The 57,671-nt window shown below is 30.7% G+C and carries 57 protein-coding genes and 1 tRNA gene (2 of these 58 cut by a window edge); 44 read left to right on the top strand and 14 right to left on the bottom strand.

Features of this window, described 5'->3' with window-relative positions:
- The 28 genes from WNY60_RS09135 to WNY60_RS09000 all read left to right on the top strand — a co-directional run.
- Positions 1 to 1,324 carry the 3' portion of a tyrosine-protein kinase family protein gene (locus WNY60_RS09135; protein WP_145000223.1) on the top strand. The gene continues 1,133 nt to the left of window position 1, outside the view, so the window shows 1,324 of its 2,457 coding nt (coding positions 1,134-2,457); its start codon lies off the left edge, out of view; its stop codon occupies positions 1,322 to 1,324.
- Between the two features lie 17 nt (positions 1,325 to 1,341).
- Positions 1,342 to 2,220: an ABC transporter permease gene (locus WNY60_RS09130; protein ID WP_145000220.1), complete on the top strand. Its 879-nt coding sequence runs from the start codon at positions 1,342 to 1,344 to the stop codon at positions 2,218 to 2,220.
- A 1-nt stretch (position 2,221) separates the two neighbouring features.
- Positions 2,222 to 3,499: a polysaccharide ABC transporter ATP-binding protein gene (locus WNY60_RS09125; RefSeq protein ID WP_145000218.1), complete on the top strand. Its 1,278-nt coding sequence runs from the start codon at positions 2,222 to 2,224 to the stop codon at positions 3,497 to 3,499.
- A complete protein-coding gene (locus WNY60_RS09120) occupies positions 3,500 to 4,219 on the top strand; it encodes a hypothetical protein (protein ID WP_145000215.1) in 720 nt (239 codons plus the stop codon). It abuts the gene before it with no gap.
- A 3-nt stretch (positions 4,220 to 4,222) separates the two neighbouring features.
- Positions 4,223 to 5,035, top strand: a complete 813-nt coding sequence (locus tag WNY60_RS09115; RefSeq protein ID WP_145000213.1) for a hypothetical protein — start codon at positions 4,223 to 4,225, stop codon at positions 5,033 to 5,035.
- Complete coding sequence (locus WNY60_RS09110) at positions 5,036 to 5,881, top strand: glycosyltransferase (protein WP_342862170.1); 846 nt, start codon at positions 5,036 to 5,038, stop codon at positions 5,879 to 5,881. It abuts the gene before it with no gap.
- A 5-nt stretch (positions 5,882 to 5,886) separates the two neighbouring features.
- Complete coding sequence (locus tag WNY60_RS09105; protein ID WP_261375216.1) at positions 5,887 to 6,816, top strand: NAD-dependent epimerase/dehydratase family protein; 930 nt, start codon at positions 5,887 to 5,889, stop codon at positions 6,814 to 6,816.
- A 1-nt stretch (position 6,817) separates the two neighbouring features.
- On the top strand, positions 6,818 to 7,852 hold the full coding sequence (locus tag WNY60_RS09100) for a hypothetical protein (protein WP_342862169.1): 1,035 nt from the start codon (positions 6,818 to 6,820) through the stop codon (positions 7,850 to 7,852).
- 9 nt (positions 7,853 to 7,861) lie between these two features.
- On the top strand, positions 7,862 to 8,506 hold the full coding sequence (locus WNY60_RS09095; RefSeq protein WP_145000206.1) for a methyltransferase domain-containing protein: 645 nt from the start codon (positions 7,862 to 7,864) through the stop codon (positions 8,504 to 8,506).
- A 3-nt stretch (positions 8,507 to 8,509) separates the two neighbouring features.
- The gene (locus WNY60_RS09090) at positions 8,510 to 9,694 is read left to right on the top strand and encodes a glycosyltransferase family 4 protein (RefSeq protein WP_342862168.1); all 1,185 of its coding nucleotides are present in this window, start codon (positions 8,510 to 8,512) and stop codon (positions 9,692 to 9,694) included.
- Positions 9,691 to 10,833 (top strand): glycosyltransferase, encoded by a 1,143-nt coding sequence (locus tag WNY60_RS09085; protein ID WP_342862167.1) that lies wholly within the window; start codon positions 9,691 to 9,693, stop codon positions 10,831 to 10,833. Before WNY60_RS09090 ends, WNY60_RS09085 begins: the two co-directional genes overlap by 4 nt.
- An 8-nt stretch (positions 10,834 to 10,841) precedes the next feature.
- The gene (locus WNY60_RS09080; RefSeq protein ID WP_145000199.1) at positions 10,842 to 11,720 is read left to right on the top strand and encodes a glycosyltransferase family 2 protein; all 879 of its coding nucleotides are present in this window, start codon (positions 10,842 to 10,844) and stop codon (positions 11,718 to 11,720) included.
- A 22-nt stretch (positions 11,721 to 11,742) separates the two neighbouring features.
- On the top strand, positions 11,743 to 12,711 hold the full coding sequence (locus WNY60_RS09075) for a glycosyltransferase family 10 (RefSeq protein ID WP_145000196.1): 969 nt from the start codon (positions 11,743 to 11,745) through the stop codon (positions 12,709 to 12,711).
- Between the two features lie 14 nt (positions 12,712 to 12,725).
- The gene (locus WNY60_RS09070) at positions 12,726 to 14,165 is read left to right on the top strand and encodes an MBOAT family O-acyltransferase (protein WP_342862166.1); all 1,440 of its coding nucleotides are present in this window, start codon (positions 12,726 to 12,728) and stop codon (positions 14,163 to 14,165) included.
- A 2-nt stretch (positions 14,166 to 14,167) separates the two neighbouring features.
- Positions 14,168 to 15,070: a hypothetical protein gene (locus tag WNY60_RS09065; RefSeq protein ID WP_342862165.1), complete on the top strand. Its 903-nt coding sequence runs from the start codon at positions 14,168 to 14,170 to the stop codon at positions 15,068 to 15,070.
- Between the two features lie 94 nt (positions 15,071 to 15,164).
- Positions 15,165 to 16,319 carry an acylneuraminate cytidylyltransferase gene (locus tag WNY60_RS09060; RefSeq protein WP_342862164.1) on the top strand — a complete coding sequence of 385 codons (1,155 nt, stop codon included), beginning with the start codon at positions 15,165 to 15,167 and terminating at the stop codon, positions 16,317 to 16,319.
- Positions 16,320 to 16,327: 8 nt separating this feature from the next.
- Positions 16,328 to 17,203 carry an N-acetylneuraminate synthase family protein gene (locus WNY60_RS09055; RefSeq protein ID WP_342862163.1) on the top strand — a complete coding sequence of 292 codons (876 nt, stop codon included), beginning with the start codon at positions 16,328 to 16,330 and terminating at the stop codon, positions 17,201 to 17,203.
- A 15-nt stretch (positions 17,204 to 17,218) separates the two neighbouring features.
- A complete protein-coding gene (locus WNY60_RS09050) occupies positions 17,219 to 18,613 on the top strand; it encodes a UDP-glycosyltransferase (RefSeq protein ID WP_342862162.1) in 1,395 nt (464 codons plus the stop codon).
- A gap of 74 nt (positions 18,614 to 18,687) precedes the next feature.
- Positions 18,688 to 19,833, top strand: coding sequence for a glycosyltransferase family 4 protein (locus WNY60_RS09045; protein WP_342862161.1), 1,146 nt, complete (start codon positions 18,688 to 18,690; stop codon positions 19,831 to 19,833).
- Entirely contained in the window at positions 19,833 to 21,359 is a 1,527-nt protein-coding gene (locus WNY60_RS09040; protein WP_342862160.1) for a glycosyltransferase family A protein, read from the top strand. The genes WNY60_RS09045 and WNY60_RS09040 overlap by 1 nt, the downstream gene beginning before the upstream one ends.
- A 3-nt stretch (positions 21,360 to 21,362) precedes the next feature.
- Positions 21,363 to 22,142 carry a glycosyltransferase gene (locus WNY60_RS09035; RefSeq protein ID WP_342862159.1) on the top strand — a complete coding sequence of 260 codons (780 nt, stop codon included), beginning with the start codon at positions 21,363 to 21,365 and terminating at the stop codon, positions 22,140 to 22,142.
- 3 nt (positions 22,143 to 22,145) lie between these two features.
- On the top strand, positions 22,146 to 23,168 hold the full coding sequence (locus tag WNY60_RS09030) for an exostosin family protein (protein WP_342862158.1): 1,023 nt from the start codon (positions 22,146 to 22,148) through the stop codon (positions 23,166 to 23,168).
- A gap of 9 nt (positions 23,169 to 23,177) precedes the next feature.
- Positions 23,178 to 24,182 (top strand): glycosyltransferase, encoded by a 1,005-nt coding sequence (locus WNY60_RS09025; RefSeq protein WP_342862157.1) that lies wholly within the window; start codon positions 23,178 to 23,180, stop codon positions 24,180 to 24,182.
- Positions 24,182 to 25,303, top strand: coding sequence for a glycosyltransferase (locus tag WNY60_RS09020; protein WP_342862156.1), 1,122 nt, complete (start codon positions 24,182 to 24,184; stop codon positions 25,301 to 25,303). The genes WNY60_RS09025 and WNY60_RS09020 overlap by 1 nt, the downstream gene beginning before the upstream one ends.
- Entirely contained in the window at positions 25,303 to 26,373 is a 1,071-nt protein-coding gene (locus WNY60_RS09015; protein ID WP_342862155.1) for a glycosyltransferase, read from the top strand. The genes WNY60_RS09020 and WNY60_RS09015 overlap by 1 nt, the downstream gene beginning before the upstream one ends.
- 5 nt (positions 26,374 to 26,378) lie before the next feature.
- Positions 26,379 to 27,725, top strand: a complete 1,347-nt coding sequence (locus WNY60_RS09010; protein ID WP_342862154.1) for an O-antigen ligase family protein — start codon at positions 26,379 to 26,381, stop codon at positions 27,723 to 27,725.
- Positions 27,688 to 28,698: a glycosyltransferase family 4 protein gene (locus tag WNY60_RS09005; protein ID WP_342862153.1), complete on the top strand. Its 1,011-nt coding sequence runs from the start codon at positions 27,688 to 27,690 to the stop codon at positions 28,696 to 28,698. The genes WNY60_RS09010 and WNY60_RS09005 overlap by 38 nt, the downstream gene beginning before the upstream one ends.
- Positions 28,699 to 28,757: 59 nt before the next feature.
- Positions 28,758 to 30,152, top strand: coding sequence for a sugar transferase (locus WNY60_RS09000; protein ID WP_342862152.1), 1,395 nt, complete (start codon positions 28,758 to 28,760; stop codon positions 30,150 to 30,152).
- Here WNY60_RS09000 and WNY60_RS08995 read toward each other — a convergent pair whose 3' ends face one another.
- Together WNY60_RS08995 and WNY60_RS08990 are read right to left on the bottom strand one after the other, a co-directional pair.
- On the bottom strand, positions 30,153 to 31,334 hold the full coding sequence (locus WNY60_RS08995; RefSeq protein ID WP_342862151.1) for a DUF4105 domain-containing protein: 1,182 nt from the start codon (positions 31,332 to 31,334) through the stop codon (positions 30,153 to 30,155).
- Positions 31,335 to 31,348: 14 nt separating this feature from the next.
- Positions 31,349 to 32,335, bottom strand: a complete 987-nt coding sequence (locus WNY60_RS08990; RefSeq protein ID WP_342862240.1) for a PorV/PorQ family protein — start codon at positions 32,333 to 32,335, stop codon at positions 31,349 to 31,351.
- 203 nt (positions 32,336 to 32,538) lie between these two features.
- Here WNY60_RS08990 and WNY60_RS08985 point away from each other — a divergent pair, with 203 nt between their 5' ends.
- On the top strand, positions 32,539 to 33,288 hold the full coding sequence (locus WNY60_RS08985; protein ID WP_292944128.1) for a CDP-alcohol phosphatidyltransferase family protein: 750 nt from the start codon (positions 32,539 to 32,541) through the stop codon (positions 33,286 to 33,288).
- A gap of 8 nt (positions 33,289 to 33,296) precedes the next feature.
- Positions 33,297 to 34,121 carry a tellurium resistance protein TerC gene (locus WNY60_RS08980; RefSeq protein WP_145000152.1) on the top strand — a complete coding sequence of 275 codons (825 nt, stop codon included), beginning with the start codon at positions 33,297 to 33,299 and terminating at the stop codon, positions 34,119 to 34,121.
- 87 nt (positions 34,122 to 34,208) lie between these two features.
- Here WNY60_RS08980 and lptB read toward each other — a convergent pair whose 3' ends face one another.
- From lptB to WNY60_RS08960, 4 genes are all read right to left on the bottom strand, one after another.
- Positions 34,209 to 34,949, bottom strand: a complete 741-nt coding sequence (gene lptB, locus WNY60_RS08975) for an LPS export ABC transporter ATP-binding protein (RefSeq protein WP_028282850.1) — start codon at positions 34,947 to 34,949, stop codon at positions 34,209 to 34,211.
- Between the two features lie 75 nt (positions 34,950 to 35,024).
- A complete protein-coding gene (locus WNY60_RS08970) occupies positions 35,025 to 35,387 on the bottom strand; it encodes a carboxymuconolactone decarboxylase family protein (RefSeq protein ID WP_145000149.1) in 363 nt (120 codons plus the stop codon).
- Positions 35,371 to 36,207: a twin-arginine translocase subunit TatC gene (tatC, locus tag WNY60_RS08965; protein WP_145000147.1), complete on the bottom strand. Its 837-nt coding sequence runs from the start codon at positions 36,205 to 36,207 to the stop codon at positions 35,371 to 35,373. Before tatC ends, WNY60_RS08970 begins: the two co-directional genes overlap by 17 nt.
- On the bottom strand, positions 36,207 to 37,172 hold the full coding sequence (locus WNY60_RS08960) for a KpsF/GutQ family sugar-phosphate isomerase (protein WP_342862149.1): 966 nt from the start codon (positions 37,170 to 37,172) through the stop codon (positions 36,207 to 36,209). The genes tatC and WNY60_RS08960 overlap by 1 nt, the downstream gene beginning before the upstream one ends.
- A 207-nt stretch (positions 37,173 to 37,379) precedes the next feature.
- Between WNY60_RS08960 and WNY60_RS08955 the strand changes: the two genes are divergently transcribed.
- Positions 37,380 to 39,560, top strand: coding sequence for an ATP-dependent DNA helicase RecQ (locus WNY60_RS08955; RefSeq protein ID WP_342862148.1), 2,181 nt, complete (start codon positions 37,380 to 37,382; stop codon positions 39,558 to 39,560).
- Between the two features lie 39 nt (positions 39,561 to 39,599).
- Here WNY60_RS08955 and WNY60_RS08950 read toward each other — a convergent pair whose 3' ends face one another.
- On the bottom strand, positions 39,600 to 40,094 hold the full coding sequence (locus WNY60_RS08950) for a hypothetical protein (RefSeq protein ID WP_342862147.1): 495 nt from the start codon (positions 40,092 to 40,094) through the stop codon (positions 39,600 to 39,602).
- A 125-nt stretch (positions 40,095 to 40,219) separates the two neighbouring features.
- Between WNY60_RS08950 and WNY60_RS08945 the strand changes: the two genes are divergently transcribed.
- The 4 genes from WNY60_RS08945 to WNY60_RS08930 all read left to right on the top strand — a co-directional run bounded on the left by WNY60_RS08945 (position 40,220) and on the right by WNY60_RS08930 (position 43,260).
- Complete coding sequence (locus WNY60_RS08945) at positions 40,220 to 41,152, top strand: peptidylprolyl isomerase (protein WP_292944147.1); 933 nt, start codon at positions 40,220 to 40,222, stop codon at positions 41,150 to 41,152.
- 111 nt (positions 41,153 to 41,263) lie between these two features.
- Entirely contained in the window at positions 41,264 to 41,806 is a 543-nt protein-coding gene (locus WNY60_RS08940; RefSeq protein ID WP_342862146.1) for a YfiT family bacillithiol transferase, read from the top strand.
- 72 nt (positions 41,807 to 41,878) lie between these two features.
- Complete coding sequence (locus WNY60_RS08935; RefSeq protein WP_292944342.1) at positions 41,879 to 42,214, top strand: tRNA-binding protein; 336 nt, start codon at positions 41,879 to 41,881, stop codon at positions 42,212 to 42,214.
- A 17-nt stretch (positions 42,215 to 42,231) separates the two neighbouring features.
- Positions 42,232 to 43,260, top strand: a complete 1,029-nt coding sequence (locus WNY60_RS08930) for a 1-acyl-sn-glycerol-3-phosphate acyltransferase (RefSeq protein ID WP_342862145.1) — start codon at positions 42,232 to 42,234, stop codon at positions 43,258 to 43,260.
- A gap of 55 nt (positions 43,261 to 43,315) precedes the next feature.
- Here the strand turns inward: WNY60_RS08930 and WNY60_RS08925 are convergent, their stop codons facing one another.
- Positions 43,316 to 43,720, bottom strand: a complete 405-nt coding sequence (locus WNY60_RS08925) for a PUR family DNA/RNA-binding protein (RefSeq protein ID WP_292944156.1) — start codon at positions 43,718 to 43,720, stop codon at positions 43,316 to 43,318.
- A gap of 86 nt (positions 43,721 to 43,806) precedes the next feature.
- A complete protein-coding gene (locus WNY60_RS08920) occupies positions 43,807 to 45,549 on the bottom strand; it encodes an ABC transporter ATP-binding protein (RefSeq protein WP_145000123.1) in 1,743 nt (580 codons plus the stop codon).
- 145 nt (positions 45,550 to 45,694) lie between these two features.
- Here WNY60_RS08920 and WNY60_RS08915 point away from each other — a divergent pair, with 145 nt between their 5' ends.
- The 4 genes from WNY60_RS08915 (at position 45,695) to yajC (ending at position 48,753) form a co-directional block, all read left to right on the top strand.
- Entirely contained in the window at positions 45,695 to 46,798 is a 1,104-nt protein-coding gene (locus tag WNY60_RS08915) for a Glu/Leu/Phe/Val dehydrogenase (RefSeq protein ID WP_292944162.1), read from the top strand.
- Between the two features lie 112 nt (positions 46,799 to 46,910).
- A complete protein-coding gene (gene nusB / locus WNY60_RS08910) occupies positions 46,911 to 47,855 on the top strand; it encodes a transcription antitermination factor NusB (protein ID WP_292944165.1) in 945 nt (314 codons plus the stop codon).
- 86 nt (positions 47,856 to 47,941) lie between these two features.
- Entirely contained in the window at positions 47,942 to 48,457 is a 516-nt protein-coding gene (locus WNY60_RS08905; RefSeq protein ID WP_145000119.1) for a DUF1573 domain-containing protein, read from the top strand.
- Complete coding sequence (yajC, locus tag WNY60_RS08900) at positions 48,457 to 48,753, top strand: preprotein translocase subunit YajC (RefSeq protein ID WP_145000117.1); 297 nt, start codon at positions 48,457 to 48,459, stop codon at positions 48,751 to 48,753. The genes WNY60_RS08905 and yajC overlap by 1 nt, the downstream gene beginning before the upstream one ends.
- Before the next feature lie 51 nt (positions 48,754 to 48,804).
- Here yajC and WNY60_RS08895 read toward each other — a convergent pair whose 3' ends face one another.
- The gene (locus WNY60_RS08895) at positions 48,805 to 49,407 is read right to left on the bottom strand and encodes a YdeI/OmpD-associated family protein (protein ID WP_342862144.1); all 603 of its coding nucleotides are present in this window, start codon (positions 49,405 to 49,407) and stop codon (positions 48,805 to 48,807) included.
- A gap of 163 nt (positions 49,408 to 49,570) precedes the next feature.
- Between WNY60_RS08895 and WNY60_RS08890 the strand changes: the two genes are divergently transcribed.
- Both WNY60_RS08890 and WNY60_RS08885 read left to right on the top strand, forming a co-directional pair.
- A complete protein-coding gene (locus tag WNY60_RS08890; protein ID WP_342862143.1) occupies positions 49,571 to 51,949 on the top strand; it encodes a TonB-dependent receptor in 2,379 nt (792 codons plus the stop codon).
- Positions 51,950 to 52,133: 184 nt separating this feature from the next.
- A tRNA-Tyr gene (locus WNY60_RS08885) sits at positions 52,134 to 52,215 on the top strand.
- Between the two features lie 175 nt (positions 52,216 to 52,390).
- On the opposite strand, the gene WNY60_RS08880 is transcribed toward WNY60_RS08885, so the two are convergent.
- The 4 genes from WNY60_RS08880 to pepT all read right to left on the bottom strand — a co-directional run bounded on the left by WNY60_RS08880 (position 52,391) and on the right by pepT (position 55,688).
- Positions 52,391 to 52,768, bottom strand: a complete 378-nt coding sequence (locus tag WNY60_RS08880) for a hypothetical protein (RefSeq protein WP_145000111.1) — start codon at positions 52,766 to 52,768, stop codon at positions 52,391 to 52,393.
- A 122-nt stretch (positions 52,769 to 52,890) separates the two neighbouring features.
- Positions 52,891 to 53,247 carry an SET domain-containing protein gene (locus tag WNY60_RS08875; RefSeq protein WP_342862239.1) on the bottom strand — a complete coding sequence of 119 codons (357 nt, stop codon included), beginning with the start codon at positions 53,245 to 53,247 and terminating at the stop codon, positions 52,891 to 52,893.
- A 108-nt stretch (positions 53,248 to 53,355) separates the two neighbouring features.
- Positions 53,356 to 54,435: an L-dopachrome tautomerase-related protein gene (locus tag WNY60_RS08870; protein WP_342862142.1), complete on the bottom strand. Its 1,080-nt coding sequence runs from the start codon at positions 54,433 to 54,435 to the stop codon at positions 53,356 to 53,358.
- A gap of 11 nt (positions 54,436 to 54,446) precedes the next feature.
- Positions 54,447 to 55,688, bottom strand: a complete 1,242-nt coding sequence (gene pepT, locus WNY60_RS08865; RefSeq protein ID WP_339809215.1) for a peptidase T — start codon at positions 55,686 to 55,688, stop codon at positions 54,447 to 54,449.
- A gap of 107 nt (positions 55,689 to 55,795) precedes the next feature.
- On the opposite strand from pepT, the gene WNY60_RS08860 reads away from it, so the two are divergent.
- The 3 genes in view from WNY60_RS08860 to WNY60_RS08850 are tightly spaced (at most 29 nt apart) and all read left to right on the top strand, a layout consistent with a single transcriptional unit that may run on beyond the window.
- The gene (locus WNY60_RS08860; RefSeq protein WP_342862141.1) at positions 55,796 to 56,830 is read left to right on the top strand and encodes a quinone-dependent dihydroorotate dehydrogenase; all 1,035 of its coding nucleotides are present in this window, start codon (positions 55,796 to 55,798) and stop codon (positions 56,828 to 56,830) included.
- A complete protein-coding gene (locus WNY60_RS08855) occupies positions 56,831 to 57,457 on the top strand; it encodes a LysE family translocator (RefSeq protein WP_342862140.1) in 627 nt (208 codons plus the stop codon). It begins immediately after the preceding gene.
- A 29-nt stretch (positions 57,458 to 57,486) separates the two neighbouring features.
- Positions 57,487 to 57,671, top strand: partial view of a hydroxymethylglutaryl-CoA lyase gene (locus WNY60_RS08850; RefSeq protein WP_342862138.1) — the 5' portion only. 679 nt of this gene lie beyond the right edge of the window; only the first 185 of its 864 coding nucleotides appear in the window; the start codon lies at positions 57,487 to 57,489; its stop codon lies beyond the right edge, outside the window.

The raw sequence follows: 57,671 nt of genomic DNA, 5'->3' as shown, positions 1-57,671 counted from the left end.
AGGAATTTCTAATATAGTAGCCTTATCTGTCCAAAAATCTACTTTAGAAACTTCTGTAAGGGATAATGTGTCTGTATTTGATGATTTGAATAATCAAATAGAGTCGCTTAAAAATGTCATGATTGAAAACATCGCTTCAGTAAGAGCGAATATAGGTTTTCAGTTACAATCCTTAAACTCTAGAATATATAGTTCAGAGCGAGAATTTTCAACTCTACCAGAAAACCAGCAAAAATTAGAAGCTATTGAGCGTGAATATTTATTAAGTCAAAGTACTTATAATTTATATTTAGCTAAACGAGGTGAGGCTGATTTAATTAAAGCTTCAAATATTTCTGATATTATTTTTATTGAGCCAGCTAAAGATGTTGGTCAAGGACGTAATGCTGTTAATCTTAATATACGTTATGTATTTGCTATTTTAGCAGCTTTAATCCCTATTTTGTTATTGTCTTTCATTATTACATTTTTTGATAATAAAATTCATACACCAAATGATTTAGAAAAATTAGCTAAAATCCCATTATTAGGTGTTGTTGGTAAAAATGACTCTGAAAACAATTTAGCAGTGTATAATAAGCCTAAATCTGCTATTGCAGAAGCGTTTAGAGCTATTAGATCTAGTTTGCAGTTTATGTATAAAAAGCATGAATTGAATGGTACTAAGACTGTTATGGTTACCTCTTCAGTTAGTGGAGAAGGTAAAACCTTTTGCTCAATTAATATTGCAACTGTATTTGCTTTAAGTGGTAAAAAAACAGTATTAGTTGGATTAGATTTACGTAAACCTAAAATATTTGGAGATTTTGATATAGACAATACTACAGGTGCAGTAAATTATTTGATTGGGCAAAAATCTTTGCAAGAAGTTGTGCAACACACTAAAGTTGAAAACCTTGATGTTATAACCTCTGGACCTATTCCACCAAATCCATCGGAATTACTTATTGGTGCACAAATGGATCAGTTTATTGCTGAATTAAAAGAGTTGTATGACTATATTATATTGGATACACCACCAGTTGGCTTAGTTGCTGATGCATTGGAGCTAAAAGATTATGTAGATGCCTCTTTGTATGTTGTCCGTCAAGATTATACCAAAAAAGAAATGCTATCTCTAATAACCGATAAACATAAAAAAGGAGAGGTTAAAAATATTAGTTTTTTATATAATGGTTATGACCAAAAAGGAAAATATGGTTATGGCTACGGTTATGGATATAGCTATGGTTATGGTGCTTATGGTAATGGGTATCATGAGGAGGAAAAAAAGAATACATCTTTTACTAAAAAAATTATAGCATTTTTAAATCCATTTAAATAAGCAATAAAATAATAAATTTGGAGAGTAAACATATTAAATCAGATTGGTTATACACCATTTCGCCCAAAAAAAAGCTTATAAATCTCAATTTTAAAGAGATATGGAGGTATCGTGATTTATTGTTTTTATTTGTAAAGCGTGATATCATCACACAGTATAAACAAACCATATTAGGCCCTTTGTGGTATTTTATACAACCCTTGTTTACCTCAGTAATCTTTACACTAATCTTTAACAATCTAGCTGCTATACCTACAGGTAATGGTATTCCTTCCTTTTTATTTAATTTGGCAGGCATCACCTCTTGGAACTATTTTAGCTCTTGCTTAACAGGAACAAGTGATACTTTTAAGGCTAATCAAGGTATATTTGGTAAGGTGTACTTTCCTAGAGTTATCACACCCTTATCTATTGTGTTTTCTAATCTTATAAAATTTGGAATTCAGCTATTAGTGTTTATTTCGTTTTATATCTACTTTGTGTTTTTTACAGATACAGCCAGTAATGCCGTACCACAACTGACTATTATACTATTACCTATACTAATTATATTTATGGGTTTAATAGGGTTAGGTTTAGGTATGATTATATCTTCAATGACCACTAAATATCGTGATTTAACCTTTTTGGTAGGTTTTGGTGTACAGTTGTTAATGTATGGTTCTGCAGTGATGTATCCCTTATCCTATTTTAAAGAGAAATTACCAGAATATTCATGGTTAGTAGCCTATAACCCAATGACAACCATTATAGAGTTATTTAGACAGATGACTTTGGGCGTTGGAAGCTTTGCGTTTAGCAATTTTATTTACGCAGGTGTTATAAGTGTTATTTTGTTTTTAATAGGACTAGTTATATTTAATAAAACCGAAAAGTCTTTTATAGATACTGTGTAATATGGAAGAAAAAGACATTATTTTAAAAGCAGAACACATCTCTAAACAATACCGTTTAGGATTAGTCGGTACAGGAACCATCAGTCACGATTTAAATAGATGGTGGCATAAAGTACGAGGTAAAGCAGATCCCTATTTAAAAGTAGGCGAGAGTAATGATCGTAGTACTAAAGCACAGTCAGAGTATGTATGGGCTTTACAAGATATTAATTTTGAAGTTAAACGTGGTGAAGTCTTAGGGATTATTGGTAAGAATGGAGCAGGAAAATCTACTTTGCTCAAAATTTTATCTAAAGTCACAGGACCAACAACAGGCGAGATTAAAACTAAAGGACGTATAGCGTCTTTATTAGAAGTGGGTACAGGATTTCATGGCGAAATGACTGGTAGAGAAAACGTCTATCTTAATGGAGCTATTTTAGGAATGACTAAAAAAGAAATTTCTTCTAAAATTGACGAAATTATCGAGTTTTCAGGTTGTCAGCGCTATATAGATACGCCAGTTAAACGTTATAGCTCTGGTATGACTGTACGATTAGCTTTTGCAGTAGCAGCCTTTTTAGAACCAGAAATATTGGTGATTGATGAGGTGTTAGCGGTTGGTGATGCCGAATTCCAGAAAAAGGCTATTGGTAAAATGCAAGATATAAGTCGTGGAGAGGGGAGAACAGTTTTGTTTGTCAGTCATAATATGTCGGCAATTAAAAATTTATGTACTAGAGCAATTTTAGTAGAAAAAGGAAGAATAAGGTCTACAGGTAGCGTGGATAATATTATCAACCTATACCTTAGTCAGATGCGAAAGGAAAAAGAAAATTTTGAAAGTTTAGAAAGAAAAGGTAATGGAGTTATTAAAATTACTTCTGTAAAAACTAAGAGCATAGGAAATGATTTCCATGGTACAGTTGGTCTTCCATTTTCTATAAGTTTTGACATTTCTAACAATAGTAATTTTAAAGTTTGTGATGTGAGATTAGATATTAGAATAGATGATAGTTTAGGTCAAAAATATGCTTGGCTCAGTACATCGGTTATTCCCTATGATGTTAAATCAAAAAACAATGTTGTAAAAACAATTAGTTTCGAATTAGAAAAGCTTAATCTACAGAAAGGAATATATTATGTGACAACATATTTGGAATGTAAAGGAGAAGTATCCGATTGGATACAAAATGCTTTTGATTTTGAAATTTTAGACGGAAAATATTATGAGTCAGATGCAAAAGTACCTAACAATCAAGGTAAAATTTTGCTTGATTATTCAATAAAACATAGTTAAATGAATTTTTTTAAAAGAAAGAACATTAAACAAGAGGTGCAAGAATATACTGTAAAGGATTGGCTTAAAGAGTTAGATTGGGCAAACGTATACCATGATAGTATCAGAGGTAAATCGTATTTAGAAAATCTGAGTTTGAATATCGGTAGATGGGCAGGTAACTATGCTTTTTTTTATGTTTTGAATAGAATAATGCATGATTTTAAACCAAAAACAATTATTGAATTTGGTTTAGGTGAATCTACTAAGTTTATTTCATCTTGTATTAAAGGTTTAAATTATGATTGCAAATATGTGGTTATTGAGCAAAATATGGATTGGAAAATTCATTTTCAATCTAATTTTCAATTAACTAATAATACGAGTCTTATACATTGTCCTTTAGAAAGGAAAGAGATTAATGGATTTAGTGTCAATACTTACAAAGACTTAAAAAATCAAATAGATTTTCAAGCAGAATTATATATTGTGGATGGACCTCATGGTAGTGAACGATTCTCAAGATTTGACATATTCTATTTGGCAGAAAAATTCACCAAAGAAAGCGAGTTTGTAATTTTGATAGATGATTGTCAAAGAAAAGGAGAACAGGATACTTTTGACGCATTACAAATGATTTTTAAAGAAAAAGAGATTGTTTTCTTTAAGGCTAAATATTCAGGAGTCAAAACAGTAAGCCTAATTGTTTCTAATAAGTATAAATATTCAACTACATTTTAAGATATGGATATACTTGCTGTATTAGTTAACTATGGAGATGAACAATTGAATTATCTAGAACAAGTTGTATCAGAACTTAAAAGTTTTAAAAACTACAAAGTAACAATTATTGTTCAATCAAATATACCATTAAATATTGAAGGTGTAGACAAAGTTAATGTTATAGAATTAGAGGACTATCAATTATTACCACTAACCTGTAGAAAAATTATTTGGGAAAACAAAAACGATTTTGATGTTTTTATTTTTGGTGAGAACGACCATATGTTTCTTGAAAAACATATAGATAAGCATTTAGAATACGTCAAAATACTTCCAAAAAATAGAATTACAGGGTTGATTCAGTTTGAAGAAAATGAAACTGGACGTTATTATCCTGGATATCATCTTCAATTTGATTGGAGGTATGACTCAGTAGAGAATTACGATGGAAAAAAATTCGCACATTTTACTAATACACATCAAGCAGGTTTTATTTTAACTAAACAACAATTATTAACTATAGGAAAGCGTTTTGATTTTAATAAATTAGTAAAAGATATACCTCTAAGTTTTATAGATAAATTTTTAAATAAAATAAAAAAAATACTAAAATTACCATTAAAACATCCGAACAATTATAGTGTGAAATGTAAAGTTAACACAGATGTCTACGATTATGGTGGTATGAAAAAACTAATTTGTATTTCAGAGTTTGAAGACAATCTAATACATCATTTACCAAACATATATATTGATGGTTTAAAAGGGAGAAATAAATTCAGGTCAGATTCAGATAAAATGGATACTGCCATACAAAAACTTTTAAAGAAGTAAATGGTAGAATATTCTTTAATAGTACTTTCCAAAACAGATTCTGAATTTATTTTTAAAATGAATGAAGACTGTTTTAACACCTTTATTAAAAGTATAGAATACATAGATAGTACTTTTGAAATCATACTGATAGAAAGTAATGAAAAAGCAAATTATGTTTACTCAATTCAAAATTTGAAAATTATAACACCACAAGCAGATTTTAATTTTCATAAATTTTTGAATATTGGAATAAAAGAGGCATCTGGTAATTATTATATTTTAAGTAATAATGACGTAAAATACACAAAAGAATGGTTGGCAAATTTACAAAATGTAGCTTTTAATAATCCTAAAATACAATCATTTTCTCCTTATGATCAAAAATCTAATAAATTACCAATGGAAAGTATAAAGAATAATTCGTTTATTTTAGGGTACCAAATTCAAAAGCACTTAACGGGTTGGTGTATAATTTTGCACAAAAATGTTATAGATAAAATAAAGATGTTAGATGAAGAATTTAATTTTTATTACGCAGATTTTGATTATGCTATGCAATTACAAAAATATAACATAAAACATGCCTTAGTGACTAATGCTAGGGTAAATCATTTAGAAAGTGTTTCATATAACCAAGAAAACAATATAAATTATAGTGAATTACCATCAGCTACACCAAAGTATTTAATAAATGAAAATTGGACTTGGATTTTAAAGGATAAAAAGATGGTAGAGGGTGTCATTTCTTATCATAAGAAATGGGGTTCTAGACGTTCGATTAAAGTCAAGCTATTTGTAATTAAGATATTAAAATCAATAGGTTTGGGTTTTTTTAGCAGATTTATATTAACAACTAAATATTAGAATAATTGAAAATAACATATTTAATAACAGGAGGCGCAGGAAATGTAGGTAGTACACTGGCAAAACATTTGGCTAGGGATAAATCAAATACGATTATTATTGTTGACAATTTATCTACAGGAAGCCTTAATAAAGTGCCAAAACTAGATAATGTAAAATTTATTAAAGCCAATGTTAATACATATAATGACATTGCTCCAATTTTTGCACGTTATGATTTTGATTATGTGTTTCATTATGCAGCCATGGTTGGTGTTAAGCGTACTTTAGAAAACCCAATGAGTGTTCTTGAGGATATTGAAGGTATTAAAAATGTGCTATCGTTATCAAAAAATTCTGGTGTAAAACGGGTGTTTTATTCAAGTTCTTCAGAAGTTTATGGAGAGCCTTTTGAAATCCCTCAAAATGAAAATACGACGCCATTAAATTCTAGATTACCTTATGCTATAGTCAAAAATGTTGGTGAAGCTTTTTTTAAATCTTACTATCAAGAATATGGATTAGAGTATACCATTTTTAGATTTTTTAATACCTATGGCCCAAATCAAAGTGAAGATTTTGTATTACCACGTTTTTTAAAATTAGCACTGCAAGATAAAAATATTAATATTTATGGCGATGGATTGCAAACACGATCGTTTTGTTACGTTGACGACAATGTTGAGACCTGTATTAAAGCTATTACAGATAAATCTTGTGTTAATGAGGTTTTAAATGTTGGTAGTGATTTAGAACAAACCATTTTATCTCTTGCTCAAGAGATTATTAGGCTTACCAACTCAAAAAGTAATATTGTTTATTTGCCAGCATTAGAAGAAGGTGATATGGCTAGACGTTGTCCAGATACTTCAAAAATGAAAAAAGTTTTAGGCAGAGATTTGATGTCGTTAGAAGATGGTGTTTTAAAACTAGTTAAACATTACAGTAAAATATAATATGCGTAAAGGATATAACCCTACTAAAGGCGGTAAGTTAGTTGTTAAAGAGCCATGTGATCATAGGGTAATAATACCTTTACACATTCCGCATGAAAATGATTACTTTAAAGATGCCTATCAGATTTTTGAATTATGTCTGTTTTCAATCTTAAAAACTGCATGCTCAAAATTAAAAATCTCTATTATTAGCAATAAATGTTCTTTTGAGGTTAATCAAAGACTTTTGCAGTTATACAAAGAACAAGAGATTGATGAGCTTATTATAGAAAAGGAAGGCATAGGAAAAATTAATAGCCTTTTAAAAGCTTTACGTACAGTTGAAGAGCGTTTAGTAACCATAACAGACGCAGACGTATTATTTTTAGATCATTGGGAGGATGAGGTCGTTTCTGTTTTCAAATCTTTTCCAAAAGCAGGAGCTGTTTGTCCAGTCCCACTTTACAGAAAGCATCTAGATTTAACAGCCAATATTTGGAGTAAGTATTTGTTTTCAAATAAATTAAAATTTAGAGCAGTTAAAGATGTTGATGCCTTAGAGAATTTTGTAAAAAGTATAGGTTGGACCCATTTACCAGAAGAGTTTGGTGACAGCATAGGTACATTAATTGCCAAAGACAATACTGTAGCAGTTTTAGGCTGTTCTCATTTTGTTGCTACCTATAAATCAGAAGTATTTAAAGCGCTTCCAGAAGACAATAGTGCTTATTTAATAGATGGAGATAGCGAGTTTTTATACATGGATAAGCCAGTGGTGTTAGTGGATGGTTATCGTTTGTCAACGTATACAAATAATGCTTACCATTTAGGTAATGTATTTGAACCTTGGATGCAAGACAACTTTGATGCTTTAAAATCAAGAGAACAAAAATACATTGATTACTCGTCTTTAAAAACTTTAAAGAAAAATACAGTTAAGTATATTTTAGCTCATAAGATTTTTAAGAATGTGATAAAGTTTAGACCTTTATTACGTTTTATTCTAAAACAAAAAGGTTTAAATAAGAAGCAGGTAGCTAATTATGTAAGTCATTAACATTAAACTATGATAAATAAAATTTTAAATATTTTAAAAGTTGATACTAGAGCGCTGTATCAAAAGCACGATAAGTTTTGGCAACAAGAAGTTTTTTTTAAATCGGTTAATAACCGATTTAAGTATTTTGAAGATTTGTGTCAGTCCAAAAAAGTTTTGCATTTTGGATGCACTGATTGGCCAATTTTTGATCCAAGTTATAATTTGCATATTAAGTTATCCAAAGTAACTTCAAAAATTCATGGCTTTGATATTGATAAGGAAGGGATTGACAATCTAAAAAAATATGTTGACCAACCTTTTTACTCAGAGTTTGAACAACTAAACAATCAACATTATGATATTTGTTTGGTACCAGAAACTATAGAACATGTTGATAACGTTAGAATATTTTTACAAGGTTTATCAACGGTCAATGCAGATGTTTTTTATATCACAGCACCAAATTGTTTTGCTCAAGTCCATATGAAACGAAATTTTTATGGAAAGAATAAAATCATAGAAGTTGTACATCCAGATCATAATTGTTGGTACAGTCCTTATACCTTAAAAAATCAAATCGAAAAGTATTCAAACTTGATAGTTACAGATGTTATCCTTTTAAATGATGATACAATGGTTTGTTGTAAAGCTATAAAAAGTAAAAATGTATAAATAGTGAAGCAGTTAAAAACCATTTACAAGTTTTTTTTAGGGTTTTATTATTTTTGTAAATTCTGCCTTTTAGAAACCAACAAAATTAGAAATGCAGATTTGGTTTTTTTCTTTCCCTATTATCATACAGGTGGTGCTGAAAAAGTGCATTTGAATATTGTTAAAGCTCTAGAGAAACAAAATATCTACATTATTTTTACCCATTTGTCAGCAACCAAAAATTATCACAGTGCTTTTAAAACTCTTGCAAATATTGTAGAAATTAATAATATTAAAAATAAAAAATCTGCGGTTCTTAATAAGTTTTTAGAAAATAAAATTTTAAAAATTATTAATAAAAGTAAATCAATACATTCTGTATTTGGTTCCAATACAGATTATTTTTATCAATTATTGCCTAAAATTAAATCAGATATTTATAAAGTTGATTTAATACATGCGTTAAGCGAAAATGATCCAAGAGAATTACAGTTTGTAAACAGCTGTCAATTTATTGATTCTCGAATTTGTATTAATACTAAAGCTAAAGAAGATTTAATTTCAATTTATACCAACAATAAATTAAGTAAAAAAATAAGTGATAAATTAGTAATAATACAAAATGGTGTAGATGTTAATAAAGGATTAAACTATAAGAAAGATGACAACCGAATTTTAAAATTTGGTTTTATTGGTAGATGGTCTGCTGAAAAAAGACCAGAGATTTTTTTAGACGTTGCTAAACAAATTATTCGTAAATACCCTGAGGTTGAGTTTGTTATGGCTGGAACAGGTATGAAATCTAATCTATCAAAAATTGAGAATTCTGGAGTCTCTTTTTTAGGAGAAATTACAGATCCTAAAAAATTGGATGAGTTGTATAAAAGTTTAACAGCAGTAGTTATAACCTCAGTATATGAGGGATTTCCTATGGTAATTATGGAGTCTATGATATTTGGCACCATACCAATAGCTACAAATGTTGGCGGAATTAGCCAACATATTAATCACATGAAAAATGGATTGTTAATTTCTTCAGAACACAAATCATCCATAGTTGAGAGGTTTATTGAAAACATTTCCTATTTGATAGAAAATGAACAATATTTAAAAATAATATCAACTAACGCTAACAATTATGCATTAGATAATTTTAATATTGATAAATTTAACACTTCTTATCAAGTTTTATTTAGAAAAAAGCCATGAAGTTATTAATGGTCGCCATTCCAAACCATCATTTTTTTCAGTGGGTTAACCAATTGAAGCATTCTGACTATGAGGTGTATTGGTTCGATATCACTGATGGAGGACCTAAATCTTCAAAAATTGAATGGGTTACTCAAATAAAAGGATGGAAATTAAAATGGAATTTTCCGTTTAGGACTCAAGTAAAAAAAAAGTTACCTAAGTTATATAGCAAGATTCAAAAAGTAAATGAAACGGATGTGACTAATGCTTTTAAAAAGGCATTAGAACAAATTCAACCAGATTTAGTCCATTGTTTTGAAATGAAATTATCAGGTTTGCCTATTTTACCTGTAATGTCACAAAATAAAATACCCTTAATTTATTCTTCATGGGGAAGCGATGTGTTTTATTATAAACAACATGGTGTAAATCCCAAAAAAGTTAACACGTTTATTAAGCGTATTGATTTGTTAATATCAGATTGTAAAAGGGATGTTGACATAATACAAAGCTTAGGATACCGTAGTCCTTTTTACGTCTTACCTGGTAATGGAGGATTAGCTATTAATACGGAGCATATAAAAAAAACAAATCAAAGAAAAAATATAATCTTTAAAGGCTATCAATATGATGTTGGAGAAGCTATTCAAATTGTAAAAGCTTTAGAAATTGTAGCTGTTAATTTACTTAAAAACATGACTATACATTGTTATAGTGCAGATGTTGAGGTTATAGATTATATCAAGCAATCAGATGTTTTTAAACTTTTAGATTATACAATATACCCAAGACACCAAAGACTAGACAATAAAAAGTTATTAAAAATAATGGGTAGTAGTGTTTTACATTTAGGAAATAACCTTTCCGATGGCATGCCTAATGCGCTTTTAGAAGCTATGGCAATGGGAGCATTTCCCATTCAATCAAATCCTGGAGGCGCAACAGAAGAAGTGATTAATGATGGCGTCAATGGTTTTTTAATCCATAATCCATTAGATTTTAGAGCTATAGCAACCTTGATAGAACAAGCTTTGCAAGATGAAATTTTAAGGGTAAAGGCTCAAGAATATAATATCAATTTTATTAATAAAAATTACAAACGTAGTATATTGCAACCAACAATTGTTCAACTTTACCAAAAGCTAAAAAACAATTAAATTAAAGGATGCAGATTTCATTTTTAATAGTCACAAAAAACAGACCCGAAGATTTAGTTTTAACTTTAAAGAAGCTAAAATTTTTAATGGATTTTTCTATTCATGAAGTGTTGGTATTTATTGATGGTTGTTCAAAAACCGAAACCATTACTAATGATTTTGACTGGGTTAATTGGACCGTGTCTAAAAAAAGCATTAGTGCTTCGCCTGCTAGACATATATTATATAAAAAAGCACAAGGAGATTTATTTGTTGGTTTAGATGACGATGCACACCCTTTAAGTCAAAATTTTATTAGCACTATTCAAGCTAGGTTTAGCACAAATAAAAATATCGGTATTATTGCATTTCAGGAAGTACGTGGTGTATTTATTTCAGATGAAGAAGCATTGCAGCAGTCTAAATCAATAGAATCTTATTATACTAATGATTTTATTGGTTGTGGCTTTGCTATTAAAAAAGAGGTCTATACTGCTACAAACGGTTTTCCGGTTTGGATAGATATTTATGGCGAAGAGCCTGCATTAGCTTTAGAGGTTTTGGATTTGGGTTATCAAATAATTTATGATCCAAGAATTATAGTAAATCATCGTATTGATATAGAAAAACGAAAGCTTCAAGGAAGAAATTATTTTAGATTTGAACGTCAGTTAAATAACGCTATACGTTATTATTTAGTGTATTATCCAAAGCCAATTAAAAAGGTTTTAAAAACTTTGTTACACAATTTTAAAAAGTATGCCTTAACAGATATAAGATATTTTAAATCTTTTATAACAGTTGTTTTTAAAGTGATTATTAATCTTTTTAAAATTTTAAAATTTAGGCAACCCGTCAAACAAGAAACTATTGAGAAAAAGCAGCGCTTAAAAGGATTGAACTATTAATCATAAACATTTTAAACATTATATGTTAGTTAAAATTTGCAGATATTATCCCTATCCAGATATAAAAAGACAAACTCCAAATCAGTCTTTTAAGTGGAATAATATTACGTTTACTGAGGAAGATGTTGCCGAATGTGATTTTTTAGTAATTTTAGATTATCCAAAGTCTGATGTTACTGTTAAGGTAAACCCAAATCATATCCTACATATATGTTTAGAGCCCGCTAATGAAATATCAAAATACAGGCAATTTGCTAACAAGCAATCTTCAGTTGTGTATAATCAAATACAAGAAGGAGGTAAATACATAAAATCTCAACCAGCGCTACCTTGGCATTTGGATAAAGATTATAACTATTTTAAAAAATTAAAACCGGAAAGTTTAAAAAAAGAAGATAAAATTGTTTGGGTTACAAGTAATCAACGTGCTTCTATTCAGCATAATAAAAGAATGGATTTTTTGGAGAGTATTTCAGATTTATCATTTATTGAGCTATACGGAAGAGGAATTAAAGAAGTAGATAGTAAATGGGATGTCATGAGGAACGCTAAATATGCTATTGCTTATGAGAATTTTAAAAACCCATTTAATTGGACAGAAAAAATATCGGACTGTTTTTTAAGTTATACAGTGCCTTTGTATTTTGGTTGTGATAGGATAGAAGATTATTTTCCAAAAGAAGCAATAATTCAAATTGATCCAAAGGATAAACATATTAAACAATTTTTAAAAGAGATAGTACACTCAAATAATTATAACCAAAAAATTGAAGCGCTTAAAGCTGCTAGAACTTTAGTGTTAGATAAGTATCAAATTTTTCCTTTTATTAGCAATCAAATTAACGCAATTGTATCTAGAGAAGGTATTAAATCTAATGAAAAGAAAAAAATAATATCCATTAAAGGCGGGAATGACTATTTTGATAATTATCCAAAAAGTATTGAGGTTACTAGAATAATTAGAAAAATAAAAAATAAGATAAAACTATAAACAAATCAGGATAAATGTATTTTAACTCCCTAGACTTCGCCCTGTTTTTGCCAATAGTTTTTATACTGTATTGGTTTGTAACCAATAAAAATTTAAAACTGCAAAATGCATTATTAGTTGTTGCTAGTTATGTGTTTTATGGTTGGTGGGATTGGCGTTTTTTATCTTTAATTGTTTTTAGTTCTCTTGTAGATTACACCATTGGTTTACAATTAATAAAAACAGCACAACCCTCTAAAAGAAAGTTGTTGCTGTGGTCCAGTATCCTTGTAAACTTAGGGTTTTTAGGTTTTTTTAAATATTATAATTTCTTTATAGATAGTTTTGTTGACGCTTTCTCTTTTTTCGGGAGTTCAATTCAGCCTAATACGTTAGATATTATTTTACCAGTTGGTATAAGTTTTTACACCTTTCAAACCTTAAGTTACACCATAGATGTTTATAAGCGAAAACTTGAGCCAACACAAGATATTGTATCATTTTTAGCCTTTGTTAGTTTTTTTCCACAATTAGTGGCAGGACCAATAGAACGAGCTACCAATTTGCTGCCACAGTTTTATAAAAAACGCCAATTTCATTATAGTCAAGCTGTGGATGGATGTAGACAAATACTTTGGGGATTTTTTAAAAAAGTAGTTATTGCAGACAATTGTGCCGAGTATGCCAATCAAATCTTTAATAACTCATCGGAACATACTGGTAGTACTTTGCTAATAGGTGCATTATTTTTTACTTTTCAGATTTATGGTGATTTTTCTGGGTATTCTGATATTGCAATCGGAACCTCAAGATTATTTGGTTTTAACTTAAAGCAAAACTTTGCCTTTCCATATTTTTCAAGAGATATAGCCGAATTTTGGCGACGCTGGCACATATCCTTATCCACATGGTTTCGGGATTATTTATACATTCCATTAGGAGGAAGTCAAGGTGGCACTTGGATGAAAGTGCGTAACACGTTTATAATATTTTTAGTCAGTGGGTTTTGGCATGGTGCCAATTGGACGTTTATTATTTGGGGATTTTTAAATGCGCTTTATTTTTTACCATTACTATTGGCTAAACGTAACAGAACTAATTTAGATGTTGTAGCACAAGATTCAAAATTACCAAATATAAAAGAACTGGTGCAAATGGGACTTACTTTTGGTCTAACCGTTATTGCTTGGGTCTTTTTTAGGGCAGAAAGCGTTACACATGCATTTACGTATTTAAAAGGTCTATTTAATACTAGTTTATTAACTGTACCAACCATTAGACCAACTAATTTACTAGTGCTTATTCTATTTTTTATAGGAATAGAATGGATTGGAAGACGTCAACACTATGCAATAGAAGTCTTGCTGCTTAAACAATCTAGGGTTATTAGATGGGCTTTTTATATGATTATAATCGCTATCATTTTTGTTTTCAGTAGTGATACTCAGCAAGAGTTTATATATTTTCAATTTTAAGCATGAAACGTTTTTTACTTACGTTGTTATCGTTTTTTATAGTTTTCTTTTTATTGGAAAAAGCAAGTTGGTACTTTATTAATAATGCTCCAGAAAAAGAACATGATAGGCGTTTAGAAAAAGTAGTTACAGGAAGTTTTAATAAAGATTTAATTATTATAGGCTCTTCTAGAGGCGCAAATAATATTTTAGCTTGTCAGTTAGAAAACGAAACAGGTTTGTCTAGCTATAATCTGTCTTATAAAGGAGTCGATATCATTTTTCAATTATTTATCCTGGAAACCTATCTTAAACTTAACCCACCACCTAAAAAAGTATTACTTCTATTAGACCATAAATATACTTTTGCTAAGGGTAATCCATTGCGTTTTAGAGATGACGTATTGTTTCCGTTTTCAAAATACAATTATATAAACAATAAATTAATAGCTAGAGGTAAGCGTAATTATGGTTCGAAAATTTTTGGTTTATTAAGGCTTAATAGAAAAGATTTTTCAACTAAAAAGAAAAAAGTATTACCTAATGAGGTTTTAACAGATTGTGGCTCTATGCCAAACCCAATAAAAAGACCAATAACATTGGAGTATCAGGATGAAAAACTGATTTATCAAGTCAACAATGAAAATCCTAAAAAAATAGAAGCTTTTAAAACTATTCAAATGTTATGTCAAACAAATAACATTAAGCTAATAACCGTTTTTCCTCCAAATTATAAAGCATTTGATTTTGGGTTTATGAAACGTTTTATTCAATTAAATAACTCTGAAAATTCAGTTATAATTTATGACACCTTAAATCCTATATATAAAAATGAGTCTATTTATTTTGATGAATCTCATTTAATACGTGATGGCGCCAAAATTTTCACCTCAGAAATTAGTGATTTTATAAACTCAAATAAATAATAAGATTGCTTTATTTTATTAACGTTTTGAAAGATTTTCGCTGTTAAATTATGTATTTTAGCGATTGTTAAAAAGTTTTAAAGTCACCCAATATATGAAAACAATAGGTTTTATTCCTTTACGTAAAGGGTCAAAAGGTATTCCTGGTAAAAATAAACGTAAAATGGTTGGAAGACCATTGTACACTTGGGTTTTAGGTGAAGCATTACACTCTAATTTAGATGCGGTTTATGTGTATACAGACGACCAATCCATATTAGATTTTATTACAAAAGAATACCATTATACAGATAAAATCAAAGGGCTTTTAAGAAGTGACAGTAGCGCAACAGATACTGCTTCCACAGAAAGTGCTATGTTGGAATTTGCAGAAACAATACACTACGATTTTGATGTATTTTGCTTACTACAAGCGACGTCACCTTTTACTACAGCACAAGACATTAATAATTGTTTGACCGCTTTGGATAACGGAAAAGATTCCGCATTAACTGTTGTTAATACCCATCGTTTTTTATGGAATGCAGATGGTACAGCTATAAACTACAATCCTAGCAAGCGTCCTAGACGTCAAGATTTTGAAGGCTTGTTAATCGAGAATGGAGCAGTTTATACTTGTAATAAACAGGTGTTACAAGATCATAAAAATAGACTAGGAAATAACATAGGTATTGTTAAAATGCCAGAAGATAGTTTACACGAAATTGATACGGAATCCGATTGGATTACAGTAGAAAACCTTTTAATAGCACGTCAACAACAATTAAAAAAAGCTGATAAAATCACACATTTAGTCTTAGATGTTGATGGAGTTTTTACGGACGGAACCATAACTTATACCAAGGATGGCGAACATACCAAAAGCTTTGATATGCGTGATGGCATGGGATTAGAGATTTTAAGACAATTTGGCGTTGAGGTTATGATTATGACAAGTGAGCAATCCGAGTTGGTTGCAAAACGCATGCAGAAGCTTCAAATTAAGCAAGTGTTTTTAGGTGTAAAAGATAAATACACGTTACTTCAAACCTTATCAAGACAACAAGGCTTTTCGTTAAATAATGTGGCTTATGTAGGTGATGATGTCAACGATATGTCTAATATTTGTAGCGTTGGTTGGTCATTAGCACCACAAAATGCCATGACCGAAATTAAAACCATAGCAGACGTTGTATTATCAAAACCATCTGGCGCAGGAGCCATCAGAGAAGCTTGTCAGTTTATTAAAAATTATAATAAAAGATATTAAGTAAATACATGAATACCTACAAAAAACCTTACATCATAGCAGAGATTGGATGTAATCATAAAGGCGATATGCAAATTGCTAAAGAGTTAATCCAAATGGCTAAAATATTTTGTAATGTAGATGCTGTCAAGTTTCAGAAGCGTCATAATATTGAGCTGCTAACGGAAGAACAATATAATAGTCCACACCCAAATCCTTCCAACTCGTATGGTGACACTTATGGTGCACATAGAGAGTATTTAGAGTTTGATGTAGCTCAACATCAAGAACTTAAAGATTTTTGCGAATCTATTGGTATTGATTATTCAACCTCTGTTTGGGATTTAACATCAGCAAAAGAGATTGCTTCATTACAGCCAAAGTTTATCAAAATACCTTCGGCTTGTAATAATAATGTTATCATGTTAGCATGGTTATGTGAAAATTACAAAGGCGAACTTCATATTTCTACAGGAATGACCACTAAAGATGAAATTGAAGATTTAGTAAAATTGTTTACTAAACACAATAGAGCCAAAGATTTAGTATTATACAACTGTACCTCTGGCTATCCTGTACCCTTTGAAGATGTTTGTTTATTAGATATTAATTTATTGATAGAAAAATACGGTAATCAAGTCAAACATATTGGTTTTTCTGGACACCATTTAGGTATTGCAGTAGATGTTGCAGCTTACACCTTAGGTGCACCAATTATTGAGCGTCATTATACCTTAGATCGTACTTGGAAAGGAACGGATCATGCTGCATCATTGGAGCCTATGGGATTACGTAAATTATCAAGAGATTTAAATGCAGTGCATAAAGCATTAACTTTTAAAAGCCAAGACATTTTACCTATAGAGCAAGTGCAACGTGATAAATTAAAAAATCAAAAAGGATAATCTGATTTTATTATAATGAAAAAAAAAGTATTTGTCTTTTTTCCTGATGGTGTTGGTTTACGCAACTTTGCCTTTACAGATTTTAAATCTATTGGAGAACAGCATGGTTTTGATATCACGTATTGGAATAATACTGTTTTTTCGTTAAAAGACCATTTGGGTTTTAATGAAGTTAAGATAGATAACCATCAAATCCATCCATTAACACCAATTTATTCTCGTGCTAGAAAGCAAGCCGAATTGAATGTGTCTCAGGATAAATTTAATGATGACGTGTATCCAACTTATAAGTTTCCTTTTAATTATAAAGGTGTAAAAAACACGCTTAAAAGTTTATATACCAAGTTACTCATAGGGCTATATTCTTCAGAAAAAGGTATTGAAAAAATCAGACAAAAAATAAATACATTAGAGCGTCAAAATCCTAAATATGCCTACTGTAAAGCGCAATTACAACAACATAAACCCGATTTAATATTTTGCACAACACAACGTGCAACAAAATCTATAAGTGCGTTATTGGCTGCTAAAGATTTAGGGATTCCTACGGTTGCTTTTGTTTACTCATGGGATAATGTACCCAAAGCGATGCAAGTGGTGGAAACCGATTATTATAGCGTTTGGAGTGACCACATGAAGCGCGAAGTCTTACAATATTATCCTTTTGTAAAAGCAGAACAAGTGTTTGTAACAGGGACACCACAGTTTGAACCACATTATGATACTAGCTTAAAACAAAGTCGAGCAGACTTTTTTAAACAATACAATTTAGACGTAAATAAAAAATATATTTGTTATTCTGGTGATGACGAAACGACGTCACCTTTAGACCAATATTATTTAGAAGATTTAGCAAATACGGTAAGGCGTTTAAATGCTAAAGGCGAAAATTTAGGTATTATTTACAGGAAGTGTCCCGTGGATTTTACATCCAGATACGACGCTGTAATCCATGCAAATAAAGATATTATTGAAGTTTTAGATCCCATTTGGAAGCCAATAGGTGACCAATGGAACCAGGTCTTGCCAGCAAAGGAAGATTTTAAAATGTTGTATAATGTTTGCGAACATTCAGAGTTTGTAACCAATGTTTGCTCATCAACCGTTTTTGATTTTGTTGCGCATAATAAAGCTTGCATTTATTATAATTATGAGCAACCGCAACTTAAAAAAGGCATTAGAGATATAGGTCAAAACTATAACTACGTTCATTTTAGAAGTATGCCAAGCGATAAAGCAGCAGTGTTTTGTACCGATAAAAATGACTTGGACCATTTAGTAAAACAAATATTAGATGGTCAATTATCAAATGTAGCAGAAGGTAAAAGATGGTACGAGATTATCGTTGGTACCACACCCACTAAAGCCTCAGAAAATATTTGGAAGGCAATAGATACAATACTTAATTAAGTTTGATACATAAAAAAATAGGAATTACAAATCTTTGAGAGATCAGTCTAAACAAAATTTACAATTATCAAATCATGCACATCGCTTTTTTAACATCAGAGTATCCGCATCCTAAAGTGTCTCACGCTGCGGGAATAGCCACTAGTATAAAAAATCTAGCAGTTGCTTTAGTTGATAAAGGTGAGCAAGTTACTATTTTTGTGTATCATCAAAATGAAGACACTATTATAGATGACCAAGGTGTTACGATTCATTTAATTAAGAAAAAAAAGTACAAAGTCTTTACTTGGTATTTTTACAGAAAACAGCTTCAGTATTATATTAATATAGTAGTTAAGTCTGAAGCTATAGATTTAATTGAAGCACCAGATTGGACTGGTATTACAGCTTTTATGAAATTTAATATTCCATTGGTAATTAGACTACATGGAAGTGATGCTTACTTTTGTAAATTAGATAAACGCAAACAAAAGTTTAAAAATTTTGTCTTTGAGAAAATGGGTTTATTAAAAGCATCAGCTTATATTGCTCCAACAACATTTGCAGGAGAAGAGACTGCTAAGATTTTTGGTTTAAACCGAAAAAAAATAAAAACTATTCATTATGGTTTACAATTAGCTCACTTTGAGAATCAAACACCAAAAGTTTACGAAGAAAAAACCATTTTATACATCGGTACAATTATCAGAAAAAAAGGTGTTTTGGAGCTAGCTCAAATATTTAATACAATTTTAGAGACAGAACCTAACGCTAAATTGAAATTAATAGGAGGTGATGCTTCAGACATAAAAACAGGACACAAGTCTACTTTTGCCTTAATGCAGTCTATATTTACAGATCAAGCTAAACAAAATGTAGAGTATTTAGGTAAAATACCTTACAGTGATGTTAAAGCACATATTAAAAAAGCCCATGTTTGTACATTTCCAAGTTTTGCTGAAACGTTAGGTATGGTTACTATAGAGAGTATGGCTTTACAAAAATCGGTAGTAAATACTAGCATTGGTTGGGCACAAGAGCTGATTGATGATGGTGTGAATGGGTATTTAGTACATCCATCAGATATAGATATCTATGCAGAAAGAATTCTTAATTTATTAAAGGATGAAACACTTTGTTTGGCATTAGGTAGAGAAGCAAGAAAAAAGGTAGAGACGTCTTTTAATATAGAGCTAAACGTAGATATAAATATTGAGTATTATGATAAAATTATAACATAATGATTATAGTCTACCACAATTCAAAGCATGTAGTTTCTGTAATAAATGATGACAATACTCTACCTGTTTTTTCGACAAATACCACATTAACAGAAGAGCTTTTAAATATAGCTAAAGCAAATTCCAATCAATTATTAATTTGGTGTCATATTGACTTAAAAGAGTTGTTAAATATTAGTCAACTAACTAAAATTTTTCATCATAACTATATTTTAGCAACATTCCATCCTTTTAGTAACATTCCAATACATGATGCTATTGGGTATATAGATCGGTCTTTTTATATTAAAATAAATACAAGTAATACATATCCCACATGGTTGATGAGTGCGTGGGTTGGAGGTATTCTTTCATCTACTCTCATAAAATTTTCGTCTATTATTGAAACAACTAATAGTTTTAATTATAACCTGCTTTCAATAGCAAAATTAGGACAAAATGAAGGTTTGTTATGCTATTCTGAACCTAAATTACTAATTAATAATCCAAAATGGAAAGCTCAACAGTTTTTTTGCCAAACTACATTATTTAAATTCGTAAAAACACACTATAAATGGTTTTGGGTATGGTATCTATGTTTATGTTATTTCTTATATGAAAAAAAATTCCCCTTTTTAGATGCTATAAAAACTGTTTTTCTAAAGAGGTTAACACTTGATTTTAATTTTGATAACGATCTTAAATCGACAAAAAAAATTGTTAAAAATGGGTCAATTGATGTTATTATTCCCACTATTGGCAGAAAAGACTATTTATTTAATGTACTTAAGGATTTAAGTAAACAAACTTTTTTACCAAAATCTGTAATAATTGTAGAACAAAACCCAAAATTAACTTCTAAATCAGACTTAAGTTATATAAATACCGAAATTTGGCCATTCAAAATAATACATCATTTTATTCATCAATTAGGTGTTGTAAATGCAAGAAATATAGCTCTTAAAGAGGTTACTAGTGAATGGGTACTATTAGGAGATGATGATAATCGCTTTGAACCTAATTTAATTGAAAAATTATTTGAAAAAGTAACACAATATGGTGTCAAATGTGGCTTAACTGTTTATTTAAAACCAGGTGAAACGCAATATTTTTTAAAATCTGGTCAAACCCCTATTTTTGGAGGTGGGAACGCAATTTTAAAGAGCGATTTACTTAACAAAGTTAAATTTAACTCTAAATTTGAGTTTAGCTATGGAGAGGATACAGATTTTGGAATGCAGATTAGACATACTGGAGAAGATGTTATTTACTTTTCTGATGTTATAATCACCCATTTAAAAGCACCTTTTGGTGGTTTTAGAACTAAGTTTATTCATCCATGGGATTCCGAAAGTATTCAACCTTTACCTTCTCCGGCTATTATGTATTTACATAAAAAATATTATACACATAAACAGCTTAAAGGTTATAAGTTGCTATATTTTATTAGAAGATTTAAACAAGAAAAAGTGATTAATTTTATTGCATTTATAAGTAAATTTAATAAACAGTGGGTTAAAAGTGATTTTTGGTCAAAAAAAATGTAACAGATGAATGAAAAAGTTAAATTAAGTTTTTTAATCACTCATTATAATAGACCTCAAGCATTACTAGAATGTATAGAAGCTATTAAATTTTTAGATTATCCAAATTTTGAAATTGTCGTAAGTGACGATTCTAGTAATAAAACTAATTTAGATATCATCAAGAAGTATCCAGTTAATCTGGTAATAACATCTAATAAAAATTTAGGGTTAGCAGGGAATATAAATAAAGGTATAAAAGCTTGCAAAGGAGATTACATAATTTATTGTCAAGAAGATTTTTTGCTTAAGAAAGAATTAGTAAATATACTTGATGAATGTTTTTCTGTTTTAAAAAATCAACAAGCAGATTTGATTCGGTTTATTTCTAGTTATTCTTTCAAACACGTTATTCCTATAACCCAAAACATTGATTTAATCCCCAAATTTTCTTGGAAAAACTTTATTTTTCAAAGTCATCAGTATAGTGACAACCCTTTTATAACGACAAAGAAATTTTATGATACTTATGGTTATTATCTTGAATCTACATCAGGAGATTATGGAGAGACTGAATTTGCCATAAGAATATTTAAATCTAAAGCAAAAATTGCAATTTCTAACGTATCATATGTTAATTACGCTTCAAATTGTATATCTGTAATTGATCGTCCATTAAAAAAAAACAGAATAGTTTTAAGTAAAAAAAATATAAAATTTTTAAGGTCTTGTAGATTACATTTAGAATGTTTTTTTTACAACAATAAAAAAAGAGGGTTATTAACCTATAAAAACTTGCGTAAATAACAAATGCTTAAACTATACACAAATACTAATTTTTTAACCGAAGCGTATCGACGTCAAGTCTTTCCGTTGTTATTTGATTTGGTATTTAAGCAAAACCAAAAGCTACTTGAAAAGTATAGTATCGTTTCTAATGTTAATGATGCAAATATTGTCGTTCTACCAGTTGATTATGCAGTGTTTTTAAAACAAAGAGAACCCTTTTTAGGGCTTTTAAACGCTGCTAAAACAGCAAAGCTTCCTATATGGATTTATACTGCAGGAGACTATGGGTTTACCAATTATATTCCTAATAGTTACACCTTTAGGTTAGGTGGTTTTGATAGTAAAATGGATAAAAGTACTTATGTTTTACCGTCTTTTATAAACGATCCGTATGCTTCCGTGTTGACGCAAGGTTTTAATGTTTTAAAAAAAACAAATAAACCAAATATTGGATTTGTTGGTCATGCGCAATCTGGCGTTTTAAAATATTTAAAAGACTATACCAACCACTTAAAATATCAAGTCAAACGAAAGTGTAACAAAATACTAGCAGATAAACAGAGGTTTTATCCATCCAGTGTTAAGCGTGCCAACTATTTACAAACATTAGCTATAAATGAAGGTTTAGAAACCAATTTTATACTTAGAACTAAATATAGAGCAGGCTCGCATTCTCCGGAAACACAACAAGAGACTACTCAGCAATTTTATGATAATCTATTTAACAATGCTTATACATTTTGCATTAGAGGTGTTGGTAATTTTTCGGTTAGATTTTATGAAACCTTAGCAGTAGGTCGTATTCCTATTTTGCTAAACACAGATTGTAGGTTACCATTGAGTAATCGCATAGATTGGACTAAACATTGTTTAATTTTGGATGCATCAAGTCACATTAAAATAGCAGATCAAATTTTAGAATTTCATAAATGGTTATCAGCATCTGAATTTGAGAATATCCAACATTCTAATCGTAACTTATGGCTTAATACGTTGCAACGCGACGCTTATTTTTTAGAGATTTATAATCAGTTTAAAACTTAATAGTAGTTTATGAATTTGTCTTTTTCATTAGTCATTTGCACATATATGCGACCAAAAGCTATCCTTACGCTTTTAAAGTCCGTTGCCTTGCAGACATTGTATCCTAATGAAATTCTTGTAATAGATGGCTCTACCAATTCTGAAACTGAATTAGTTTTAAGTGAAAACACATTCCATAGTCTTAGTTATTTTAAAGTTGATGAAGCTAATAGAGGTTTAACTAAGCAACGTAATTTTGGTATTAGCAAAGTTGGTAAATCGATTGATATTGTCTGTTTTTTGGATGATGATACTGTGTTAGATCGTGATTATTTTAAAGCAGTTATAGAGGCTTTTAATGATGATTCTGAGATAACTGGAGTTGGAGGTGTAGCAGTAAACGAAAATAGATGGAAACTTCAAAGCCCTAACCATGTTTACAATAAAAAATTGTATTATTCATTAGAGGATTATATAATAAAAGAGAGTACTAGAAATGTTGTTCGTAATTATTTTGGATTACAATCACCAAACTTACCAGGTATAATGCCAACATTTTCACATGGAAGGACTTATAGTTATCCACTTAATGATAAATTATATCAAGTAGATTTATTGGTAGGAATGTCTTTTAGTTTTAAGAGAATTGTGTTTGACAACATAAAATTTTCTACTTATTTTGAAGGTTATGGTTTATATGAAGATGCAGACTATAGCTTACGAGCTTTGAAATATGGTAAAAATATAATATCTACTAAAGCTAAAATTTATCATTATCATGACAAATCTGGTAGGCCTAATCAATTTAATTATGGTATGATGGTCGTCAGAAATGGATGGTATGTTTGGCGTATCAAATATCCTAAGCCTACATTTGTTGCTAGATTTAAATTTTATGCTACGATTGTGCTGCTAACATTAATTAGAGCGACAAATGTTATTACAACGTCAGAACATAAAAAAGCATTAACCGAAACTTTAGGTCGAATGGTTGGATTGATTTCGCTTATATTTAACAAACCTAAAATTAAATAATGCGATTTTTAATTATCACACATGTTTTTCATAAACCAAAAGCACAGCAATGGTTTGCCTATGCACCTTATGTGCGTGAGATGAATTTGTGGTTAAACTATGTGGATGAGGTAGAGATTGTTGCACCAACAACCGATACACCAATTTCTGAAATTGATATAGCTTATCAGTATAACAAAATTAAATTCACACCAATACCATCCCTAGCATTTATTAATTTTAGTCGTGGTGTAAAATCATTATTAGCGATACCATTTATTTTTTATAGGTTATTTCAGGCTTGTAAACGTGCAGACCATATTCATTTAAGGTGTCCAGGAAACATAGGTTTACTAGGATGTTTTATTCAGTTATTTTTTCCGAAGAAAATAAAAACCGCAAAATATGCAGGTAATTGGGATCCAAACGCACAACAACCCTTAAGTTATACCCTTCAAAAAAAAATACTTTCAAATACCACTTTGACTAAAAACATGACTGCTTTAGTTTATGGAGAATGGAAAAATCAAACTAAAAATATTAAGTCGTTCTTTACAGCATCCTTTAAAAATGAAGACCGAGAAGCGATTCCTTTAAGAGATTATTCTGCTGACTTACATTTTATTTTTGTAGGCAGTTTGGTTGAAGGGAAACGCCCATTGTTGGCCATACAAATTGTTGAAGCTTTAATTAACAGAGGTATGCCAAGTTACTTAGCATTATATGGAGAAGGCGTTTTAAAAAAACAATTACAGCAATACATAGATCAAAATAACTTAGGAAAGTATATCGTTTTACACGGAAATCAAACCAGTGACACCATAAAAGCAGCTTTAAAACAATCACATTTTTCAATATTAGCATCAAAGTCCGAAGGTTGGCCAAAAGCCTTAGCTGAAGCTATGTTTTATGGCGTCATACCTATTGCCACGTCAATATCTTGTGTGCCAAATATGTTAGATAATGGAAAAAGAGGACTCTTAATAGCACCTGATTTAGCGTCTGCAGTTAACAAAATTGAAAGTTGTTTGTTAGATAAGTCGCATTTGCGAGAACAATCTATTAAAGCTTCAGACTGGTCACAACTGTTTACTTTAGATGTGTTTGAGGCAGAAATAAAACGTTTAATAACTACCAAATAATGAAAGTATTACAATTAATTGATAGCTTGGAAGCAGGAGGTGCAGAGCGTGTTGCAGTAAACTACGCCAATGGTTTGTTGCATTTTGTTGAAGCAAGTTATTTGTGTACTACCAGAGCAGAGGGACTTTTGAAAGGCGAATTAAATAAAGACGTTGGCTATTTATTTTTAAATAAAAAAACAACCTTAGATAGTAAAGCTATTAAGCTGTTATACCAATTTATTGAGGACGAAAAAATACAGATTGTTCATGCACATGGTTCGTCTTTTTTTTTAGCAACTATAATTAAGTTGTTACAGCCCAAATTAAAATTGGTTTGGCATGATCATTATGGTAAAAGCGAATTTTTAAAGCAACGACCAAAGCAGGTTTTAAAATTTTGTTCGCGTTTTTTTAACCACATATTTAGTGTAAATTCTAAATTAGAAGCCTGGGCAAAAACGACACTTAAAGTGAAATCGGTTAGTTATTTACCTAATTATGCAGTAAAAAATAATAATCCGCTAACTACAAAATTAAAAGGAGTAGAAGGTAAGCGTATTGTTTGCTTAGCAAATTTAAGACCACAAAAAGATCATTTAAATTTATTGAGAGCTTTTAAAGCGGTTTTAATAACTGAACCAATGTGGACTTTGCATTTAGTAGGTCAGGATTTTAAAGATGCATATTCTAAATCTATTTTTGACTTTATTAATTTAAATAAATTAGAAACGTCTGTCTTTATTTATGGTAGTTGTGCAGATACTTCTGCTATTTTACAGCAAAGTACTATAGGTGTTTTGTCTTCAAAATCTGAAGGCTTACCTTTAGCATTGTTAGAGTATGGATTAGCTGGTTTACCTGTAATTTGTACCAATGTAGGTGATTGTAGTTTGGTGATTAGTAATAAAATCACAGGTTTGTTGGTAACTTCAGAAGATTTTTTCTCTTTAAGTCAAGCTATAATATTTTATATTGAAGACTTACAGCTGAGGAATGTTTGTTCGAATAATATAAAAGATTTAGTCAAAACTAATTTTTCTGAAAGTTCACAGCTAGATTCAATTTTAAAGATGTATTCACGATTATAATTTAAATGCAAAATAACTATATAAAATTAATAGGCTTACATATATTAATAGGGGTTTTAATCTTCTATTCAAGAACCTTAGGTAATCTTTATTTTTATAGTATAGTTTTCTATTTTTTTTATAGAATAATAAGTGCAAAACCATATTTAAAGTCTTTTGAAGTTGTAAGGGCTTGTGCTTATATTATTGGAGCAGAGGTAATCCTTCGTATGACTAATAGCGGACCTTTTTATGAGGCAAGTAAATATCTTGTTATAATATTCACGATTTTAGGGTTGTTTTATAGTGGCTTTAATAAAAAAGCTTCACCGTACTTACTTTATATATTATTATTAATTCCAAGTATTTATCTGTCGTTATATTTGTTAGATATTAGTGGTAATGTGAGAAAAGCCATAGCTTTTAATTTAAGTGGTCCGGTTTGTTTAGGTGTTTCAGCTTTATTATGTTATGACTTGTCCATTACAAAAAAACAACTTGAGTCTATAGTTAACTTTATTGTTTTTCCATTAATAAGCACTTTGGTCTTTGTTATTATGTATAATCCAAATGTCGCAGCAGTATCTTCAGGAACAGGCTCTAATTTTGATACCTCAGGAGGTTTTGGTCCTAATCAAATGTCTACAGTGTTAGGGTTAGGTTTTTTTTTAATGACAGTTCGTTTTTTTTATTTTAGTAAAACAAAATTCGTAAAGTATTTAGACCTATTTTTAATCTTAATATTCGCTTTTAGGGCAATCGTAACTTTTAGTAGAGGAGGTGTATATACAGCCATATTGATGATTTTGTTTTTTATTATTTTTCAATATAAATCCATGGATGAAAAAAATAAAAAAAGGATGATAACTTCTATTTTTTTATTTTTAAGTATTACAGTTTTGACATGGATTATTTCGACTGATCAAACTAATGGCATGATTGAAAAACGATATTCTAATCAAAATGCTATGGGTCATGAAAAAAGTGATGTAACAACAGGTCGAGGTGACTTATTTTTAGCTGAATTTGAAGAATTTATTGCTAATCCTTTTTTAGGTGTAGGCGTTGGACGAGTAAAAGATTTGCGTTTTCAGAGAACAGGTATACATGCAGCGTCACATAATGAGATAAGTCGTATCATTTCAGAGCATGGCTTATTAGGTGTTTTAGCGTTAAGTATACTATTGTTAGTGCCTTTGTTTTATAGATTAAAAAATAGGAATAATGTTTTATTTTTTTCTTTCTATTTGTTTTGGTTACTTACAATAAATCATTCTGCGATGCGAATTGCTGCACCAGCCTTTATTTATGCATTAAGTTTATTACATATTATAAATGACAAACCTAGTATACATAGGCAACAAATTAATTAGTTCAGGTAAAACAGCTACAACCATTGATACTTTAGGTACAAGTCTTGAAGCATCTGGTTTTAAAATAACTTATGCCTCTAGTTATAAAAATATCTTTTTGAGATTAATCCATATGCTATGGACCGTTTTTAAACACAGACAATCCACCGACTATGTATTAATCGATACATACAGTACGCTAAATTTTTATTACGCCTACGCTGTAAGTAAGTTATGTCAAATTTTAGATTTAAAATATATACCTATTTTACACGGAGGGAATTTACCTATTCGGCTTACTAAAAATCCTAAATTAAGTGCTACTATCTTTAAAAATGCATATGTTAATATTGCACCTTCAAATTATATTAAAGCATCTTTTAATGAAAAAGGTTATATAAATGTAGAAGTGATACCAAATAGTATTGACATTAAAAATTATCCTTTTTTAGTTAGAGAAATAGATACCATAGATCTACTTTGGGTACGCTCTTTTTCAAACTTGTACAATCCAAAATTAGCAATCAATGTCTTTTCTGAATTAAAGAAAAAAGGTTACAATTGTTCGTTGTGCATGGTTGGTCCTGACAATGATGGCAGTTTACAAGAAGTTAAAAAATATGCCAACAATCTAGGTTTAGAGGTATCCTTTACAGGGAAATTGACTAAAGAAGAATGGATTGCTTTATCTAAAAATTACAATGTATTTATTAATACCACTAATTTTGATAATACACCTGTAAGCGTTATCGAAGCTATGGCTTTAGGGTTGCCTATAGTGTCAACACATGTAGGTGGTTTACCTTTTTTAATTGATAATACTATTGATGGACAATTAGTGCCTCCAAATGATGTCAAGGCATTTGCTAAAGCCTTATTATATTATAAGAACAATCCAAAATGGACACAATCTGTAGTTACTTCTGCAAGGAATAAAGCAGAACAATTTGATTGGAATACCGTTAAACAAAAATGGATTAGCACTTTAAAGTAAAAAACTTGGTTTAAAACATTTACTTGTTATCTTTGAAATAATTCTACCAACCAGTAACAATGAATACAAGTAGTGGTATCCACTTTGAAATTTCTGAACGTAAAATACTATTGCGTTTATTTGATTTACTTTTTATAGGCTTATCACTATTTACAGTAAGCACTTTTTTTGACTTTGACTATTTTAAAGTGTATGACCAACATTGGACCTGGTTTATTGTGCTTGCTATTTATATTACCGTTTTTGGAACAGTCTTGGAACTGTATGATTTGCAAAAATCAAGTCGATTAGACACGGTTTTAGGTACGGTTTTACTTACCACTTCTGTGACCGTTTTATTTTATCTTTTAACTCCGTTTTACACACCATCATTACCCGAAAATAGATTACAAATACTTTACTTTTATTTGGCTATTTTATTTGGTTTATATTTTTGGAGATGGGCTTACATAACATTTATTTCTTCTCCTAGGTTTTTTAAAAGGGTGCTTTTAGTTGGCGAAATTTCTAATATTAAAACCATTGTTGACGCTTTTGCTAGTGCTGATCCTAATTATAAGATTATTGGTTTTATTAATTGTGAAATAAGTAAAAAAGACACTATAAAATATAAAGGGTTAAAGGAATACGAGCCTTCTAAAATGCATCAGATAATCAAAGATGAAAATATATCTGAAGTCGTAATTGCAAGCTATAATTCAGAAAACATTACTTCTAATATATATTCCGATTTAATTACTTTATTAGAAAAAGGGTTTCCAATAAAAGAGTATACTCAGGTTTATGAAGATATAACCTATCGTGTTCCTGTACAGTTCGTTGGGAAGGATTTTTATAAATATTTTCCATTTAGCCGAAACAATAAAAATAAATTATATTTAGCCTACAGACGTCTTTTTGATATTTTGTTATCACTAGTTGGTTTGTTTTTAGGATTACTAATTTTGCCTTTTATTTTAATTGGTAATGCTTTGGGTAATAGAGGTGCGTTATTTTACACTCAAGAACGTGTTGGAAAAAACGGAATCCCTTTCAAGATTTTTAAGTATAGGACTATGGTTAAAAATGCAGAAGCAGCAGGAGCTGTTTGGGCAACAAAAAATGATACTAGAATTACAGCTTTTGGTAAGTTTTTAAGAGTTACTAGATTGGACGAAATACCACAATTTTTAAATATTTTAAAAGGTGATATGAGTTTGATTGGTCCTAGACCAGAGCGTCCTTATTTTGTAGACGAATTGTCCCAAGTCATTCCTTTTTACGAAACCAGACATATCGTTAAACCAGGACTAACAGGTTGGGCTCAGGTTAAAGCACGCTATGGTTCAAGCGTTGATGATAGTTTATTAAAATTACAATATGATTTGTACTATATTAAGCATAGAGGCTTTTTATTAGACATCAATATTATAGTTAAAACGTTAAGTACTGTCATCTTTTTTAGAGGACAATAATTAGGCTTTATTTTTGGATAATTTATAAAACCTTAAAAGGTATATATACCTAACTGCTAACGCTAGTAATAAAGGTGCTAAAGCAGGAGCAAAGCGTTGCACACCTATAGTCCAATGCATCACAATCAAGCATAACATTAAAATTGAAAATTTAATATAAGCTATAAACCATTTTTTAGGACTAGTCTTTAAAATTTGTAGGATAGAAAACAGACTTAAAGGAAAAGCCCACAATAAATTGTAGTTGTAAGTAGTACCTGTATGATCTGTTGCAAACCATAATAAAAATAGTAAAATACCTATTAGTCCTGTGACTGTAAATAGGGCTAAATCTAACCCTTTGTTTCTAGCGTAATTTTTATTATCGCTATAGGTTATATAAAGAATAACCAATGCTAAAACCAATGTTAACAGTAATGGACTAGTTAGAAAAAAGCTGTTTTTATTTTCGTTTTCTCCTTTTTTAGTAAAGATTGTTTTAGATGCAGTAACCAATTTTTCTTTCGAATCCTTTAAAGTAGCAAGCTCAAAAAACTGATTAACTTTTTCAGGTAAAAAAAGCTGTTCTCTTGGCGTTGCTTGTCTATCAATTATAGACCCTAATGCAATATCTATCCCAAAGCTTCCCCAAGTATTCCAATATAAATTATGGTCAATTAATTGTCTAAAAGTTTGCTGTTTATAGTCTTCTGGTAGGTTATACTCTAGATTTCCATCTAAAGTAGTTTCAATGACATCTCTTATTTTAGTGGCGCAATTATCATAAAAAAAATCATACAGGTAAGCTCCTTGATCTTTCTTATAATTAGCCTCTAAATAATCATATAATTGCTTGGTTTCAGCTTGAGTTAAGCGCAGTTGTTGCTCTTTTATTGTGCGATTTTCACTAATATAAAACGCTATAAAGTTTTTATAATTGGATTTACCTTGTAGATAGTTAAGTTTTCCTCTAGCAAAATCTAAATAAAAATTTGGATCGTCAAAATTATACCTGCCAAAGTCATATGCAATATCAGCAAATCGGGATTTAATACGGATGGCATTATGCCCAAAAGCATCGTTTAAGTTACTACCTGGTCCAAATGTGATAACACTTACTGTGGTGTCCTGGGATAAAGGTATTGCTTGTGTAAATCCTGTAGTTGTACTAAGTACAAAAACAATGTATAATAATAGTCTCATGCTACAAAGATAACTTATCTAAAAACGCTAAAATCTAGTTTTAACGAAAATACATTAGAATACAAAGCAACGCTTTGATCACCAATATCTGTAAACGCGTAATCTACTTGGATGCCTTTATATTTAAAACCGACACCAAAACTTGGTTGAAACGTTAAATCTTCAGAGTTGTCTATCTGTAATTCATTTTGAAAATTACCAACACCTGTTCTAAGATAAATCATATCAATATAGCCAAACTCTAAGCCTAAAGCAGGATTTATACTCGCAAAAGAGGTTGATATAACATCATTATTTTGCTCAAATCTTACGTTTAAGTCTAGCTCTGCTTCCAGCGTATAATCATAATGAAAACGATATAATTTAGCTACACCTAATTGTAATTTTGGTATTGTAATCTCTGTAGTTTCTGGTAGTTCTTGATTTTGACCTTCTACTGCATTTTGGACTTTAGCAAATTCATCTTCATTAATTGTCCAAGCATTAAAAGTTGTGGTAATGTCACGTGCCATGATACCAAACTTCCAATTATTGTCACTTTCAAATTGAATAGCAGCATCCAAACCAAAACCCCAACTTGAAGCAAAGTCTCCTATTATACGTCTAACAATTTTAGCATTAACACCATAACTTAATCCTTCTAGCGGTAAGTCTCTAGCGTAAGATAAAGTTAAACCATAATCTGCTGTAGAAAATAAGCTGATTCGGTCATAGTTAACATTACCTTGTTCATCTATAAGCTGTGTAGTATCTAGGATATCATCCACAGCAAAACGTATTAAAGAGATTCCGAAAGCACTATTATCATCTAAAGGCATTGCAAAAGCTGCATAGTCATAATTTGCAATATTAGCAAAGTAACTAGAGTGCATTAAGGCTAATTGATTGTCTTCTAGTTTAATTAATCCAGCAGGATTCCAATAGCCAGAATTTACATCGTTGGTTCTAGCAACGGTAGCATTGCTCATCCCTAAAGCAGCTGCATCCACACCAATATTCATAAATTCGTTTGAATATTTTCGGGTTTGAGCAAAAGAGAATGAGACACTCAGTAATAAAAAGGCTAGTAAACTTACTTTCAATTTCAATTTTTTTTACAAAGATGCTATAATTTTTCTATATATTAAACTTCAATTTTAATACTATATTGCATAGTGTTTGGAATAGACACAAATACTTTGTTATTTTTACAAAAAACTAACTGATGAACATCAAAGCTTTTATACCAAATTTTATCACACTTCTAAATTTATTTAGCGGAAGTGTGGCAGTCATATTTGCTGTTAATAACCACTTTATTTTTGCTGCCTTTTTTGTGTTTTTAGGCATCTTTTTTGATTTTTTTGATGGTTTGTTAGCAAGAAAGTTAAATGTGCAAAGCGATTTAGGTTTGCAATTAGATAGTTTGGCAGATATGGTAACTAGTGGATTAGTACCAGGAATAGTAGTTTTTAAACTGTTAGAATTAGCTAGTAATAGTAAAGCAGTAACATCCATTGATGAGTGGTCAGAAACTATGCAATGGACAGGCTATACCTTTAACTTATTACCATTTATTGGGCTGTTTATAACATTAGCATCTGCTTATAGATTGGCTCGTTTTAATCTTGACGAAGAACAACAAAGCTATTTTAAAGGACTTCCAACTCCTGCTAATGCCTTACTAATTTTATCATTACCGTTAATTTTAGAATTTCAGAATAATGATTTAATAAATAGTATTATACTTAATAAATGGTTTTTAATTGTATTAACTATTTTAAGTTGTTACATATTAAATTCATCTGTAAAACTATTTGCTTTAAAATTTAAAAACTGGAGTTTTAAGTCAAATGCAGTACGTTACATTTTTATAATCTTAAGTATTGTGCTTTTAGTGGTGTTGCATTTTGCAGCTATCCCTTTAATAATAATACTATACATATTACTATCCTTATTTAATAACATCAATTAATACCCACTATGCTAGAAATTATTTTTACGCTTTTAATGCTTGTTTTGTTGCAGGCTGTTTTAGGATTTGATAACTTATTATATATCTCTTTAGAGTCAAAAAAAGCACCAGAATCTGAACAAAAGCGTGTTAGAAAAGTTGGTATTTTAATTGCGATTGTTTTACGTATCATATTATTGTTTGTATTAGTATCGATAATTGATTTTTTTAAAGAGCCTTTTTCGTTTATGACAGGTGAATTAGGTAATGTCGCTAGCTTTGCTTTTAATGGACACAGTTTAATTGTATTAGCTGGAGGAGGTTTTATTATTTATACAGCTATAAAAGAAATTTGGCACATGATTGGCGCTCATGATTTAGATCATGATATTGAAGGTGATGGCACTAGAGGTAAGTCTGCAAGTGCTGTTATAACCAGTATTGTAATAATGAATTTAGTATTCTCTTTTGATTCTATTTTAGCAGCCATAGGGTTAACAAGTGATATTGAAAACGCTACAACAGCTTTTATTGTAATGGCTATTGCTATTGTAATTAGCGGATTATTAATGTTGTTTTTGGCAGATCGAATCTCAGTGTTTTTAGCAAAAAACCGAATGTATGAAGTGCTTGGGTTGTTTATCCTATTTATTGTAGGTATAATGTTAGTTACCGAAGGTGGACATTTAGCACACTTAAAGCTATTTGGAAACCCAATTGAGTCTATGAGTAAAACAACCTTCTATTTTGTGTTATTTATTTTAATTATTGTAGATGTTGTGCAAGGTCGTTATCAAAAGAAGATATTGGCAGAGAATGCCAAGATTAAAGCTAAGTCTGAAGAAAAAATATAGTGACATAAATGGTCATTAAATACTAAAAGCCCAATTGAATTTTCAATTGGGCTTTTATTTATAAATTATTTATTTACAATATTCAGATTAATCTCTAATCTTCTTTTTACGTAATTCAAAATTCTGACCTAAGTATACTTTTCGTACCATTTCGTCATTAGCTAATTCTTCAGGTTCTCCTGCTTTTAAAATACTTCCTTCAAACATTAAATAAGTTCTATCTGTAATAGCTAACGTTTCTTGTACGTTGTGGTCAGTAATTAATATACCAATGTTCTTTTTGGTTAATTGCGCTACAATACGTTGTATATCTTCCACTGCAACTGGATCTACTCCAGCAAATGGTTCGTCTAATAAAATAAAGCTTGGATTAGTTGCTAAGGCACGTGCAATTTCGGTACGACGACGTTCTCCTCCAGATAATAAATCACCTCTACTTTTTCTAATATGACCTAAACTAAACTCTTCAATTAATGCTTCCATCCTGTGCAATTGTTCTTTTTTGCTCAGTTTGGTCATTTGTAAAACACTTAAAATATTGTCTTCAATACTTAGTTTTCTAAATACAGATGCTTCTTGTGCTAGATAACCAATACCATTTTGTGCACGTTTATACATAGGGTAATTGGTAATGTTAGTGTCATCCAAATAGATGTTTCCAGCATTTGGTTTTACTAAACCAACAGTCATATAAAATGATGTTGTTTTTCCTGCACCATTAGGACCTAAAAGCCCAACAATTTCACCTTGACTAACTTCAAGAGATACGTCTTTTACAACTTTACGTCCACTGTAGGACTTCATTAAATGTTCGGCTCTTAGCTTCATTTGGTGTGTTTAATTGTCCTAAAAATAAGCATTTCAATATAACTTATTAAAAAGGCGCTTTAATTTATATAAAGTTTAACCTTGTTGGTCTTGATCCTGTGCTTCTAAAGCTTCCCAAAACTCATACGCACGTCTTAAATGTGGGATCACTATAGTACCACCAATTAATGTAGCAATACTTAAGGTTTCCATTACTTGCTCTTTAGACAAACCTTCTTTATAACTTGACTCTAAATGGTATTTAATACAATCATCACAACGTAAAACGGTAGAGGCTACTAAACCTAATAGCTCTTTAGTTTTTACGTCCAATGCACCTTCAGTAAAAGCATTAGTGTCTAAATTAAAAATACGTTTGATTATTTTATTGTTATCGCCTAGAATTTTATCATTCATTTTTTCGCGATAGTCGTTAAATTCTTTAACTAGTTCTGACATCTTTTTTTTGTTTTTTATTTTCGTTTTTCACTACAATTCGAGAGATATGAATACTGACTTCATACAAAATTAGTACAGGTATCGCTACAATTATTTGACTTGCTACATCTGGAGGTGTTATGACTGCAGATAAAATTAGAACTATAACTAAAGCAAATTTTCTATATTTTTTTAAAAACTGAGGCGTTACCAAACCAACTTTAGTTAAAAAGTAGATTAATATTGGTAGCTCAAATATTATTCCAGACGCTAAAACAGACGCTCTGATTAACCCAACGTATGATGAAATATCAATCTCGTTGGATACTTCTGTACTTACGGAGTAGGTTCCTAAAAAGTTTATGGATAAAGGTGTTATAATGTAGTATCCAAATAACACACCCATAAAAAACAGTAAAGAAGATATTATAATAAAACCTGTAGATGTACGACGTTCTTTAGAGGTTAAACCAGGACTAATAAATCGCCATAATTGGTAAATTACATAAGGGAATGCTACAATAAATCCAGCATAAATGGACGTCCATATATGAATAGAAAACTGTCCAGCCATTTCACGGTTTTGTATTATAAACGGAAACGAATCTGCACAAAAACTCATGTCATCCAATCCAAAAAATTTAGACATTTCACATAACCATTGGTAAGTGGGAAACGTCATTTTTTGAGGTGCAAATAGGATGCTATCAAATAGTATACTTGGAAAACAAAAAGCGATTGTACCACAAATAACTACAGCAGATACAATCCTAATTAAATGCCATCTTAAATCTTCAAGATGATCTAAAAAAGACATCTCGTTTACATTTTTTTTTGCCATTATAAAATTCCTTCTCTTATTAAATCGTGGATATGCACAACACCAGCGTACTTGCCATCTTTTTGCACAAGTAATTGAGAAATACCATAGGTCTCTAAAACCTCCATAGCATCAATAGCCATAGCGTCTTCTTCGATACGTTTAGGATTGGCACTCATAATATCTTTAGCAGTTAAGTCGCTAAAGTTATCCACTTTGCTTAGCATTCGTCTTAAATCACCATCAGTAATTATTCCGACAATTTTTTTGTTTTCAGTGACAGCTGTAACACCTAGCATTTTTTCAGAAATTTCAACAATTACCTGTTTAATGTTAGTGTCTAAAGTTACTTCTGGTTTTTGATTAACAGAAGAAATATCCTGAACTCTTAAATATAATTTTTTACCCAATGCACCACCTGGATGATATTTAGCAAAATCTTTGCTAGAAAACCCTCTTAATTCTAAAAGGCTAACTGCTAATGCGTCACCCAATACTAGTTGTGCAGTAGTACTGGTTGTTGGTGCTAAATTGTTTGGGCAAGCTTCTTTCTCTACAAATGCATTTAAAACAAAATCCGCTTGCTGGCCTAAAAATGAATCTTTATTACCAGTTATAGCAATCATTTTATTTTTTGCATTTTTAATTAATGGTACCAAAACTTTAATTTCTGGTGTGTTTCCACTTTTAGAAATGCAAATCACCACATCATCCTGAAGTATTAATCCTAAGTCACCATGGATAGCATCTGCAGCATGCATAAATACAGCAGGAGTACCAGTCGAGTTTAGCGTAGCCACTATTTTTGTTGCTATAATAGCACTTTTTCCTATACCAGTAATTATGACTCTACCCTTAGAATTATAAATCAATTCCACAGCTTCAGCAAAGTCGTTATCAATTAAATTTGATAAATTTAATATGGACTGTCCTTCAAGTTTAATAGTTTCTTTGGCACTACTAATAATGGAAGCTTTTGTTTTCAATGTGTTTATTTTTTTTGGTTTATAAAGATTTTACTATCTTTAGTCTTAATCTAAATCACCTTAAGATTATTAGATTAATAATTTCGACAAATTTAGCGAAAAAATTGAGAGGGGAATTCAATTCTTAGCAACTATTTATAGTTTGTCAAAAGTATGTAAGTGTAAATAATTAATTAAATACGAAAGTTATACATAGTGAAAAGCGATTTGCATTCAGCACTAAAAAAATACTTTGGCTTTGGCGAGTTTAAAGGACTTCAAGAACAAGTCATTAAAAGTATCCTAGAACAAAAAAATACATTTGTAATAATGCCTACAGGTGGTGGTAAAAGTTTATGCTACCAATTACCTGCATTAATGCAAGAAGGTACAGCTATAGTTGTGTCTCCTTTAATAGCATTAATGAAAAATCAGGTTGATGCAATCAGAGGTGTCTCCAATGAAAATGGTGTGGCTCATGTTTTAAATTCATCTTTAAATAAGACTGAAATTAAACAAGTCAAAGAAGACATTACAAATGGTATTACAAAATTATTATATGTAGCACCAGAATCCTTAACTAAAGAAGAAAATGTAGAGTTTTTGCGTACGGTAAAAATTTCTTTCATGGCAGTGGATGAAGCTCATTGTATTAGTGAATGGGGTCACGATTTTAGACCAGAATACCGTAATTTAAGATCTATAATTAGACGTATAGGAGATAATATTCCCATAATTGGTCTAACAGCTACTGCAACACCTAAGGTACAAGAAGATATCCTGAAAAACTTAGGGATGAATGACGCTAACACTTTTAAAGCCTCATTTAATAGACCTAATTTATATTACGAGATACGTCCAAAAACTAAAAATGTAGATGCTGATATTATTCGCTTTGTAAAGCAAAACGAAGGTAAATCCGGAATCATATATTGTTTAAGTCGTAAACGTGTAGAGGAGTTGTCTCAAGTGTTACAAGTTAATGGGATTAAAGCGGTACCATATCACGCAGGTTTGGATGCTAAAAAAAGATCCAATCACCAAGATATGTTTTTAATGGAAGATATTGACGTGGTAGTTGCAACCATAGCTTTTGGTATGGGAATAGACAAACCAGATGTAAGATTTGTAATTCATCACGATATTCCTAAAAGTATAGAAAGCTATTACCAAGAAACTGGTCGTGCAGGACGAGATGGAGGAGAAGGTCATTGTTTAGCTTATTATGCCTATAAGGATATAGAAAAGTTAGAGAAGTTTATGTCAGGTAAACCTGTAGCAGAGCAAGAAATTGGTCAAGCACTATTGCAAGAGGTAGTCGCTTTCGCGGAAACTTCAATATCAAGACGTAAATTCATATTGCATTATTTTGGTGAGTCATTTGATAACAAAACAGGTGAAGGTGGAGATATGGATGATAATATGCGTCATCCAAAGGAAAAACAAGAAGCTAAAGATGATGTAAAACTTGTCCTAGAAATTGTCGATGCTACCAATGAAAAATATAAGGCTAAAGAGTTAGTAAACGTTATTGTAGGTAAATCTAACGCGTTAATTAGCTCTCATAAAACCGACGATCAACCCTTTTTTGGTAAAGGAAAAGATAAAGATAAATCCTATTGGATGGCTTTAACACGACAAATATTAGTATCAGGATCTTTAAAAAAGGATATTGAAACCTATGGTGTCATTAAGCTTACAGCTAAAGGAAAAGAGTTTATAAAAAATCCTGAATCATTCATGATGACTAAAGATCATGAGTTTGGTGACGAGTCAGACAATACTATAATCACTGCAGAAAGTGGTGGTGGAGCAGTAGTGGATGAGGCATTAATGAAAATGCTTAAAGACTTAAGAAAAACTAATGCTAAAAAATTAGGTGTACCTCCTTTTGTTATATTTCAAGATCCATCCTTAGAGGATATGGCTTTAAAATATCCAGTATCTGTGGAAGAGCTATCTAACGTTCATGGTGTTGGAGAAGGGAAAGCTAAAAAGTATGGTAAAGATTTTGTCGCGCTTATTGCAAGATATGTAGAAGATAACGACGTTGTAAGACCAGATGATTTAGTGGTTAAATCTACAGGTAGCAACTCTGCACTTAAATTATATATCATACAAAATGTGGACAGAAAATTACCATTAACAGATATTGCATCTGCTAAAGGAATGGAAATGTCTGCATTTATTAAAGAAATGGAAGCTATTGTCTTTTCAGGAACAAAACTAAATATTGATTACTGGATTAATGATATTTTAGATGAAGACCAACAAGAAGAAATCCATGATTATTTTATGGAGTCACAAACAGATAAGATTGACGTTGCAATAGACGAGTTTGATGGAGATTATGATGATGAAGAGTTACGATTATATCGTATTAAATTTATAAGTGAAGTCGCAAACTAATTATAATACCAATAAACACTGTATTAAAGACCTAACAAGTTAATTTGTTAGGTCTTTTTTGTTTTCTTCTGCTATTTGTAATTCATCTAACCCTTCTATCGCAAGCGGTATAAAAGTAATGGAGTGTTTTTTTACTTGTAGTGTTATATTTTTGATTTCAGATCGTTTAATATTTTCGGCAGCTTCTTTTTCAATTTCAAAATCTATTCTAGTAACATAACCATCAAAAACACCCATGTTTTCAGACTCAAACTCATCCATGTCTGATTTTAAATCTAAAGTGTGATTGTTGTTAACCATTAAAAGTCTAGCGCCTTTTTTTGCTTTAATATTTAGTTTTCCAACAATAAAAGTTTGTAAAAAATAATAACCACCAAGCTCTGCATAACCTGCATAAATCACATTTTGATCTGCAATAGCTACAGGTTGGTCTTCACTATGCTTTAAAATAGCCTCAATATAATTGGAATCAGCTAATTGGTTGCTTTTTGATTTTTTATCATTACCTCCAAATAGCTTATTAAATACACCCATAATAATTTTTTATTTTTCAAATCTAACAAAATTTAGTAAAACAGGATTGGATAAAAAAAATCATCTGTCATTACTTATTACTTTTAACTTCTTTATATCTTTGCAGTTCATTAAAAAACAATGTAATGCAAGACGGTTTATACGCAAAATTTAATACGAATAAAGGCGAAATTTTAGTCGCTTTAGAATTTGAGAAAACTCCTGGAACAGTTGGTAACTTTGTTGCTTTAGCTGAAGGTAACATGGAAAACGATGTTAAACCACAAGGGACACCTTATTACGATGGATTAAAGTTTCATAGAGTAATTGATAATTTTATGATCCAAGGAGGTTGTCCACAAGGTAGCGGATCAGGTAATCCAGGATATAAGTTTGATGACGAGTTTCACCCAGATTTAAAGCATAGTGGACCTGGAATATTAAGTATGGCAAATGCTGGACCTGGTACTAACGGAAGTCAGTTTTTTATTACTCATGTTGCTACAGATTGGTTAGATGGTAACCATACTGTTTTTGGAAACGTAGTAAAGGGACAAGACATTGTTGATGCTATTGCACAAGGAGATAAGATTGAAACTTTAGAAATTGTTAGAGTTGGTGCTGATGCAGAAAACTTTAATGCAATTGAAGCCTTTAGAACATTTGAAGGTGCAAGAGAAAAACGTGTAGCTGCAGAACGTGAAGCTAAACGTGCAGAATTAGATAAATTAGCTGCAGGTTTTGAAGAAACTAAAAGCGGTTTACGTTACCAAATTATCCAAAAAGGTAGTGGTAAAAAAGCTGAAAAAGGTAATCAAGTTTCTGTACACTATAAAGGACAATTAGCAGATGGAACTGTTTTTGATAGTTCTTACAAGCGTAATCAACCTTTAGATTTTCAAGTAGGAGTTGGTCAAGTTATTTCTGGATGGGATGAAGGGATTCAATTATTACAAGTTGGTGATAAAGCCCGTTTTGTTATACCTTCAGATTTAGGTTATGGATCAAGAGGTGCAGGAGGAGCAATTCCACCAGATGCTGTACTTGTATTTGATGTAGAACTTGTAGACGTTAAATAATAATTAATTATTTATTTATTGTTCTATTTAGATATTCTAAAACAAAAATTATAAATATTTAAAACCTCAAAAGAGTAATATCTTTTGAGGTTTTTTAATTAAATTAATCCAATGTTAGATCAAAAATTAGAAAGGTTAAAATATCCTATCGGAAAATTTGAATGTCCATCAACAATAACGGAAGCGACTATTGATGCTTGGTTATCTATACTAAAACATTTTCCAAATAGGTTGGAGCAGTTGGTGATTAACTTGTCAGACAAGCAATTAGATACACCTTATAGGTTAGGAGGCTGGACTATTAGACAAGTAATACACCATATTGCAGACAGTCACCATCATAGTTATATAAGATTTAAATGGGCAATGACAGAAGATAACCCAGTAATAAAAGCCTATGATGAAAACACTTGGGCTTCTCAGCATGATTATAATCAGCCAATAGCGCTATCTCTATTACATATTAAAGTAGTACATGCTAAATTGGTGTATTATTTAAAAGGCTTAACAGCAGAACAATTGCAACGTACCTTTATTCATCCGGAAAACAATCAAATGATAGCTTTAGATAAAAATTTAGGTAATTATGCTTGGCATAGTAATCATCATTACGCGCATATAGAAGGTGTATTAAAAAGTAAAGGCTGGATTTAGATTAATAATTGTTTGTTTTGACTTAAAATTAGTTTTATTTTAAAGTCCTAAATTAAATTATAACCAAGGGTAATTATGAGCACTATTCAATTTGAAGATTTTACCAAAGTAGATTTACGTGTAGGTACCATTTTAGAAGTTAATGATTTTCCAGAAGCCAAAAATCCTGCGTATCAATTAACCATAGATTTTGGAGGTTTGGGAGTTAAAAAAACTAGCGCACAAATTACAACGCTTTATAAAAAAGAAGACTTACTAAATAGGCAAATTGTTGCAGTGGTAAATTTTCCGCGTAAGCAGATTGCAAAATTTATGAGTGAGTGTTTAGTATTGGGAGCTGTTAATGCTAAAGATGTTATTTTGTTAAATCCAGAAACCAAAGTTCCTAACGGAACTTCTGTATCATAGTAGTATGGTTAAGATATTTGAATAAAATAGTATTACATACCGTTAGGATTTATATTCAATTAGGATTGTTTTTTTACTATAAAAAAATAATTGTAAACGGAAAAAAAAGCATCCCAAAAGACCAACCCGTTTTATTTTTATCCAATCATCAAAATGCGTTAATAGATGCTTTGCTATTGGCTACAAAGTCTGGACGCTTAAGTTATTTTTTAACTAGAGCTGGTGTTTTTAAAAAACCATTTGTTAGTAGGTTATTGCATAGCTTGCATATGCGACCAATTTATCGTGTTAGAGATGGCTGGAGCACGATTGCAAAAAATAAATCTGTTTTTAGTAATACTGTTAATTTGTTACATGATAACAAAGCAGTGACTATTTTTCCAGAAGGAAATCACAATTTAGAAAGACGAGTTAGACCACTAAGTAAGGGGTTTACAAGAATTATTTTAGAACATAGACAAACGTATCCTAAGCAGTCAATACATTTAATTCCAGTGGGTTTAAATTACCAAGCGCCTAAAGCAATGGGTAGTACTGTTTCTATTTGTTTTGGAAAAGCTTTAGCGTCTAAATCTTATAATCATTTAGACGATTTTATTGCGACTAAACAAATTAAACAGGATGTTTTTAATTCTTTAATAAGCTTAACGACTCACATACCACAAAGTAATTATGCTTCAATAGTAGAAAAACTTAATAAGTTAAATGTGGATTTTACCAATCCCAACATTGTTAATCGTTGTATTGTAAGTCAGTTTAAAACATGTCAAGTTAAGCGTGTAAAACAGTCTAATTTTAAAGTCTTAATAAAGCCAATCCTTTATTTGTTATTATGTGTGCCTATTCTGGTTTGGAGACATAATATAAAACCAAAAATTAAGGAAGCTGAGTTTTTATCTACCTTTAGGTTTGCCATAAGTATAACTTTAGTACCACTTTGGTTATTTGTAATATCTGCTATTATTTGGCTTGCCTTTAATTTTGTTGCAAGTCTTATATTTATTTTGGGAAGTCTAATTTTAATTTTGATTTACAATAAAGCATAAAAAAAACCTTCTCTAAATTTAGAAAAGGCTTTTTTGATATAAGGTGATTTTTATATTAAATATCGTCAAAATCTACATCTGTAAATCTACTTTCAGCACTTGGTGTTTCAGACGTTTCAGTCTTAGCTTCGGAAGCAGGAGTAGCTGGAGTATCATATTCTTTTTTGAAATCTTTTTGGTGACGTTCGCTAATAACTTCATCTCCTTTTTCGTTGATGATGTAATCTGTCATTTCTTTTAAGATGTCATTAAACTCACTAAAGTCTTCTTTATATAAGTAAATTTTATGTTTTTTATAATGAAATGATCCATCGTCATTTGTAAACTTTTTACTTTCTGTAATAGTCAGGTAGTAATCATCTGCTTTAGTAGCTCTTACATCAAAAAAATAAGTTCGTCTTCCTGCTCTTAATACTTTCGAAAAAATTTCTTCCTTCTCCATCATCTCGTTATTATGCATAATCCTTGATTTGTGTTGTTAGTTAATTCGTAAACTCAAAAGTCAAAAAAAAAGTTGAATGAAACAACATTTTAGTGTAAATCTTTTTACTTAGTTGTTTTTAAATACAGTTCTTTGTAATAACCATCAGTGTTTATAAGGTTTTCATGTGTACCTGATTGTACAATTTGACCATCGTCTAAAACTATAATTTGATCTGCATTTTTAGCAGAAGAGATTCTGTGACTTACAATTATGGTTGTTTTTCCTTTAGTAATTGTTTTTAAGTTATTTAAAATCTTCTCTTCAGTTTCAGTATCAACTGCAGATAAACAGTCATCAAATAACATGATTTGAGGCTTTTTAATAATAGCTCTAGCAATGGATACACGTTGCTTTTGTCCTCCAGATAGTGTGATGCCTCGCTCACCTAAAACAGTGTCGTATTGTTTGTTAAATTTGATTATGTTTTTATGCACTTGTGCTAATTTAGCAGCATCTATAACCTCTTGATCTGTAGCGTTTTCTTTACCAAACTTAATGTTGTTATTAATGGAGTCGCTAAACAAAAAGGCATCTTGTGGTACATAACCTGTAGCGTCTCTTAGGCTATATAGGTTTAGGGTTTCAATAGGTTTTTGATCTATTAATATAGTGCCTGAGTCTACGTCGTACAAACGTCCTACTAAATCTAAGATTGTAGATTTTCCGGACCCAGTTTTTCCTATAACAGCCAAAGTTTGACCTGTATTTACCTTAAAACTAACATTTTTTAAGGCTTGTATGTTGGTGTCATCATAAGTAAAAGACACATTTTTAAATTCTATTTCGCCATTAATTTCTGATAATTCAGCGTTGTTATTTTGTATTTCTGGTTCGGTTTTTAAAAACTCATTAATTCTATTTTGAGAAGCTTCTGCTTCCTGTACAATAGAGGTCACCCAACCTACAGTTGCAACTGGCCAAGTTAGAAGGTTAACGTACATAATAAATTCAGAAATTGTACCTAAGCTAATTTCGCCATTCATATATTGTTTACCTCCAATATATATAACTAACACGTTGCTTAACCCAATAAGCAAAATCATCATCGGAAAAAACAAGGCTTGTATACGTACCAAACTTAATTGTTTCTCTTTATTGGTTTCTGATAATTCATCAAAATTAGCTGAGGTTTGTGGCTCTATACCATAAGCCTTAATTACAGAAATTCCACTAAAAGTTTCTTGAGAAAACGTGGATAGTTTGGATAAGTATTGTTGTACAATGGTACTACGTTTATGTATTTCTGAGCTAATTTTATAAATAATTATGGATAAAATTGGTAGCGGAATAATTGTGTAAAGTGTCAACATTGGCGCTTGTCTAAACATAAAAACTAGAGCTACAATAAATAATGTTAAGGTATTAATACTATACATAATTGCAGGACCAGTATACATACGTACTTTGGTCACGTCCTCACTTATACGATTCATTAAATCACCAGTCCTATTTTTTTTATAAAAATTTAAAGATAGTTTTTGGTATTGTTGGTAGATTTCGTTTTTTAAATCATATTCAATATAACGCGATACATTAATTATTGTTTGACGCATCCAGAAGGTTAATATACCAGACAATATTGCAGAACCTACCAAAAATAAAATGTACTTCAATAGTTTGGCTTTGTAAGCAACCTCACTACTTTCCGGATTTTGTAATTGGTCGTTAACCACGTCTATAATAGAACCTATAAATTTGGGAACAAATACAGTAAATAGTTTAGAAACGATGGTAATTAAAACACCAATTATAATTTGTGTTCTATATTTGTAAAAGTATTTGTTAATATGTTGTAATTCTTTCATTTAAATGAAAACCTAAGTTTAAAAAGTTTTTAACAATTTCACATTTTAACATGCTAATTATTGTTTTAATATTAATTATAAGCTAATTTCGCATGCTGAAATTACAAATAGTGTAATTTCAATACATTAATTAAATGTCAACTAAATGGTTTCAGAAGTAATCAACACTAATCAATTATCAAAAGCAGATCCTGTTTTTGGACAATTATCATTTGATAATCACGAACAAGTCGTTTTTTGCAACGACAAAGATACAGGATTAAAAGCAATAATTGGAATACATAACACAGTTTTAGGACCTGCTTTAGGAGGTACTAGAATGTGGCAATATGCTAACGAATGGGAAGCTGTTAATGACGTTTTACGTTTGTCTAGAGGAATGACCTTTAAGTCAGCAATTACAGGTTTAAACCTTGGTGGTGGAAAAGCAGTAATTATTGGTGATGCAAAAACACAAAAAACGCCAGAATTAATGAAGCGTTTTGGAGAGTTTGTGCATAGCTTAAGCGGAAAGTATATTACTGCAGAAGATGTAGGAATGGAAACTGCAGATATGGATTTAGTTAGAGAAGTAACACCTTATGTTACTGGTATTTCTGAAGACAAAGGTGGAGCAGGTAATCCATCTCCAATTACAGCTTATGGTGTTTTTATGGGAATGAAAGCAGCTGCTAAATTTAAATTTGGTACAGATGTCTTAGAGGATAAAACAGTAATTGTACAAGGTATTGGACATGTTGGAGAATCTTTAGTGGAGCACCTAACAAATGATGGTGCAAAAGTAATTATCGACGATATTAATCAAGAACGTTTAGAGGCAATCAGTAAAAAATACGGAGCATCTATATACAAAGGAAGTAATGTGTATGCAGAGGCTGTAGATATTTACGCACCTTGCGCTTTAGGAGCAACAATTAACGATGCTACAATTAACAGTATCCAAGCTAAAGTTATCGCTGGAGCAGCAAATAATCAATTAGCAGACGAGCTTAAGCATGGTCGTATATTACAGGAAAAAGGTATTGTATATGCACCAGACTTTTTAATTAATGCAGGAGGAATTATTAATGTTTACGCAGAATTAGAAAACTACGGTAAACAAGAAATAATGAGAAAGACAGAAAACATCTACAATACAACCTTGGAGATATTAAGTAATGCTGAAACTAATGATATAACAACACATCAAGCAGCATTAAATATAGCTTTAAGCAGAATTGAAGCTAGAAAAAAAGAAAATCAGCAATAGATATCTTATAAAATAGACTATTTTTGCAAGGCGAAAGTGAAAGCTTTCGCCTTTTTTAATTAATAATTTAAAAGTATTTCAATATAATTGAAATCTAAAGTTCTTTGTAAGTATGCTAAGTAGAAGACATATTCGTGTTAAAGTAATGCAAGTTTTATATGCATTTGATGGTACAGAAAGTGATGATTTTTCTAAAGACCAAAAATTTTTATTATACAGTATAGACAATATGTATAATTTATATCTAATGACACTATCCCTAATGATAGAGGTCGGTAAAAAATCTAAAACGCAGTTAGAAACTATTCAGAAAAAGCATTTAGCTACAGCAGAAGAAAAAAATCCCAACAAAAAATTTATAAACAATCAGGTTCTAGAGCTACTATCTAATAACGTGGCTTTAAAAACAGCTTTTGAAGTCAACAATATTAAAAATTGGCAACTAGATAATGAGTATGTAGATATTATCTACAAGGAAATAATTGCTAGTGATTTATATAAAGAATACATGCAAACTAAATCGTCTACCTTTAAAGAAGATAGAAACTTTATAGTAGATGTATTTAAAGAAATAATAGCTCCTAACGAGAAACTTTACGATTATATTGAAGATAAAAACCTTACTTGGTTAGATGATCTTCCAACAGTAAATACAGCTATTTTAAAATTACTTAGAAAAATTAAAGAAACATCAGACGAGCGTTTCCTTACACCTAAGTTGTACAAAGATATCGAGGATAAACAATACGCAATTAACTTGTTTAAAAAAACAATGTTAAACCAATCCAAATTAAGCGAAGAAATAGCTAATAAAACTAAAAATTGGGATACAGAACGTATCGCAACTATAGACATGGTTTTATTAAAAATGGCTATTTGCGAGTTAACTAGTTTTCCTTCAATTCCTACTAAAGTAACAATTAATGAATACCTAGAAATTGCTAAAGAATACTCAACGCCTAAAAGCAGTATTTTTATTAACGGAATTCTAGATAAATTGTTAAAAGAATATCAAGAAGAAGGAAAATTAAATAAAGTTGGTCGAGGATTGATGTAGTCAAAAAATATTATTATTTTTACAAACCAAAAATTAATTTAAGTGGCAGTTTAATAATAAACTACACAAATTCTAAAATAAGTATTATGAAAAAAGTAATGATTCTATTAAGTGCAGTATGCTTAATATCTTTATCATCTTGTAAGCAAGATGCAGCAGCAAAAATTGATGCAAACAATGTAGTAGCAGCTTCTGAGAGAGATGCACAATCAGGTAAGTTACCAGTAATCGAGTTTGATAAAAAAGAACATGATTTTGGTCAAATAGTATCAGGTACACCTCAAGAGACAGTATTTACTTACACAAACAAAGGAGAAGCACCTTTAGTTATTACAGATATTAAAAGTACTTGTGGATGTACAGTTCCTCAAGATTGGTCTAGAGCACCTTTAGCTGTTGGAGAGTCTGATTCTTTTACTGTTAAATTTAACGGAAAAGGAGCTAACAAAACATCTAAAGTAATTAACATCACAGCTAACACAGCTACTGGTAAAGAGTCTGTAAAAATATCAGCTTTTATTACTCCAGATCCTAACGCACCTGTTAAGCAGGCACCACTTAGAACAAATCCAAATGCTAACCCAGGACCACTTACACAATAATGGAAGGAATTAGCGGATTTTTACCTATAATAGCAATGTTTGCTGTAGTGTACTTCTTTATGATTGCACCACAAATGAAACGTGCTAAACAAGAAAAGCGTTTTGCTTCGGATTTAAAAGCAGGTGATAAGGTAATTACTAAAAGCGGAATGCATGGAAAAATTGCACAGCTTAATGATAAGGATAATAGTTGCGTTATAGAAACTATGTCTGGAAAATTAAAGTTTGATCGTTCTGCTATTTCTATGGAAATGAGTAAATCTTTAAACAAGCCAGCTGTTGAATTAAAAAAGTAATTTACAGCTAGATTATATATTAAAAGGCGACCAATTGGTCGCCTTTTTTATTTAGCAATTTTTATACTTATCATGTAAACCCTTATTTTTAACAATCATAGGTGTTATTTTATCTATTCTAGATAGTTTTGTAGCCTCTTTTTTGGCTTCACTTATATAGTTACAGTATTCACGTTGTTTAGATGGTGTTAAAGCTTTAAATGCCTTAAAAAGTGTGTTATCTTCTTTAAAAACACTTTGTAACTCATCAGGTATCTCAACATCTTTTACTTTAGTTTTAACAGGTTTAATTTCCTTACCATTTTTTTGATTTATTATGGCTTCCTCTATATAAGACATTAGTAACGTTTCGGATATATCACTTGTATCATTAAAACGTAACTGTCGCAAAGCTTTAGTTTTTCCTTCTTGTGCATTATGTAATATATTTTGTTTGTCAGTCAATAAGTTGCCATTAAAAAACCATAAGCAATAGTGGTGTTTAAAAGCACCTAAACCAATCACATTTTTTCCTTCAATCATATAAACAGGAGCATTCCATTTTATAGTTTCTTTTAAGCCAGCCTTTAAAAGTAAATGTCTTAAATAGTTAAGGGAGTCTATAAATTTGGGATGATCTTGTATATACGCTTCTATGGATGATATTTTCTTCATTTGCTGTATAAGTTAAATTTTAAAGATAATAGTTTTTAAAAGGGTATTCTATTCTATATCAAATAAGTATAACTTTTTATTTATATTTAGTCTAAATAAGCTTTGTGATTATCAAAATGAGATTTATATTTGCGCTTTATTTATAATAAATCTAAATAGTGTCATGTTTAAAAAAATAAGTTTTATACTAATTTTAGCAGTTCAATTATCATTCTCGCAATCCAAAATCACAGGAGTTGTGACTAGTAATTCCGACGAAAAAATTCCATTTGCAACCATCTTATTAGAAGAGATTAATGTAGGAGTATCAGCTAATGTTGATGGGTTTTTTATCCTTGAAGATGTAAAGGCTGGAAGTTATACTATCAAAGTATCTTCAGTAGGTTATACGTCAATTAAACAAGACATAACTATTACGGATAATGAAACGAAATCTATATCATTTAAATTACAATATGATGGCGATTTGGACGAAGTTGAAGTTTTTGGAAGTCGTTTTACACATCCAGATAAAATTGAGGCTTTAACAAGATTGCCTTTAGCGCCTTATGAACAAATTCAGAGTATTTCTATTATTTCTGAAAAAGTGATTGAGCAACAAGGTAATTTAACCATTTCGGATGCTGTAAAAAATGTACCTGGAGTTTATACATTTGCAACATATGGTAATAAAAGGGAGAGTATGTCTTCTCGTGGATTTAGAGGGATTCCTATTTTAAAAAATGGAGTTAGAGTACATTCAGATTTTAGAGGTCAAGGGATACTAACAGATATGCAAGGTGTTGATAATATACAAGTCTTAAAAGGCGCAGCATCAGTTACACAAGGTGTTGCTACAGATTTAGGAAGTCCAGGTGGAATAATTAATATTGTAACCAAAACACCTAAATACGAGTTTGGAGGCAATGTGTCACTTAGAGGAGGAAGCTTTGGTCAAGCAAGAACAACTTTTGATGTTTATGGACCTTTAAATACATCCAAAACGACTGCATTTAGATTAAATGGTGCATTAGAGCGTGCTGATAGCTATAGAGACGGAATTACTTCTGATAGATTTTATATCAATCCTTCATTTCAATGGAAGGCTGACGACAAAACGACTGTAACTTTTGAGTTGGATTATTTTGAAGATAGTAGGACACCAGACGTTGGTACTGTTAATCTTGGAGATAATGACCAGAATTTGATTTATGATTTACCTTATGATCAATTTTTAGGTTTTGAGAATGATAAATCATTAACAACTAACACAACATATGCAGTTAGACTTGATCGTGAGTTATCTGATAAGTTGAGTCTTAAAGGTGCCTATTATAAGTCAAATTTGGATTTGGATGACAAAGGTGCAAGTCTAGGTAGTGTTGTTAGTGATGTTGATGGTAACGCAATATATAATCAAAAATCTAGAGGTTATTCAGTGTCAACAAGAGCAGATAATAACAGTGTGCTGCAATTTGATTTAGTTGGTGATCAATTAAAAACAGGAACTATTTCTCATACATTTCAAGTTGGTTTTGATTATCGTACGACTAATTATAACACAACTTCACAAAATGTATCTATTATAGATACTATAGACGTGTTTGCAAGTAATAGTAATAAATTACCAAATGATATTACACTGTCTACTCAATCCGCATTAGCTGCAAAATCTAAAGCTTTTGGTTTTGTTGCTCAGGATGTGGTTACTTTTAATAAATATTTAAAAGGTTTTTTTGGTTTACGTTACAGTAAAACAAGAACAATTACAGACACTGAAACTACCGAAAGTGATGCTTTTAATCCATTAGGAGGTATTATTATATCACCTTTTCAAAACATTAACCTGTTTGCTTCTTATACAAACAGTTCGTATCCTAGAACAGGAACTAGATTAGATGTTAATGGTAATGAATTAGGTAACGAACGTTATGATCAATTTGAAACTGGTATTAAAACAAATTGGTTAAATAGTAGGTTGCGTTTTAACTTAACTTATTTTAAAATAAATAATAAAGACATTAATCTTCCTGTTTATGATATTAACTGGGAAGAAACTGGATATTATGCAAAAGGTGGTAATGATGAGAGAAAAGGTGTTGAAGTGGAATTAAGTGGTCGTGTTTTGGATAACTTGGAAGTAATTACAGGATATTCTTACATTGATGCACAGTATAAGGAGCATACATCTTATGTCTATGGATCTGCACCATTAAATACACCAAAGCATACTTTTAATATTTATGCTGACTATAGCTTTAAACAACAACTTGAAGGTTTGTCTGTTGGAGGAGGAGTATATTATACTGGCGAACGACCTATTAATGACTGGAGTTCAGGTGCTGTTACTCACCAAGGGATTGTTCCAAATCAAGAGCCTTTTAATGTTGAAGCTTACACACAGGTCAATGCTCAAGTTGCTTATACTTTAAATAACCATTGGAATTTTAGAGTGTTGGTTAATAATGTATTTGATTCAATAGGTTACAACGCTTATAGAACCAGCTATATTAATCAAACAGACCCAAGAAATTTTGCAGGAATTTTGACCTACAAATTTTAAATAAATTGAGTTAGTCTTTAAAGCGTAACACTAAAAATGTTACGCTTTTTTTAGTTTATTATTTTTAATTAAAAATAAATTGAAGCTAACTTATTAAAAATCAATACCGAAAAAAATGACATCAAAAAACAGTACTTTTTTGTTTGTTTAATAGTAAAACTTAAATATATTTGCAATCAGTTTTGGGGAGATACTCAAGCGGCCAACGAGGGCAGACTGTAAATCTGCTGACTACGTCTTCGCAGGTTCGAATCCTGCTCTCCCCACATTTTTAAAAAGCCTTCTTAAATTTAAGAAGGCTTTTTTATGCGTTATAATTTTATTTATTCTAAGATATGTCTGAATATAATTTCAGAATAAAAAAAGCCTTTAACAGATATACTGATAAAGGCTTATATTTATATAAATAAGTATATTAAACTTATAATTGCTTTTAATAAATTAAAAATCTACTAAAGCTTTTTTGTAATATTTTAAATCTGATATGTTAGAAGCATTGTCAAGATTTCTAATTAATGAAATCACATACTTTAAACTCTCTATTGGATCTAATTCTGTTTCTATAACATCTTCTGTATCAGATTCTAATGATTCATCCTCTAATGGTGTATCCTCTGGTATTGGAATAAGAAAAGAGTCGTTATTTTCGATATGCTCATAAGTATAACGAAGGACTTTTACTGCCAAAGGGTTTTCTACCTCAATAGTATAAGTTCTTAAAGTTTTAATATCGTCTATTAATGTATCTGAAGTAATACCTGTAGCGTCTAAGTTTTTCAGAATACGGTCTATTACAGTAATGGCTTGTTTATTTTCCAAAGGGTAAGATTAAAATAGGGTTAGTTGCTTTTTGATGCAAATTTAATTTTTTTTGTCCTTAGAAAAAATCAATTGTAGATGTTTATTTTAAAATTAAGGATAAAACTTTATCTCGTTTTAAATTATCTGTGTTTTTTCCAGTATTGCTTACCATAACCACAAAAAATTTCTTCACCAGAAACAATCTGTTTTATTGCTATAATACAAACATTGCCATCATCGTCTAAACCTATTTTAGCATTGTTTTTTAATGGACTATTATTTTTACCTTTACTATCGTTTGCATATTTAGCAAAACAGTCGGTATGCATACTATCCATGATGCGACCATCTAATAAATTAATAAAATAACGATCTAGGTTTTGCTGTACTCTGCTTGCTGCTTCTGATGCATCAATAATTTCTCCTTTAAAAATGGAAATAATTTCATCCTTGTATATATCTATAGCAGTATATAACCCATTGCCTGCTTCAGGTATCTGAGAGGTTTTGACGTATAAATAGTCTGCTTCTAAAGCGTCAATAGTATTGTTTTGTGTAATAGTTGTTTTAATGTCAATCTAATTAAATGTGAAACTATAAGTTTTCTACTCCTCTAAAGCTATTTTATTTACTTGAAACGTCATGGTAGGTATTGGTCCTGTGATTTCGTTTATCCTAGAATTAGTGTAATATAACTCATTATTAAAAATACTAAAAGTATCTGCCCAACGGACTAAATCGCCTTCGACAACTGTTGTTGTTTGACCATCTGGAGTTCTTTTTATAATAGCATTATTTTCTAAATCTGCGTAATATAAATTAGCATATTTGTCAAATATCATGCCATCAGGAGCAGCTGTTTTGGCTATAGTTTCTACTCCAGCTTCAATAGCTTCATCACTTCCATTAATCAATAACGTCGTAGGTATAGCATATAAAGTATAGCCAGTTAAAGCATGATAGTACAGTTTACTATCTAATGGATTTAGTGCTATACCATCAGAGTGAACAGTATTTTTCCACTGTGTACCATTAATAGTTAGATGGTCTGTCTCAGAGGTTGTAGAGCTGTGGTCTGTTAATACACGTTTAAAAAGTCCACTTTCTAAATTTAAAACTAACAAACCTGCATGTCCAGAATCTGTAAAATAAGCCATGTTATTTTCTCTATCAATGCGTACATCATTTATGTAAGAGTCTTTGAAAAATACAGCATCAGTCAAGGTGTAGACCTTTTGCAAACTGTTGTTGTCTAAATTAAATACAAATAGCTTTGGGTTTGATAGTACACCTTTAAAAAATGGATTTCTAGTATCTACTACAAACAGTTGATTTTTAGAAGCTACAACAGATTGCACAGCTACAAAAACAGAATCTGTTATTTTAGCATCAGTGGTCCAACTGTTCCATTTTTGATTTGGATAAGCAATGGATTGTTGGCCAATTACTTCTGTGACAGAATGTTTAACTGTAGGTCTCCAATGCGGAAAGTTAACAAAAACACGACCAGAATCGCTTACTGTAACACCTGTTACTTGTTGACCTGTAAATTCTGCTACTTTGGTTACTATAATGCTATCTTGCTTTATGGCTTGGTTTACGGTATCTATTGTTGTTTTAGTTTTATCCGTTTTACAGGCTATAAGACTAAACGTAATAAAGGTTAAAAGAAATAACTTTTTCATAGTTGTTTATTTTATTTGTTTTGTTCTGCAGTAATTTCGGCAATCTTGCAAATCACTTCTGTTGCTTTTATCATACTTTCCACAGGAACATACTCATAACGACCATGAAAATTATGTCCTCCAGCAAAGATGTTTGGACAAGGTAAGCCCATGTAACTTAATTGCGATCCGTCTGTACCACCACGAATGGCTTTAATCAATGGTTTGATATTTAATTGCTTCATAGCTTCTTCTGCAATATCAACAATGTGCATTACAGGTTCCACTTTTTCTTTCATATTAAAATATTGATCTTTAATTTCAATAGTCACAACTTCTCTTTCATACTGCTCATTAAGCTCATCGGTTAACTTTTGCATCATTTCTTTTCTAGCTTTAAAATGACCTAAATCGTGATCTCTAATAATGTATTCTAAAACAGTTTCTTCTACTTCTCCAGAAATAGAGTACAGGTGGAAAAATCCTTGGTAACCTTCAGTATGCTCCGGAGTTTCTAATCTTGGTAACGAGTTGATAAACTCTGTAGCAATGTACATTGAGTTAACCATTTTACCTTTAGCATAACCTGGATGTACAATCTTTCCTTTTACTTTTACAACCGCTCCTGCAGCATTAAAGTTTTCGTATTCTAATTCTCCAATTTGGCTACCATCCATTGTGTAAGCCCAATCTGCACCAAATTTTTCGACATCAAATTTATGTGCACCACGACCAATTTCTTCGTCAGGAGTAAACCCAACTCTAATTTTTCCGTGTTTGATTTGTGGGTTAGCAACAAGATATTCCATTGCAGATACAATCTCTGTAATACCAGCTTTATCATCTGCTCCTAAAAGTGTTGTTCCGTCTGTTGTAATTAATGTTTGACCTTTGTATAACAGTAGATCTTCAAAATAATCAGGAGATAATACAATATTTTCTGCTGCATTTAAAACAATATCTTTTCCATCATATTTATCAATAATTTGAGGCTTTACATTAGCACCTGTAAAATCTGGAGTTGTATCAAAATGAGAAATAAATCCAATAGTTGGCACATCATGATCCACATTACTAGGTAAAGTTGCCATTATATAAGCGTGCTTGTCTATGGTAACATCTTCTAGACCAATAGCTTTTAGCTCGTCTACTAATGCATTTGCTAAATCCCATTGTTTAGCAGTACTAGGTGTTGTGTCGCTTGCTGGATCAGACTCAGTATCCACAGTTACGTAACCTACAAATCTTTTAATTATATCTTCTTTTGAAATCATTTTTCTTTAACTTTTAATTGAGGGTATAAAGTTACAATTATTAAGTTTTTTAGCTTTTGAATTGCTCAATTTTTTAATTAGAATTACTTTTGTGCAAACCTATTAAGATGTACAAATCCCTTCTAAGACCTTTATTTTTTAGTTTCGATCCTGAAAAAATTCATCATTTCACATTTTCATTAGTAAAAGTAACGTCTAAGATTCCAAGTATGGCGTCATTGTATAGACGTTTGTATACTATTGAAGATCCTAAATTAGAACGTAAACTTTTCGGTTTAACCTTTAAAAACCCAGTGGGATTAGCAGCAGGTTTTGATAAAAATGCGGTGTTGTATAATGAATTGGCAAACTTTGGTTTCGGTTTTATAGAGGTTGGTACTGTTACGCCAAAAGGTCAGGTTGGTAATCCAAAAAAACGTCTGTTTAGGCTAAAAGACGATCAAGGGATTATTAACAGAATGGGCTTTAATAACGAAGGTTTAGAACAAGCCATTATTCAACTTAAAAAAAACAAAGGGAAACTTATTATTGGTGGTAATATTGGAAAAAACACACAAACTAAACCTGAGGATTATACCAAGGATTACTTGGCGTGTTTTAATGGGTTACATCCATATGTAGATTATTTTGTACTTAATGTAAGTTGCCCAAATGTGGGTAGTCATGCTAAATTAAACGATAAAGACTATTTGTTAGAGCTTATTAGTACTGTGCAAAAAGCGAATAACACGTTTGAAAAACAAAAGCCAATCTTACTTAAAATTGCACCAGATTTAAATACTATTCAATTAGATGAAATTATCGAGCTAATTGCCGAAACTAATTTAGATGGTGTAATTGCAAGCAATACGTCTGTGGATCGCTCTAATTTAAAAGCTTCCGCAGAAAGGCTAGCCGAAATAGGTAATGGTGGTGTTAGCGGACAACCAGTTAAAGATAAATCTACTAAAGTGATTAAATACCTTGCAGATAAAAGCAATAAAGCCTTCCCAATTATTGGCGTAGGAGGTATCCATTCTGGACAAGATGCTTTAGATAAAATTCAAGCAGGAGCGGACTTAGTCCAAATTTATACGGGTTTTATTTATGAAGGACCAAGTCTTATTAAAAAAATTAATAAAGCTATTTTAAACAAAGGGTAAATGAATTACGAAATACTTTTCGGATTTATTTTAGCCACAACAGCATTAGCGTTATCACCAGGACCTGATAATATTTACGTTTTAATGCAAAGCATTACTAATGGACGTAAATATGGTATAGCGACCGTTTGCGGTTTAATTTCTGGTTGTTTAGTGCATACTACTTTAGTTGCTTTTGGAGTGTCTGCTATTATAAAAGAAAGTGATACGTTGTTTTTTATTATCAAGAGCTTAGGTGCAATATACCTACTATACTTGGCTTTTAAAGTTTTTAAAAGTGATGCAACTGTGAGCTTAAGTAATGATGCTGCTCCAAAAAAAAGCTTGATACAGTTGTTTAAACAAGGTGTGATCATGAATGTGCTAAATCCTAAAGTATCTATTTTCTTTTTGGCATTTTTTCCAGCGTATTTATATAGTGATACCATTAATACTGTTACGCAATTTTATGTGTTAGGTTTATTATTTATGGCTACGTCTTTTATAGTTTTTGCATTAATCGCAATTTTAGCAGGATTTATTTCGGATTATTTAAAACAAAGTAAAAATATTGGGTTGGTTTTAAAGTGGTTACAGATTGTTGTGTTTATTGGTTTAGCTATTTTTATATTCCTTTCAGAAAATTAAACTATTTTTATAGAAGAATTATATACAAAATGTCAAATCAAGTAAAAGTTATAGAATGTCCAAGAGATGCCATGCAAGGCATTAAACAGTTTATACCTACAGATCAAAAAGTGCAATACATACAATCGTTGCTTCGTGTTGGTTTTGATACAATTGATTTTGGTAGCTTTGTATCTCCAAAAGCAATTCCGCAAATGGTGGATACTGCAGAGGT

The sequence above is a fragment of the Olleya sp. AS48 genome (assembly GCF_038900355.1).
GTDB lineage: Bacteria > Bacteroidota > Bacteroidia > Flavobacteriales > Flavobacteriaceae > Olleya.
Note: the sequence above shows the minus strand (reverse complement) of the source record. Positions and strands in the feature narration are given on the sequence as shown.

Bases quoted from the DNA above. Each gene is read 5' to 3' on its own strand.
- WNY60_RS09125 (WP_145000218.1), top strand. From the start codon at position 2,222: ATGGAAGAAAAAGACATTATTTTAAAAGCAGAACACATCTCTAAACAA.
- WNY60_RS09120 (WP_145000215.1), top strand. From the start codon at position 3,500: ATGAATTTTTTTAAAAGAAAGAACATTAAACAAGAGGTGCAAGAATAT.
- WNY60_RS09115 (WP_145000213.1), top strand. From the start codon at position 4,223: ATGGATATACTTGCTGTATTAGTTAACTATGGAGATGAACAATTGAAT.
- WNY60_RS09110 (WP_342862170.1), top strand. From the start codon at position 5,036: ATGGTAGAATATTCTTTAATAGTACTTTCCAAAACAGATTCTGAATTT.
- WNY60_RS09100 (WP_342862169.1), top strand. From the start codon at position 6,818: ATGCGTAAAGGATATAACCCTACTAAAGGCGGTAAGTTAGTTGTTAAA.
- WNY60_RS09095 (WP_145000206.1), top strand. From the start codon at position 7,862: ATGATAAATAAAATTTTAAATATTTTAAAAGTTGATACTAGAGCGCTG.
- WNY60_RS09085 (WP_342862167.1), top strand. From the start codon at position 9,691: ATGAAGTTATTAATGGTCGCCATTCCAAACCATCATTTTTTTCAGTGG.
- WNY60_RS09080 (WP_145000199.1), top strand. From the start codon at position 10,842: ATGCAGATTTCATTTTTAATAGTCACAAAAAACAGACCCGAAGATTTA.
- WNY60_RS09075 (WP_145000196.1), top strand. From the start codon at position 11,743: ATGTTAGTTAAAATTTGCAGATATTATCCCTATCCAGATATAAAAAGA.
- WNY60_RS09070 (WP_342862166.1), top strand. From the start codon at position 12,726: ATGTATTTTAACTCCCTAGACTTCGCCCTGTTTTTGCCAATAGTTTTT.
- WNY60_RS09065 (WP_342862165.1), top strand. From the start codon at position 14,168: ATGAAACGTTTTTTACTTACGTTGTTATCGTTTTTTATAGTTTTCTTT.
- WNY60_RS09060 (WP_342862164.1), top strand. From the start codon at position 15,165: ATGAAAACAATAGGTTTTATTCCTTTACGTAAAGGGTCAAAAGGTATT.
- WNY60_RS09055 (WP_342862163.1), top strand. From the start codon at position 16,328: ATGAATACCTACAAAAAACCTTACATCATAGCAGAGATTGGATGTAAT.
- WNY60_RS09050 (WP_342862162.1), top strand. From the start codon at position 17,219: ATGAAAAAAAAAGTATTTGTCTTTTTTCCTGATGGTGTTGGTTTACGC.
- WNY60_RS09045 (WP_342862161.1), top strand. From the start codon at position 18,688: ATGCACATCGCTTTTTTAACATCAGAGTATCCGCATCCTAAAGTGTCT.
- WNY60_RS09040 (WP_342862160.1), top strand. From the start codon at position 19,833: ATGATTATAGTCTACCACAATTCAAAGCATGTAGTTTCTGTAATAAAT.
- WNY60_RS09035 (WP_342862159.1), top strand. From the start codon at position 21,363: ATGAATGAAAAAGTTAAATTAAGTTTTTTAATCACTCATTATAATAGA.
- WNY60_RS09030 (WP_342862158.1), top strand. From the start codon at position 22,146: ATGCTTAAACTATACACAAATACTAATTTTTTAACCGAAGCGTATCGA.
- WNY60_RS09025 (WP_342862157.1), top strand. From the start codon at position 23,178: ATGAATTTGTCTTTTTCATTAGTCATTTGCACATATATGCGACCAAAA.
- WNY60_RS09020 (WP_342862156.1), top strand. From the start codon at position 24,182: ATGCGATTTTTAATTATCACACATGTTTTTCATAAACCAAAAGCACAG.
- WNY60_RS09015 (WP_342862155.1), top strand. From the start codon at position 25,303: ATGAAAGTATTACAATTAATTGATAGCTTGGAAGCAGGAGGTGCAGAG.
- WNY60_RS09010 (WP_342862154.1), top strand. From the start codon at position 26,379: ATGCAAAATAACTATATAAAATTAATAGGCTTACATATATTAATAGGG.
- WNY60_RS09005 (WP_342862153.1), top strand. From the start codon at position 27,688: ATGACAAACCTAGTATACATAGGCAACAAATTAATTAGTTCAGGTAAA.
- WNY60_RS09000 (WP_342862152.1), top strand. From the start codon at position 28,758: ATGAATACAAGTAGTGGTATCCACTTTGAAATTTCTGAACGTAAAATA.
- WNY60_RS08995 (WP_342862151.1), bottom strand. From the start codon at position 31,334: ATGAGACTATTATTATACATTGTTTTTGTACTTAGTACAACTACAGGA.
- WNY60_RS08990 (WP_342862240.1), bottom strand. From the start codon at position 32,335: ATGAATATTGGTGTGGATGCAGCTGCTTTAGGGATGAGCAATGCTACC.
- WNY60_RS08985 (WP_292944128.1), top strand. From the start codon at position 32,539: ATGAACATCAAAGCTTTTATACCAAATTTTATCACACTTCTAAATTTA.
- WNY60_RS08980 (WP_145000152.1), top strand. From the start codon at position 33,297: ATGCTAGAAATTATTTTTACGCTTTTAATGCTTGTTTTGTTGCAGGCT.
- lptB (WP_028282850.1), bottom strand. From the start codon at position 34,949: ATGAAGCTAAGAGCCGAACATTTAATGAAGTCCTACAGTGGACGTAAA.
- WNY60_RS08970 (WP_145000149.1), bottom strand. From the start codon at position 35,387: ATGTCAGAACTAGTTAAAGAATTTAACGACTATCGCGAAAAAATGAAT.
- tatC (WP_145000147.1), bottom strand. From the start codon at position 36,207: ATGGCAAAAAAAAATGTAAACGAGATGTCTTTTTTAGATCATCTTGAA.
- WNY60_RS08950 (WP_342862147.1), bottom strand. From the start codon at position 40,094: ATGGGTGTATTTAATAAGCTATTTGGAGGTAATGATAAAAAATCAAAA.
- WNY60_RS08945 (WP_292944147.1), top strand. From the start codon at position 40,220: ATGCAAGACGGTTTATACGCAAAATTTAATACGAATAAAGGCGAAATT.
- WNY60_RS08940 (WP_342862146.1), top strand. From the start codon at position 41,264: ATGTTAGATCAAAAATTAGAAAGGTTAAAATATCCTATCGGAAAATTT.
- WNY60_RS08925 (WP_292944156.1), bottom strand. From the start codon at position 43,720: ATGCATAATAACGAGATGATGGAGAAGGAAGAAATTTTTTCGAAAGTA.
- WNY60_RS08920 (WP_145000123.1), bottom strand. From the start codon at position 45,549: ATGAAAGAATTACAACATATTAACAAATACTTTTACAAATATAGAACA.
- WNY60_RS08915 (WP_292944162.1), top strand. From the start codon at position 45,695: ATGGTTTCAGAAGTAATCAACACTAATCAATTATCAAAAGCAGATCCT.
- nusB (WP_292944165.1), top strand. From the start codon at position 46,911: ATGCTAAGTAGAAGACATATTCGTGTTAAAGTAATGCAAGTTTTATAT.
- WNY60_RS08905 (WP_145000119.1), top strand. From the start codon at position 47,942: ATGAAAAAAGTAATGATTCTATTAAGTGCAGTATGCTTAATATCTTTA.
- yajC (WP_145000117.1), top strand. From the start codon at position 48,457: ATGGAAGGAATTAGCGGATTTTTACCTATAATAGCAATGTTTGCTGTA.
- WNY60_RS08895 (WP_342862144.1), bottom strand. From the start codon at position 49,407: ATGAAGAAAATATCATCCATAGAAGCGTATATACAAGATCATCCCAAA.
- WNY60_RS08890 (WP_342862143.1), top strand. From the start codon at position 49,571: ATGTTTAAAAAAATAAGTTTTATACTAATTTTAGCAGTTCAATTATCA.
- WNY60_RS08870 (WP_342862142.1), bottom strand. From the start codon at position 54,435: ATGAAAAAGTTATTTCTTTTAACCTTTATTACGTTTAGTCTTATAGCC.
- pepT (WP_339809215.1), bottom strand. From the start codon at position 55,688: ATGATTTCAAAAGAAGATATAATTAAAAGATTTGTAGGTTACGTAACT.
- WNY60_RS08860 (WP_342862141.1), top strand. From the start codon at position 55,796: ATGTACAAATCCCTTCTAAGACCTTTATTTTTTAGTTTCGATCCTGAA.
- WNY60_RS08855 (WP_342862140.1), top strand. From the start codon at position 56,831: ATGAATTACGAAATACTTTTCGGATTTATTTTAGCCACAACAGCATTA.